At 40.1% G+C, this 57,671-nt stretch carries 62 protein-coding genes (2 of these 62 cut by a window edge); 43 read left to right on the forward strand and 19 right to left on the reverse strand.

What is annotated here, in order from left to right; all coding sequences use genetic code 11:
• The 5 genes from ATG70_RS04765 to ATG70_RS04785 form a co-directional block, all read left to right on the forward strand.
• Window positions 1–1,233: the 3' portion of an ABC transporter ATP-binding protein gene (locus tag ATG70_RS04765; protein ID WP_098443218.1), read on the forward strand. It extends 522 nt beyond the left edge of the window; 1,233 of the gene's 1,755 nt are visible here — the last part of the coding sequence; its start codon lies beyond the left edge, outside the window; the stop codon is at window positions 1,231–1,233.
• Window positions 1,230–3,050 carry an ABC transporter ATP-binding protein gene (locus ATG70_RS04770; protein WP_098443219.1) on the forward strand — a complete coding sequence of 607 codons (1,821 nt, stop codon included), beginning with the start codon at window positions 1,230–1,232 and terminating at the stop codon, window positions 3,048–3,050. Before ATG70_RS04765 ends, ATG70_RS04770 begins: the two co-directional genes overlap by 4 nt.
• Window positions 3,051–3,296: 246 nt before the next feature.
• On the forward strand, window positions 3,297–4,631 hold the full coding sequence (locus ATG70_RS04775) for a cytochrome ubiquinol oxidase subunit I (RefSeq protein ID WP_257147618.1): 1,335 nt from the start codon (window positions 3,297–3,299) through the stop codon (window positions 4,629–4,631).
• Between the two features lie 26 nt (window positions 4,632–4,657).
• Window positions 4,658–5,674 carry a cytochrome d ubiquinol oxidase subunit II gene (locus tag ATG70_RS04780; protein ID WP_098443220.1) on the forward strand — a complete coding sequence of 339 codons (1,017 nt, stop codon included), beginning with the start codon at window positions 4,658–4,660 and terminating at the stop codon, window positions 5,672–5,674.
• A 106-nt stretch (window positions 5,675–5,780) separates the two neighbouring features.
• Window positions 5,781–6,446: a potassium channel family protein gene (locus ATG70_RS04785; protein WP_098443221.1), complete on the forward strand. Its 666-nt coding sequence runs from the start codon at window positions 5,781–5,783 to the stop codon at window positions 6,444–6,446.
• Between the two features lie 54 nt (window positions 6,447–6,500).
• Here ATG70_RS04785 and rnjA read toward each other — a convergent pair whose 3' ends face one another.
• The gene (rnjA, locus tag ATG70_RS04790) at window positions 6,501–8,168 is read right to left on the reverse strand and encodes a ribonuclease J1 (RefSeq protein ID WP_098443222.1); all 1,668 of its coding nucleotides are present in this window, start codon (window positions 8,166–8,168) and stop codon (window positions 6,501–6,503) included.
• Window positions 8,169–8,171: 3 nt separating this feature from the next.
• Window positions 8,172–8,381, reverse strand: a complete 210-nt coding sequence (locus ATG70_RS04795) for a DNA-dependent RNA polymerase subunit epsilon (RefSeq protein ID WP_098443223.1) — start codon at window positions 8,379–8,381, stop codon at window positions 8,172–8,174.
• 364 nt (window positions 8,382–8,745) lie between these two features.
• On the opposite strand from ATG70_RS04795, the gene ATG70_RS04800 reads away from it, so the two are divergent.
• Together ATG70_RS04800 and ATG70_RS04805 are read left to right on the forward strand one after the other, a co-directional pair.
• Complete coding sequence (locus tag ATG70_RS04800) at window positions 8,746–9,651, forward strand: DMT family transporter (RefSeq protein ID WP_098443224.1); 906 nt, start codon at window positions 8,746–8,748, stop codon at window positions 9,649–9,651.
• A gap of 50 nt (window positions 9,652–9,701) precedes the next feature.
• A complete protein-coding gene (locus tag ATG70_RS04805; protein ID WP_098443225.1) occupies window positions 9,702–10,478 on the forward strand; it encodes a Cof-type HAD-IIB family hydrolase in 777 nt (258 codons plus the stop codon).
• A 55-nt stretch (window positions 10,479–10,533) separates the two neighbouring features.
• On the opposite strand, the gene def is transcribed toward ATG70_RS04805, so the two are convergent.
• Complete coding sequence (gene def / locus ATG70_RS04810) at window positions 10,534–11,076, reverse strand: peptide deformylase (RefSeq protein ID WP_098443226.1); 543 nt, start codon at window positions 11,074–11,076, stop codon at window positions 10,534–10,536.
• Window positions 11,077–11,406: 330 nt separating this feature from the next.
• On the opposite strand from def, the gene ATG70_RS04815 reads away from it, so the two are divergent.
• From ATG70_RS04815 to lpdA, 5 genes are all read left to right on the forward strand, one after another.
• Window positions 11,407–12,078, forward strand: coding sequence for a YkyA family protein (locus tag ATG70_RS04815; protein ID WP_098443227.1), 672 nt, complete (start codon window positions 11,407–11,409; stop codon window positions 12,076–12,078).
• A gap of 540 nt (window positions 12,079–12,618) precedes the next feature.
• Window positions 12,619–13,701, forward strand: coding sequence for a pyruvate dehydrogenase (acetyl-transferring) E1 component subunit alpha (gene pdhA / locus ATG70_RS04820; protein ID WP_098443228.1), 1,083 nt, complete (start codon window positions 12,619–12,621; stop codon window positions 13,699–13,701).
• Window positions 13,702–13,704: 3 nt separating this feature from the next.
• On the forward strand, window positions 13,705–14,682 hold the full coding sequence (locus ATG70_RS04825; RefSeq protein WP_098443229.1) for an alpha-ketoacid dehydrogenase subunit beta: 978 nt from the start codon (window positions 13,705–13,707) through the stop codon (window positions 14,680–14,682).
• A gap of 99 nt (window positions 14,683–14,781) precedes the next feature.
• A complete protein-coding gene (locus ATG70_RS04830) occupies window positions 14,782–16,095 on the forward strand; it encodes a dihydrolipoamide acetyltransferase family protein (protein ID WP_098443230.1) in 1,314 nt (437 codons plus the stop codon).
• Window positions 16,096–16,099: 4 nt separating this feature from the next.
• Window positions 16,100–17,509, forward strand: coding sequence for a dihydrolipoyl dehydrogenase (gene lpdA / locus ATG70_RS04835; protein ID WP_098443231.1), 1,410 nt, complete (start codon window positions 16,100–16,102; stop codon window positions 17,507–17,509).
• A gap of 439 nt (window positions 17,510–17,948) precedes the next feature.
• Here the strand turns inward: lpdA and ATG70_RS04845 are convergent, their stop codons facing one another.
• Window positions 17,949–19,460 carry a glycine betaine uptake BCCT transporter gene (locus tag ATG70_RS04845; RefSeq protein ID WP_098443233.1) on the reverse strand — a complete coding sequence of 504 codons (1,512 nt, stop codon included), beginning with the start codon at window positions 19,458–19,460 and terminating at the stop codon, window positions 17,949–17,951.
• Window positions 19,461–19,809: 349 nt separating this feature from the next.
• Between ATG70_RS04845 and ATG70_RS04850 the strand changes: the two genes are divergently transcribed.
• On the forward strand, window positions 19,810–20,685 hold the full coding sequence (locus ATG70_RS04850) for a polysaccharide deacetylase family protein (protein WP_098443234.1): 876 nt from the start codon (window positions 19,810–19,812) through the stop codon (window positions 20,683–20,685).
• A 16-nt stretch (window positions 20,686–20,701) separates the two neighbouring features.
• On the opposite strand, the gene ATG70_RS04855 is transcribed toward ATG70_RS04850, so the two are convergent.
• Window positions 20,702–21,082 (reverse strand): DUF1885 family protein, encoded by a 381-nt coding sequence (locus tag ATG70_RS04855; RefSeq protein ID WP_098443235.1) that lies wholly within the window; start codon window positions 21,080–21,082, stop codon window positions 20,702–20,704.
• 195 nt (window positions 21,083–21,277) lie between these two features.
• Between ATG70_RS04855 and ATG70_RS04860 the strand changes: the two genes are divergently transcribed.
• Window positions 21,278–21,391: a GapA-binding peptide SR1P gene (locus tag ATG70_RS04860; protein WP_098443236.1), complete on the forward strand. Its 114-nt coding sequence runs from the start codon at window positions 21,278–21,280 to the stop codon at window positions 21,389–21,391.
• Window positions 21,392–21,428: 37 nt separating this feature from the next.
• On the opposite strand, the gene ATG70_RS04865 is transcribed toward ATG70_RS04860, so the two are convergent.
• Window positions 21,429–22,904 (reverse strand): aminotransferase class I/II-fold pyridoxal phosphate-dependent enzyme, encoded by a 1,476-nt coding sequence (locus ATG70_RS04865; protein ID WP_098443237.1) that lies wholly within the window; start codon window positions 22,902–22,904, stop codon window positions 21,429–21,431.
• Window positions 22,905–23,171: 267 nt separating this feature from the next.
• On the opposite strand from ATG70_RS04865, the gene ATG70_RS04870 reads away from it, so the two are divergent.
• On the forward strand, window positions 23,172–24,131 hold the full coding sequence (locus ATG70_RS04870) for an NAD(P)H-dependent flavin oxidoreductase (RefSeq protein WP_098445719.1): 960 nt from the start codon (window positions 23,172–23,174) through the stop codon (window positions 24,129–24,131).
• 14 nt (window positions 24,132–24,145) lie between these two features.
• A complete protein-coding gene (locus tag ATG70_RS04875; protein ID WP_098443238.1) occupies window positions 24,146–24,418 on the forward strand; it encodes a UPF0223 family protein in 273 nt (90 codons plus the stop codon).
• Between the two features lie 24 nt (window positions 24,419–24,442).
• On the opposite strand, the gene ATG70_RS04880 is transcribed toward ATG70_RS04875, so the two are convergent.
• Window positions 24,443–25,072: a YktB family protein gene (locus ATG70_RS04880; protein ID WP_098443239.1), complete on the reverse strand. Its 630-nt coding sequence runs from the start codon at window positions 25,070–25,072 to the stop codon at window positions 24,443–24,445.
• A 260-nt stretch (window positions 25,073–25,332) separates the two neighbouring features.
• Here ATG70_RS04880 and ATG70_RS04885 point away from each other — a divergent pair, with 260 nt between their 5' ends.
• From ATG70_RS04885 to ATG70_RS04895, 3 genes are all read left to right on the forward strand, one after another.
• The gene (locus ATG70_RS04885) at window positions 25,333–25,521 is read left to right on the forward strand and encodes a hypothetical protein (protein WP_098443240.1); all 189 of its coding nucleotides are present in this window, start codon (window positions 25,333–25,335) and stop codon (window positions 25,519–25,521) included.
• A 91-nt stretch (window positions 25,522–25,612) separates the two neighbouring features.
• Entirely contained in the window at window positions 25,613–26,455 is an 843-nt protein-coding gene (locus tag ATG70_RS04890) for an inositol monophosphatase family protein (RefSeq protein WP_098443241.1), read from the forward strand.
• A 56-nt stretch (window positions 26,456–26,511) separates the two neighbouring features.
• A complete protein-coding gene (locus ATG70_RS04895; protein ID WP_098443242.1) occupies window positions 26,512–26,910 on the forward strand; it encodes a GNAT family N-acetyltransferase in 399 nt (132 codons plus the stop codon).
• Window positions 26,911–26,979: 69 nt separating this feature from the next.
• On the opposite strand, the gene ATG70_RS22385 is transcribed toward ATG70_RS04895, so the two are convergent.
• Window positions 26,980–27,153: a DUF5325 family protein gene (locus ATG70_RS22385; protein WP_098443243.1), complete on the reverse strand. Its 174-nt coding sequence runs from the start codon at window positions 27,151–27,153 to the stop codon at window positions 26,980–26,982.
• Between the two features lie 151 nt (window positions 27,154–27,304).
• Between ATG70_RS22385 and typA the strand changes: the two genes are divergently transcribed.
• The 3 genes from typA to ATG70_RS04915 all read left to right on the forward strand — a co-directional run bounded on the left by typA (window position 27,305) and on the right by ATG70_RS04915 (window position 29,920).
• Window positions 27,305–29,137 (forward strand): translational GTPase TypA, encoded by a 1,833-nt coding sequence (typA, locus tag ATG70_RS04905; protein ID WP_098443244.1) that lies wholly within the window; start codon window positions 27,305–27,307, stop codon window positions 29,135–29,137.
• A 168-nt stretch (window positions 29,138–29,305) separates the two neighbouring features.
• A complete protein-coding gene (locus ATG70_RS04910; protein WP_098443245.1) occupies window positions 29,306–29,626 on the forward strand; it encodes a YlaH-like family protein in 321 nt (106 codons plus the stop codon).
• Window positions 29,627–29,644: 18 nt separating this feature from the next.
• The gene (locus ATG70_RS04915; RefSeq protein ID WP_237438589.1) at window positions 29,645–29,920 is read left to right on the forward strand and encodes a hypothetical protein; all 276 of its coding nucleotides are present in this window, start codon (window positions 29,645–29,647) and stop codon (window positions 29,918–29,920) included.
• Window positions 29,921–29,961: 41 nt separating this feature from the next.
• On the opposite strand, the gene ATG70_RS04920 is transcribed toward ATG70_RS04915, so the two are convergent.
• Window positions 29,962–30,399, reverse strand: coding sequence for a hypothetical protein (locus tag ATG70_RS04920; protein WP_098445721.1), 438 nt, complete (start codon window positions 30,397–30,399; stop codon window positions 29,962–29,964).
• On the reverse strand, window positions 30,389–30,589 hold the full coding sequence (locus ATG70_RS04925) for a YlaI family protein (RefSeq protein WP_098443246.1): 201 nt from the start codon (window positions 30,587–30,589) through the stop codon (window positions 30,389–30,391). The genes ATG70_RS04920 and ATG70_RS04925 overlap by 11 nt, the downstream gene beginning before the upstream one ends.
• A 99-nt stretch (window positions 30,590–30,688) precedes the next feature.
• Between ATG70_RS04925 and ATG70_RS04930 the strand changes: the two genes are divergently transcribed.
• Window positions 30,689–31,153, forward strand: a complete 465-nt coding sequence (locus ATG70_RS04930; RefSeq protein ID WP_098443247.1) for a pyridoxamine 5'-phosphate oxidase family protein — start codon at window positions 30,689–30,691, stop codon at window positions 31,151–31,153.
• Window positions 31,154–31,185: 32 nt separating this feature from the next.
• On the opposite strand, the gene ATG70_RS04935 is transcribed toward ATG70_RS04930, so the two are convergent.
• A complete protein-coding gene (locus tag ATG70_RS04935; protein ID WP_098443248.1) occupies window positions 31,186–31,773 on the reverse strand; it encodes a YhcN/YlaJ family sporulation lipoprotein in 588 nt (195 codons plus the stop codon).
• 172 nt (window positions 31,774–31,945) lie between these two features.
• Here ATG70_RS04935 and ATG70_RS04940 point away from each other — a divergent pair, with 172 nt between their 5' ends.
• Window positions 31,946–33,274, forward strand: coding sequence for a PhoH family protein (locus tag ATG70_RS04940; RefSeq protein ID WP_098443249.1), 1,329 nt, complete (start codon window positions 31,946–31,948; stop codon window positions 33,272–33,274).
• On the opposite strand, the gene ATG70_RS04945 is transcribed toward ATG70_RS04940, so the two are convergent.
• Complete coding sequence (locus ATG70_RS04945) at window positions 33,271–33,759, reverse strand: hypothetical protein (RefSeq protein ID WP_098443250.1); 489 nt, start codon at window positions 33,757–33,759, stop codon at window positions 33,271–33,273. The genes ATG70_RS04940 and ATG70_RS04945 overlap by 4 nt on opposite strands.
• A 117-nt stretch (window positions 33,760–33,876) precedes the next feature.
• Here ATG70_RS04945 and glsA point away from each other — a divergent pair, with 117 nt between their 5' ends.
• From glsA to pyc, 5 genes are all read left to right on the forward strand, one after another.
• Window positions 33,877–34,806, forward strand: coding sequence for a glutaminase A (gene glsA / locus ATG70_RS04950; RefSeq protein ID WP_098443251.1), 930 nt, complete (start codon window positions 33,877–33,879; stop codon window positions 34,804–34,806).
• Between the two features lie 105 nt (window positions 34,807–34,911).
• Complete coding sequence (locus ATG70_RS04955; protein WP_098445722.1) at window positions 34,912–35,181, forward strand: YlaN family protein; 270 nt, start codon at window positions 34,912–34,914, stop codon at window positions 35,179–35,181.
• A gap of 189 nt (window positions 35,182–35,370) precedes the next feature.
• Window positions 35,371–35,805 carry a site-2 protease family protein gene (locus tag ATG70_RS04960; protein ID WP_098443252.1) on the forward strand — a complete coding sequence of 145 codons (435 nt, stop codon included), beginning with the start codon at window positions 35,371–35,373 and terminating at the stop codon, window positions 35,803–35,805.
• A 902-nt stretch (window positions 35,806–36,707) separates the two neighbouring features.
• A complete protein-coding gene (gene ftsW / locus ATG70_RS04970) occupies window positions 36,708–37,868 on the forward strand; it encodes a putative lipid II flippase FtsW (protein WP_098443254.1) in 1,161 nt (386 codons plus the stop codon).
• Between the two features lie 17 nt (window positions 37,869–37,885).
• Window positions 37,886–41,326: a pyruvate carboxylase gene (pyc, locus tag ATG70_RS04975; RefSeq protein WP_098443255.1), complete on the forward strand. Its 3,441-nt coding sequence runs from the start codon at window positions 37,886–37,888 to the stop codon at window positions 41,324–41,326.
• A gap of 30 nt (window positions 41,327–41,356) precedes the next feature.
• On the opposite strand, the gene ATG70_RS04980 is transcribed toward pyc, so the two are convergent.
• On the reverse strand, window positions 41,357–42,250 hold the full coding sequence (locus tag ATG70_RS04980; RefSeq protein ID WP_257147619.1) for a COX15/CtaA family protein: 894 nt from the start codon (window positions 42,248–42,250) through the stop codon (window positions 41,357–41,359).
• A gap of 383 nt (window positions 42,251–42,633) precedes the next feature.
• On the opposite strand from ATG70_RS04980, the gene cyoE reads away from it, so the two are divergent.
• From cyoE to ATG70_RS05005, 5 genes are all read left to right on the forward strand, one after another.
• Window positions 42,634–43,575 carry a heme o synthase gene (cyoE, locus tag ATG70_RS04985; RefSeq protein WP_098443257.1) on the forward strand — a complete coding sequence of 314 codons (942 nt, stop codon included), beginning with the start codon at window positions 42,634–42,636 and terminating at the stop codon, window positions 43,573–43,575.
• Window positions 43,576–43,684: 109 nt separating this feature from the next.
• Entirely contained in the window at window positions 43,685–44,710 is a 1,026-nt protein-coding gene (gene coxB / locus ATG70_RS04990; RefSeq protein WP_098445723.1) for a cytochrome c oxidase subunit II, read from the forward strand.
• Between the two features lie 26 nt (window positions 44,711–44,736).
• A complete protein-coding gene (ctaD, locus tag ATG70_RS04995; protein ID WP_098443258.1) occupies window positions 44,737–46,575 on the forward strand; it encodes a cytochrome c oxidase subunit I in 1,839 nt (612 codons plus the stop codon).
• On the forward strand, window positions 46,572–47,189 hold the full coding sequence (locus tag ATG70_RS05000) for a cytochrome c oxidase subunit 3 (protein ID WP_098443259.1): 618 nt from the start codon (window positions 46,572–46,574) through the stop codon (window positions 47,187–47,189). The genes ctaD and ATG70_RS05000 overlap by 4 nt, the downstream gene beginning before the upstream one ends.
• 4 nt (window positions 47,190–47,193) lie before the next feature.
• A complete protein-coding gene (locus ATG70_RS05005; RefSeq protein ID WP_098443260.1) occupies window positions 47,194–47,538 on the forward strand; it encodes a cytochrome C oxidase subunit IV family protein in 345 nt (114 codons plus the stop codon).
• Between the two features lie 86 nt (window positions 47,539–47,624).
• Here the strand turns inward: ATG70_RS05005 and ytvI are convergent, their stop codons facing one another.
• Complete coding sequence (ytvI, locus tag ATG70_RS05010) at window positions 47,625–48,683, reverse strand: sporulation integral membrane protein YtvI (RefSeq protein WP_098443261.1); 1,059 nt, start codon at window positions 48,681–48,683, stop codon at window positions 47,625–47,627.
• 153 nt (window positions 48,684–48,836) lie between these two features.
• Between ytvI and ATG70_RS05015 the strand changes: the two genes are divergently transcribed.
• Window positions 48,837–49,202, forward strand: a complete 366-nt coding sequence (locus tag ATG70_RS05015) for an Asp23/Gls24 family envelope stress response protein (RefSeq protein WP_098443262.1) — start codon at window positions 48,837–48,839, stop codon at window positions 49,200–49,202.
• A 43-nt stretch (window positions 49,203–49,245) separates the two neighbouring features.
• Here ATG70_RS05015 and safA read toward each other — a convergent pair whose 3' ends face one another.
• Window positions 49,246–49,869: a SafA/ExsA family spore coat assembly protein gene (gene safA, locus ATG70_RS05020; RefSeq protein WP_098443263.1), complete on the reverse strand. Its 624-nt coding sequence runs from the start codon at window positions 49,867–49,869 to the stop codon at window positions 49,246–49,248.
• Between the two features lie 206 nt (window positions 49,870–50,075).
• Between safA and ATG70_RS22915 the strand changes: the two genes are divergently transcribed.
• The gene (locus ATG70_RS22915) at window positions 50,076–50,807 is read left to right on the forward strand and encodes a YugN family protein (RefSeq protein WP_098443264.1); all 732 of its coding nucleotides are present in this window, start codon (window positions 50,076–50,078) and stop codon (window positions 50,805–50,807) included.
• 159 nt (window positions 50,808–50,966) lie between these two features.
• Window positions 50,967–52,046 (forward strand): CAP domain-containing protein, encoded by a 1,080-nt coding sequence (locus tag ATG70_RS05030; RefSeq protein WP_098443265.1) that lies wholly within the window; start codon window positions 50,967–50,969, stop codon window positions 52,044–52,046.
• Here ATG70_RS05030 and ATG70_RS05035 read toward each other — a convergent pair.
• On the reverse strand, window positions 52,033–52,527 hold the full coding sequence (locus tag ATG70_RS05035) for a PaaI family thioesterase (RefSeq protein ID WP_098443266.1): 495 nt from the start codon (window positions 52,525–52,527) through the stop codon (window positions 52,033–52,035). The genes ATG70_RS05030 and ATG70_RS05035 overlap by 14 nt on opposite strands.
• Window positions 52,528–52,674: 147 nt before the next feature.
• Here ATG70_RS05035 and ylbD point away from each other — a divergent pair, with 147 nt between their 5' ends.
• From ylbD to ATG70_RS05050, 3 genes are all read left to right on the forward strand, one after another.
• Window positions 52,675–53,061: a spore coat protein YlbD gene (gene ylbD, locus ATG70_RS05040; protein ID WP_179886188.1), complete on the forward strand. Its 387-nt coding sequence runs from the start codon at window positions 52,675–52,677 to the stop codon at window positions 53,059–53,061.
• An 11-nt stretch (window positions 53,062–53,072) separates the two neighbouring features.
• Complete coding sequence (locus ATG70_RS05045; RefSeq protein WP_098443268.1) at window positions 53,073–53,306, forward strand: YlbE-like family protein; 234 nt, start codon at window positions 53,073–53,075, stop codon at window positions 53,304–53,306.
• A gap of 64 nt (window positions 53,307–53,370) precedes the next feature.
• Entirely contained in the window at window positions 53,371–53,763 is a 393-nt protein-coding gene (locus tag ATG70_RS05050) for a hypothetical protein (RefSeq protein ID WP_142329559.1), read from the forward strand.
• A 22-nt stretch (window positions 53,764–53,785) separates the two neighbouring features.
• Here the strand turns inward: ATG70_RS05050 and ATG70_RS05055 are convergent, their stop codons facing one another.
• Window positions 53,786–54,589, reverse strand: a complete 804-nt coding sequence (locus tag ATG70_RS05055; protein WP_098443270.1) for an ATP-grasp domain-containing protein — start codon at window positions 54,587–54,589, stop codon at window positions 53,786–53,788.
• A gap of 168 nt (window positions 54,590–54,757) precedes the next feature.
• Here ATG70_RS05055 and ATG70_RS05060 point away from each other — a divergent pair, with 168 nt between their 5' ends.
• Entirely contained in the window at window positions 54,758–55,198 is a 441-nt protein-coding gene (locus tag ATG70_RS05060) for a YlbF family regulator (RefSeq protein WP_098443271.1), read from the forward strand.
• Window positions 55,199–55,220: 22 nt separating this feature from the next.
• Here ATG70_RS05060 and ATG70_RS05065 read toward each other — a convergent pair whose 3' ends face one another.
• Window positions 55,221–55,541, reverse strand: a complete 321-nt coding sequence (locus ATG70_RS05065; RefSeq protein ID WP_098443272.1) for a hypothetical protein — start codon at window positions 55,539–55,541, stop codon at window positions 55,221–55,223.
• 113 nt (window positions 55,542–55,654) lie between these two features.
• On the opposite strand from ATG70_RS05065, the gene ATG70_RS05070 reads away from it, so the two are divergent.
• Both ATG70_RS05070 and ATG70_RS05075 read left to right on the forward strand, forming a co-directional pair.
• Window positions 55,655–55,930, forward strand: a complete 276-nt coding sequence (locus ATG70_RS05070) for a YlbG family protein (protein ID WP_098443273.1) — start codon at window positions 55,655–55,657, stop codon at window positions 55,928–55,930.
• Between the two features lie 115 nt (window positions 55,931–56,045).
• The gene (locus ATG70_RS05075; protein WP_098443274.1) at window positions 56,046–57,275 is read left to right on the forward strand and encodes an MFS transporter; all 1,230 of its coding nucleotides are present in this window, start codon (window positions 56,046–56,048) and stop codon (window positions 57,273–57,275) included.
• 42 nt (window positions 57,276–57,317) lie between these two features.
• On the opposite strand, the gene ATG70_RS05080 is transcribed toward ATG70_RS05075, so the two are convergent.
• Window positions 57,318–57,671, reverse strand: the 3' portion of a protein-coding gene (locus tag ATG70_RS05080; protein WP_098443275.1) for a DUF7147 family protein. The gene runs 33 nt beyond the window's last position; the window shows 354 of its 387 coding nt (coding positions 34–387); its start codon lies beyond the right edge, outside the window; it ends in the stop codon at window positions 57,318–57,320.

The following is a 57,671-nucleotide window of genomic DNA, read 5'->3' on the forward strand; positions in this document are numbered from 1 at the left end:
CAATTTGATAAGCGGGTCCATCCTGCATTCCGTGGGATTCGAAAGTCGATGGCACGCTTGAATACAAAAGTACAAGAAAATATTAGTGGCATTAACACCGTCAAATCGCTCTCAAGAGAAGATTTCGAAATTGATAAATTTGTAAATAGTAATACGGATTACCGTGATAACTACTTAACAACGTCTTATATTTGGGCCAAATTCTTTCCGCTAATGGAGTTTATCGGTAACTTATGTGTTGTTTTTCTTCTATCTTATGGTGGTTATCTTGTCTTTCAAAACCAGCTACAGCCAGGTGAACTAGTCGCTTTCTTTAGTTTAGTCTGGTATATCATCTGGCCAATAATGAATCTTGGATTTGTCATCAACACCTTCTCTCAATCAAAAGCGTCAGGTGAAAGGTTGCTGGAAATTCTTGATGAGCCCGAAGATATTTACGATTATAAAGACGCTGTTAACGTTGACCGTCTTGAAGGAAATGTAGCCTTTAACAATGTAACCCATCAGTATGCTGTTGATGACGATGAAGCGTTAAAAAACATTTCATTTCATGCTCCGAAAGGGACGACGATTGGTTTATTAGGAGCAACAGGAGCTGGTAAAACGACGCTTACTCAGCTCATCGCACGGTTTTATGAACCTAATAGCGGTGAGATTATGATTGATGGTCGAAATATTAATGAGTATAGCTTGAAATCGCTCCGAAAAAATATCGGCGTCGTTCTTCAAGAGACATTTCTTTTTTCGTCAACGATCAGAGACAATATTGCTTACGGTGATCCTGACATCTCGTTTGATGCTATTCAGGATGCTGCAAAAAGAGCACAGGCACATGACTTTATCATGGAAATGCCAAATGGATACGATACCGTTTTAGGAGAGCGTGGTATGGGACTCTCTGGTGGCCAAAAACAGCGGATCGCGATTGCACGTGCAATTTTAACAGATCCAAGTATTTTAATTCTTGATGACGCCACTAGCGCAGTTGATATGCAGACGGAAGTAAAGATTCAGAAAGCATTTGAAGAAGTGATGAAAGGGAGAACAACCTTTATCATCGCGCACAGAATTTCTTCACTTAAACACGCAGATGAAATCCTTGTATTAAACGAAGGAGAAATTGTTGAGCGTGGGAAGCACCAAGAATTGATTGAACAGAATGGATATTACCGGAGTATTTACGATATTCAATACCAAGATCGTAAGGAGATAATGGCCAAACAGACTGGATGAAATGGGGTGAAGGCTTGAAGCAAAATCGAAGAGAACGGTTCCATTATTCGCAGGATACAGCGATTGAAAAGCAGTTTAACTGGAAACAGATGTCACGCCTGCTTGGGTATATGGAACCTTATAAGAAAAGTTTATTACCAAAAGCGATTATTTCAATGCTGCTTTCAACAGCAGTTCGACTAATTGTCCCGATTTTCATCGGGGTCTTGTTGTTTGATCACGCAATAAAGAATCAAAATCAAACGTTACTTGTCCAATTGATTTTTGGAATAGCAGGCTTGTATTTGCTATCGTGGATTGCCAATACGTATCGAATTAAATGGACCAATCAACTTGGTCAATATATTATTTATGACATTAGACAGGGTTTGTTTAAGCATATTCAGCGACTTTCCCACGGCTTTTTCGATAAACGATCGGCAGGTTCGATCCTCGTTCGAATTATCAATGATGTGAACTCCATGCAGGAGCTTTTCACAAGTGGTGTTATTAACCTACTAATGGATATTGTTTTATTACTAGGAATCATTGTGATTATGTTTGTGTTAAGTCCTCAATTAACGCTCGCAATTATGATCATTTTGCCGCTTATGTTTTTAATCTCAACGAGCTTAAGAAAACGAATCCGTCGATCCTGGCAGGATGTTCGAATCAAGCAGGCGAAAATTAATTCACACTTAAATGAAAGTATCCAGGGAATTCGCGTTACTCAATCCTATACCCAGGAAAAAGGAAACATGGAATTTTTCCAGGGCGTAAATCAAGAGAATTACGCAAGCTGGAAAGATGCCACGCAAAAGAGTGCTATTTTTAGACCGTTTGTTGAAATGTCAAATGCAATTGGAACGGCCATTTTAATTTGGTTTGGTGTTTATCTTATTCAAAATGGAATGGATTACGGTGTTTTCGTAACGTTTGCTTTCTATTTAGGGATGTTCTGGGAACCTATTTCTCGTTTAGGGCAAGTTTACAACCAACTCCTTGTAGCTATGGCTTCTTCAGAAAGAATATTTGAGTTTCTAGATGAACAACCAAATGTCCCTGAAAAGAAAAACGCAATTGAGCTCGACGATATTAAAGGAGAAATCACGTTTGAAAATGTTGAATTTTCCTATGATGAAAGTCGTAAAGCGCTCCATGAGTTAAGTTTGAAAATGCAAGCGGGTGATACAGTTGCGCTTGTTGGCCATACCGGTTCAGGAAAATCAACCATTGCAAACTTAATTAGTCGTTTCTATGATCCGACCAGTGGAACCGTTCGAATTGATGGAATGGATTTAAAAGACGTGAAACTCGATAGTTTGCGAGAGAAGGTGAGTGTCGTTCTTCAAGATACGTTCATTTTTTCCGGAACCATTATGGAAAACATCCGTTTTGGACGTCCAGGTGCAAGTGATGAAGACGTGATCGAAGCAGCTAAAGCGGTAGGGGCTGATCACTTTATTCAGCGCTTAAGCAATGGTTATGAAACAGAAGTAGAGGAGAGAGGAAACGTTCTCTCGGTTGGTGAGAGGCAGCTATTGTCCTTTGCGAGAGCACTGCTCGCTGATCCCCGTATTCTTATCTTAGATGAAGCTACTGCAAGCATTGATACAGAAACCGAGCTTAAAATTCAAGAAGCATTGAATGTCGTCCTAGAAGGTCGAACGGCCATTATGATTGCACATCGACTTTCTACCATTCGTGAAGCGGATAATATCATCGTTCTTGACCACGGTCGAATCCTAGAACAAGGAAATCATAGTGAGTTGATGCGTAAAGGCGGAACTTACTATGAGCTTGTAAAATCACAGTTTAATATGATGGATGCTGTTTAAAAAAAGAAGCCTGCTTGGCTTCTTTTTTTTGGGGGATAGAGCTTATCGATAGGAAATTTTAATAAATGTGAACAGATTATTAACGAACAAAAAATTATTCTTACGAAAAAAGATTGTGATACTTGTCACAATCTCAGTGATGATTCATAATAAAGGTGTAAACAAGAGGTTCACTGTTTCTATGAGCATTGATAAGGGAAGATGAGTAACAGATGATGAGAAATTGGTACAAAGGGGATGAGCAATTTGGAACTAGATTCAGCGATGCTAAGTCGTCTTTTAACAAGTCTAACGTTAGGCTTTCACATTATTTTTGCGACGTTAGGTGTCGGTGTCCCGTTATTAATTAGTCTAGCTGAATGGATCGGGATTAAACGAAACGATCCCTATTATACGTTACTTGCTCGGAGGTGGGCGAGAGGTTTCGTCGTTACCGTAGCGGTAGGTGTTGTGACAGGTACTGCTATTGGGTTACAATTATCACTTTTATGGCCTAATTTTATGCAGTTGGCGGGTCAAGTCATTAGTTTACCGCTATTCCTTGAAACATTTGCTTTCTTTTTTGAAGCGATTTTTCTAGGAATCTATCTTTATACTTGGGACAGGTTTAAAAAGCCGATCTACCACTGGTTAATTTCAATCCCAGTTGTCATTGGCTCAACGTTATCCGCTGTCTTTATTTCAACAGTTAATGCTTTTATGAACTCCCCGCAGGGTTTTGATATGGTAGATGGTGTGCTTACCAATATCCAACCGCTTGCAGCAATGTTTAATCCTGCAACGCCAACAAAGGTTGGGCACGTTGTGATGTCAGCATATTTAACTTCTGCGATCGTACTAGCCGCTATTACAGCGTTCCATATGTTAAAGGGAAAGCGAAGTACGTATTATCGAAAAGCGCTCAAATTGACGATGACGGCCGGTTTTATCTTTGCGATCGGAACAGCTGTCATTGGAGATTTTTCAGGGAAATATTTAGCTGAGTACCAGCCGAGTAAGCTAGCTGCTGCAGAGTGGCATTTTGAGACGTCTGAAAATGCTGATCTCGTTGTTGGTGGTTTTCTAGATGACGAAACGAACGAAGTGAAATATGGTCTTGTTTTACCTAATTTCTTAAGTATTCTTGCCCATGGTGATCCTAATGCTGAAGTAATGGGACTTGATCAAGTTCCGGAAGATGAAGTACCGCCGCTTTACATCCACTATTTATTTGATGGGATGGTCGGCATCGGGATGTTTTTGGCCGCTTTAACGTTCTTTTTTATGATCGCTCTTCGATTAAAACGTTTTAATACCGAAAATAAATGGTTCTTGAGACTCATCGTCCTTGCTGGACCGCTCTCAGTTCTTGCAATCGAATTTGGATGGATTTTCTCGGAAGTGGGCCGTCAACCGTGGATTCTATGGGACATAATGAGGACGGGTCATGCTGCTACGTCTGCAAATGGTGTAGGATGGATGTTTGTTCTTTTCCTTCTCCTATATATTGTACTTGGCACGCTTTGTGTAACTGTGCTTAGAAAAATGTTCAAAACGAATCCAGCCGAAAATGAGCTAGAGGAAATTGCTAGAAGGAAATAAGAGCTTTCAATAAAAGGGGTGAAAAAATGGATATTCAATTACTTGGAATCACCGTTCTGTGGGTTTTTCTTTATGGCTATCTCATTACGGCCTCCATTGATTTTGGAGCGGGCTTCTTTGCTTACTATGGAGAGCTTACGGGACGCGACCACATTATTAATAAAATCATTAGTCGTTATTTATCACCTGTATGGGAAGTGACCAATGTCTTCTTTGTTTTCTTTTTCGTTGGCCTCGTAGGCTTTTTCCCTGATACGGCCTATTATTATGGAACGGCTTTACTTGTACCAGGTAGCATCGCCATTATTCTTCTGGCGATACGAGGGTCATTTTATGCATTTGGAAACTATGGAGCGAAGAAAAGCCGAGTTTATACGTTTTTATATGGGGTTACAGGCTTATTGATCCCAGCTTCACTTTCAACTGCTTTAACGTTATCAGAAGGTGGCTTTATTGAAGAGGTTAACGGAGAAGTGAAATTTCTTGCTGGAGAACTATTTTCAAGTTTTTACTCATGGTCTGTTGTCCTGCTTGCGATTGTATCCGTGCTCTTTATTAGTGCGGCGTTTCTCACTTACTATGCTAGTCGGGCGAACGATGAGCCCGCGCTTGAACTGCTTAGAAAGTACGCGCTGTTTTGGAGTGCACCAACGATTCTATCGAGTATTCTGGTTTTCGTAGCACTACAACAACATAATTCCGTGCATTTCGAACGAACGCTAGATTATGCCTGGTTCTTTATTGCTTCACTTTTTTGTTTTTTAATCGCGACGTATTTGATTTTCCAACGTAAACGATATGGAACAGCATTTATTTTCGTGATGCTTCAATTCTTTTTCGCATTCTTCGGGTATGGCATTTCTCACTTACCGTGGATTTTATATGATCACATTACCATTTATTCAGGGTATACGAACGAAACAACTGGCGTATATCTTGTTATCGCCTTTATAGCTGGTCTTTGCTTACTCGTGCCTTCCCTCGTGTTATTAATGAGGCTATTCTTATTTGACGCAGAGTATGTAAAGGGGAATAAGTCCTGAAGAAGAAATATTGACACTGATGATAAGAGTGGTAGGATAGATATGATAGTGCGTCAGCAATGTTGCTGGCGCGCGTTTCTTTCTGAATGAGTAGGAGGAGTGTGTCTTGAAAAAGCAATTTGCCGTTATTGGACTCGGTCGTTTTGGAGGAAGCATTTGTAAGTCACTAAGTCAGCAGGGAATGGAAGTTCTTGCGATTGATATGGATGAAGATAAAGTGAATGAGTTTTCTTCTGTAGCGACACATGCTGTTATCGCTGATTCAACTGATGAAAGTGTTCTTAAAAACCTTGGTATTCGTAACTTTGATCACGTTATCGTAGCCATTGGTGATAATATTCAATCGAGTATATTAACGACGTTAATTCTAAAGGAATTGGGCGTAAGTAAAATTACGGTAAAAGCCCAAAATGATTATCATGAAAAAGTATTAAACAAAATTGGTGCAGATAAAATTGTGCATCCCGAACGAGATATGGGTGTTCGGATTGCTCATAGCATGATCTCAAATAGTGTATTAGACTATTTAGAACTCTCTGATGAGCACAGCATTGTAGAACTGATCGCAAACTCGAGGATGGATAATAAAACAATCATTGAATTGGATATTCGCGCAAAGTATGGTGCAAATATTGTTGCCATAAAAAAAGGTGATGAGATTATCGTCTCGCCTCAAGCTGATCAAAAGATATCAAAAGGTGATATTCTTATCGTAATTGGCTCAGATCAGGACATTAACCGCCTTGAGCGACAAATTTTAAATCGTGATTAATCTTTACACATAAAAAACAGCCTGTCGAACGATCGACAGGCTGTTTTTATTTGATCAAATTTCCATAATGATTGGAAGGATCATTGGACGACGCTTCGTTTTTTCGTATAGGAAAGGTGCAAGAGTATCTGTAATTTCATTCTTAATTTCAGACCACTGGCTTGTACGCTTTTCCATTACACCACTCAGATGCTTTGATAAAAGCTCTTGAGCATCATTAATCAAATCACCGGATTCTCTCATGTAGACAAATCCACGAGAAATGATGTCAGGTCCGGAAAGAATTTTAAACTCTTTCATGTTAATGGAGACAACAACAATAACAAGACCTTCTTCAGAAAGGATTTTACGATCTCGTAGCACAATGTTGCCAATGTCCCCGATTCCTTTTCCGTCAACATAGACAGATCCAGAAGGAATTTTACCACTAATGGAGGCTTCATTTTCGCTTAGTGCGAGAACTTCACCGTTATCCATAATGAAAGAATGATCCTGCGGAATGCCACAATCTTGTGCAAGCTTTGTATGCATCTTAAGCATACGGTACTCACCGTGAATTGGCATAAAGAATTTAGGCTTAATGAGACGAAGCATAAGCTTCTGCTCATCTTGTCCACCGTGACCAGAAGTATGGATGTCACTTAGTTTATGGTGAATCACATCAGCACCTGCGCGAGATAGTTGGTTAATGATTCTCGATACGCTTACCTGGTTTCCAGGAATAGGTGAAGAAGAGAAAACAACTGTATCTCCAGGAATGATTTGAATTTGACGATGTGTCGCGTTCGCAATTCGAGATAGAGCAGCCATCGGCTCTCCCTGACTTCCTGTACAAAGAATCGTTACTTTATTTTCTGGAAGACGGTTGATTTGATTCGCATCAATAAATGTATCTTTAGGTGCATTAATGTACCCAAGTTCCTGACCAATCGTAATGTTAGATTCCATACTGCGTCCGAAGACTGCTACTTTACGTCCGTTTTCAACTGCTGCTTCCACAACCTGTTGAAGGCGGTGAATATTTGATGCGAAAGTTGCGAAAATGACACGGCCATCTACTTTTCTAAAGATATCCTGGATGGTTTCCCCAACGCGGCTCTCAGACATTGTAAAGCCTGGAACTTCACTATTTGTACTATCAGAAAGAAGCGCTAGAACACCTTCTTTACCGATTTCGGCCATTTTAGTTAAGTTTGCGGGTTCGCCAACCGGTGTGAAATCAAACTTAAAGTCTCCCGTATGAACGATGTTACCAGGAGGTGTTTTAACAACAACACCATAGGAATCAGGAATACTGTGAGTTGTTCTAAAGAACATTACTGATGTTTTACGGAACTTAATAATGTCTTCTTCTGTGATTTCATTTAAAGAAGCGCCTCGAAGAAGTCCGTGCTCTTCAAGCTTATTGCGAATAAAACCTAATGCAAGCTTACCACCATAGATTGGCACGTTAATTTCACGAAGTAAGTAAGGGATGCCGCCTATATGGTCTTCGTGACCGTGAGTGATAAATAAACCTTTGATTTTATCCTGGTTTTTAACGAGATAAGAATAATCGGGAATAACGTAGTCAATTCCTAGTAATTCTTCTTCTGGGAATTTAATCCCAGCATCAACAAGGATAATTTCATCCTGAAACTGAATACCGTACATGTTTTTACCGATTTCTCCGAGTCCACCTAAAGCGAACACGGCGGTTTGATGATTTTTAACAAATTTCATAGTCTATACATTCTCCAATTCAAAGTGCTCTGATTTTTGCTCAAACGCCAGGAAGTCATCTTCCACGGTTTGAATAAATTCAATATTAAGGTCGCGGTCCTTTAATTTGTAGCGAACTTCCCGTTCAGAAGTAGCCTCTACGTAAAGGCTCATTGTTCGCTCTCTTACAGGAACCTCCTTTTTTGTCTCTTGATAAAATACCTTATAAATCATTCTAAATCTCTCCTTAACTCAGACAATTTGTGTGCATCTTCGTTTATTATATAGGAAATTGGTTTCTTTTTCATGTTTCTAACCACATTTCCATAAGAAATAGGAGAATTTGCACGAATTTAAGGGTAGAAAAGGTTAATCAATGGAATATTTAGGTTGTGGAAATAGCACGTTCCTCCAGGTTTTTTTTAATTTACGTTTCATTTTTCGATACATTAAGCTCATCCTTCCTTTTTTTAATAACTATTTTTATTATTGATCACGGCGTAAAGAATTAGTTTGGAAAAAGATGGAGAAATGGTAGGGACACCATTTCCTTAATCATGTAACATGTTAATGAATTAGCTTATAAGGAGGATGAGATTTGAAGTTATATGTTGCGCTTATTTCATTGAGTTTAATTTGGGGCATGTCGTTCATGTTCATTAAATTGATTGTTCCGATTACGGGGCCTTGGGGCGTAGTCTTTTTTCGCTGCTTACTTGGTGCAGTATCGATTTTTCTTTATTTAATGATAAGAGGAAGAATAAAGAAGTTAAAAGGCAATCATAAGTGGGGAAGTCTTATTCTAGTAGGGATTATGAATGCGCTCATTCCCTGGGGAATGATTGCGCTTAGTGAAGAACGGATCTCGAGTAGCCTTGCTGCTACGTTAAATGCTACTACACCACTATTTACAAGTATTCTTGGCGCTTTTTTATTTGGGCGAATGCTATTTCTGAAACAGTGGACTGGTATTATCGTTGGATTTATCGGCATCCTTTTTTTAATTGATCTTGATCTAAGTGCATTGGTAAAAGGCGAGTGGAGAGGGGTTTTTCCAATGTTAATCGCTACAAGTTGCTATGGGTTTGCTTCTCAATATACAAAAAAGAACTTAAAGGGCGTACCTGTTGATGTGTTGTCGTTCATTACGTTAACGATCGGAGCGATAGGAGGACTTCTAATGATGCTTATTAGTGGAGAAGGGGGTATTCAGTTTACGTTACTCCTTCAACGTGATATTCTAATAGCGCTAATTGGTCTAGGTGTGTTCGGATCGGGTCTTGCATATTTGCTCTTCTATTATATGATTCAACATGGTAGCGCAGAGTTTGCGACATTAGTGACATACCTTGTACCTGTCACCGCCTTGATCTGGGGAAGCCTTTATTTAAATGAAAACATCACACTACCTATGATTGTAGGATTGCTACTTGTGTTTTTTGGAGTTTATTTATCAGGTAAACATCAAAGAACAGAAGCAAACACGATAAGAAAATCAGCATAACGTTTTTCAAGATAGTTATAGTAAAAAATAGCGGAAACAGGTGAATGACGATGCATAACGAAAAGATTGTATTTTTTGATATTGATGGCACACTTCTTAATCATGACAAAAAAATTCCAGTGTCAACGCGGAAAGCTTTAAAAACACTAACAGAGAATGGGGTTCATGTTGCCATTGCAACAGGTAGAGCGCCGTTTATGTTCGCCGATCTTAGAGAAGATCTTGGAATAGACACGTTTATCAGTTTTAATGGACAATACGTGAAGCACCAGGACAAGGTTGTTCATACAAATCCGTTAAGCCGCGATGAAATTACAGTTCTTGAAGAAGAAGCCAAAAAAAATGGCCATCCCATGGTATTCCTTGATCATGAAGCGATGATGAGTAACCATGATGAACATCCTCATATTATGAAAAGCATGGACGACTTAAAAATGCATTATCCTGGATATGATCCTTCCTATTATCACAATAGAGAAATTTATCAGGCTCTTCTGTTTTGCGAAAGTAATGATGAGGGTGGCTATCGAGATGCATATGGAAACCTTGATTTTATCCGCTGGCATGATTACTCCATGGACGTGATTCCGCCTGGAGGTTCAAAAGCGAAAGGGATAGAAGCTATGATTGATCACCTTGGATTTAAACGAGAAAATACGTACGCCTTTGGAGATGCACTCAACGATATCGAAATGTTGAAGTTTGCAGGCACAGGAGTCGCAATGGGAAATGGATATGAAGAAGTGAAACAAGTGGCTGATTACATCACGGATCCAGTCGACCAAAATGGTATTCAAAAAGGGTTAAAAAAAGTAGGCTTACTATAAAAAAAGGGGATCGCCTATTGATACGGCGATCCCTTTGCTCATTGTAGAATCAAGCTTATCGACCTAAAGGTGTTAATTCACTTGCTTCTTCATTGTTAATCCGATCGTAAAACATAACGCCATCAAGATGATCAACTTCATGTTGTACAACGATTGCAGGCAGCCCCTTTAATCTTAGCTTTAGTGGATTACCTTCAGCATCAACACCCTTGACTGTAATCCGAGCATATCTCGGTACAGCACCAGGTACTTCACGATCAACGGAAAGACAGCCTTCCCCTCCATCTAAATACGTTTTTTCAACGGAATGACTAATGATTTTTGGATTCATAATGCCATAGCTATATAGCGTGCCTCTATGGTCAGAGACGTGTACCGCAATCATACGTTTGCTAATGCCGATTTGTGGTGCAGCAATTCCGATACCTGAGCGTAATTCATACTTTAAGGCAGCTTCAGGATCTTGACTATTAATAAGGAATTCAAGCATTTCTCTTAAGGTTTGCTTTTCTTCTTCAGTTGCAGGAAGGGTAATTTCATTTGCAACTTCAGTTAGGATTGGATCCCCTTCTCTACGAATATCTTTCATTGTTAACATGGTATGTTTCACTCCTATTCGAAACGGTCTATCATAAGTATATTCAACTTTTTGTAAGGGTTAAAGCAAATGCTCTTTTATTAGTGACGGCTGATACTGAACAAGTACGAGTAGCATCATTTTTCACAGTGTAAAAGAGAATCTTACAATAGTGATAGTTTAGCACAAGCCGATTTAACAGGGAATCCTCTTGAATGATCTGTCTAGAAGGAATATGCGTAAATTATAGCATTGATTAAAAATGGAGTATTCTATTGAGATCTGTATTATGGTATAGTAATCAGGGATGTAATTATTATGGAATGAATTGGATATGTGGGGGGACTTTTTTTGCTACGTAAATATCGTTTGGGAATTATTTCTCTGTTTTTCTGTTTTCTAATGCTTGGGTTAGCTGGTTGTCAGTTTGGTGGTAGCCCAGCAGAAAAAATGTATGACCATTTAGAGGAAGCTGTTGCTCTTGAAGATCAATTTAGAGAACAACAAGAACCTTTGGCGAAGGCAGAGAAAAAGGAGCAAGACATTTATAATGAGATTGTTGCACTAAGTATGGAAGAGTTTGATAAGATTGAAAAGCTTTCGAAAGAAGCTGAAGAAAATGCAGATCAGCGACTTGAGTATTTAAAGAAGGAAAAAGAAAGCATCGATGAAGCATATGAAGAGTTTGAGGAAGTTAAAGATTTAACAGAGGACCTTGAAACGGATGCAGCTAAGAAAGATGCCAAAAGCTTGATTGAAATTATGGATAAGCGTTATGAAGCTTATGGAAAGCTACATAAAGAATACAAAACAGCTGTTGAACAAGATCAAAAGCTCTACAGCTCACTACAAGATAAAGAACTAACTTTAGAGCAACTCCAAGAACAAATTAAAGTCGTTAACGAGAAATATGGCAAAGTGGCTAAGCACAAAGAAAGTTTCAACAAATTCACATCTGAATTTAATGAAGCCAAAAAAGCTTTTTATGAATCAGCTGAATTAAATGTGAATTACGGAGAATAGAAACCGCTCATCTGAGCGGTTTTTTTTATGTAAGTAGAAAGTACTTTGAACGCGCGGCCGTTTAACGAATTAAAAAGAGAAAGCATTTTTAACATGGAACTTGAAGCCTTTTCTCGTCATAAAGAGTTATAAAGATCTGTTCTCCTAATTATTTACACTAATACAGTCTGTCAAAACAGAATGTAACAGTTTTAATATCATCCCTTAACATGCAATTAATAAATCAATTAATTGACTTGAAACTTACTGTATTGTAAACTTAAAAACGAACTTACTCATGAAGAGAAGCACTCCCTTAATCTTACTGATACAGACTATTATTCACAGTAATACATAGCACTAGGGATTATTTCTTCAGAATTAAGGGTATGACATTGAGTGTTGTCTTAAGTAATGCAAATTAATGAATGGTATTTGTCATTTAATAACGTTGAAATGGACATGCTAGTGATGTCTGTAAACTGAACGACCCACTCACAATTGCAACATTTGCAATTCAATAATCTATCTCTTTATGAATGAAAGGATGAGGTGAAAGGTATGGGAACTAAAACCATCGAAAACATCGAAGGCCAATTCGAAATGTTCCAGATTCTAAATGAAAATGGCGAAATCGTTAATGAAGAAGCAATGCCTGAACTATCAGATGAGCAGCTTCAAGAATTAATGCGCCGCATGGTGTACACACGTATTCTTGACCAACGTTCAATCTCTTTGAACCGTCAAGGACGTCTTGGCTTCTACGCACCAACTGCAGGACAGGAAGCTTCACAACTAGGAAGTCAATTTGCACTTGATAAAGAGGACTGGATTCTTCCAGGTTATCGTGATGTTCCTCAAATCATCTGGCACGGTCTTCCACTATATAAAGCATTTTTATTCTCCCGTGGTCACTTTGTAGGAAACCAGGCTGATGGTCTTAACGTATTGAGCCCACAAATTATTATTGGTGCTCAAATTACACAAACAGCTGGCGTTGCGCTTGGACTTAAGAAAAAAGGCAAGAAAAACGTAGCAATCACTTACACTGGTGATGGCGGTGCTTCTCAAGGGGATTTCTATGAAGGAATGAACTTTGCAGGTGCTTATGCTGCTCCAGCGATCTTCGTTGTGCAAAACAATCGATTCGCAATCTCAGTTCCAGTTGAAAAACAATCTGCGGCGAAAACAATCGCTCAAAAAGCAGTTGCAGCTGGTATTCAAGGTGTTCAAGTAGACGGTATGGACGTTCTTGCTGTTTATAAAGCAGTTACGGATGCTCGTGAGCGCGCGATTAATGGTGAAGGTCCAACACTAATTGAAACAATGACTTACCGTTATGGTCCACATACAATGGCTGGTGACGATCCAACACGTTACCGTTCTGAAGATCTTGATAGCGAGTGGGAAAAGAAAGATCCAATCGTTCGCTTCCGCAAGTATCTTGAGAGCAAAAACCTTTGGTCAGAAGAAAAAGAAAATGAAGTAGTTGATAATGCGAAGGACGAAATCAAAGCGGCTATTAAGAAAGCAGATGGCACTCCTAAGCAAAAAGTAACAGATCTTATTTCTAACATGTACGAAGAGCTTCCACAGAACCTTCGTGAACAATACGAACAATATAGTGCAAAGGAGTCGAAGTAAGCTATGGCGCAAATGACAATGATTCAAGCAATCACTGATGCGATGCGTACGGAGTTGAAAAATGACGAGAACGTACTCGTGTTTGGTGAAGACGTAGGTCAAAACGGCGGCGTTTTCCGTGCGACAGAAGGACTTCAAAAGGAATTTGGCGAAGATCGCGTGTTCGATACTCCGCTTGCTGAATCAGGTATCGGTGGTATGTCTATCGGACTTGCACTTACTGGATTCCGTCCAGTACCAGAGGTTCAGTTCTTTGGTTTCGTATACGAAGTAATGGATGCTATTTCCGGTCAAATGGCACGTCTTCGTTACCGTTCAGGCGGCTCTTTCCACGCGCCGATTACGGTACGCTCACCATTTGGTGGCGGCGTTAAAACTCCTGAGCTTCATGCGGATAGCCTTGAAGGATTAATGGCGCAACAGCCAGGACTTAAAGTCGTAATCCCTTCAAACCCTTATGATGCAAAAGGACTTCTAATTTCTGCGATCCGTGATAACGATCCAGTTATTTTCCTTGAGCACATGAAACTTTATCGTTCTTTCCGTCAGGAAGTTCCTGAAGAAGAATACACAATTGAAATTGGTAAAGCTGAAGTAAAACGTGAAGGTACTGACATTACAATCGTAACTTACGGTGCGATGGTTCAGGCTTCTCTTAAAGCTGCTGAAGAGCTTGAGAAGAACGACATTAGCGCAGAAGTAATCGACCTTCGTACGGTTAGCCCGCTCGATATCGATACAATCATTGCATCTGTTGAAAAAACCAACCGTGCAATCGTTGTACAAGAAGCTCAAAAGCAAGCAGGAATTGCAGCTAACGTTGTAGCTGAAATTAACGACCGCGCAATTCTTAGCCTAGAAGCTCCAGTGCTTCGTGTAACTGCACCTGATACAGTGTTTGCATTCTCTGCAGCTGAAGATGTATGGCTTCCTGATCATACTGATATTATCGAAAAAGCAACTCAAGTTGTTAATTTCTAATTAACTCTTTATAAAAAAACATGAAGTGAAGCTGCGATCCGCGCTTCGCTTCAGATCTTATATGAGCAAAATTTTTCTACAATTAGGAGGCGAAGTCCCGTGGCATTTCAATTTAAGATGCCGGATATCGGTGAAGGTATCCATGAAGGCGAAATCGTAAAATGGTTTGTTAAATCCGGAGATGAAGTTAAAGAAGACGATATTCTTGCAGAAGTACAAAACGACAAAGCTGTTGTTGAAATTCCTTCCCCAGTAGACGGAACAGTTAAAGAAGTTCACGCTGAAGAAGGCGCAACTGTAATCGTTGGAGACGTAGTGATTACTTTTGACGCAGAAGGTTATGAAGATGCTGAGGAAGAACCTGCAGCTGAACAGCCTCAAGCTGAAGAAGAAGCTCCTAAAGCAGAAGCAAAATCTGAAGCAAAAGAAGATAGTGCTGGATCAAAACCACTTCCTGAAGATGAAGAAGAAACGGATCCAACAAAACGCGTTATTGCTATGCCAGCAGTACGTAAATATGCTCGTGAAAACGGCGTAAGCATTTCCAAAGTATCTGGTTCAGGTAAAAATGGTCGCGTCGTAAAAGAAGACATCGACACTCACTTGAATGGTGGAGGCGAAACAGCTTCTGAAGCTCCAGCAGCGTCAGAAGAAAAAGCTGAAGCGAAGCAAGAAACGGCTACTACATCAGCTCAACCACAAGCATCCGCACAGCCGGAAACTCGTGAGAAGATGAAAGGTATGCGTAAAGCAATTGCGAAAGCAATGGTTAACTCGAAGCATACTGCTCCACACGTAACTCATATGGATGAAGTTGTTGTAACAGATCTTGTTGCTCACCGTAAGAAGTTCAAACAATATGCTGCAGACAAAGATGTGAAGCTAACTTACCTTCCATACGTTGTGAAAGCTCTTGTTTCTGCACTTCGCGAATTCCCTATGTTGAATGCATCAATCGATGATTCCACAGAAGAAATCGTACACAAGCATTATTACAACATTGGTATCGCTGCTAACACTGACGCTGGATTAGTTGTTCCTGTCGTAAAAGAAGCAGACCGCAAGCCACTTCTTAACGTTTCATCTGAAATTAATGAGTTGGCTAAAAAAGCTCGCGATGGTAAACTATCAGGGGACGATATGAAAGGTAGCACATGTACTATTTCTAACCTGGGTTCTGCTGGTGGTCAATGGTTCACTCCAATCATCAACAATCCAGATGCTGCTATTCTTGGTATTGGTCGTATTGAGGAGAAGCCAGTTGTTATCGACGGAGAAATCGTTGCTGCACCTGTTCTTGCTCTATCGATCAGCTACGACCACAGACTTATTGATGGCGTAACAGCACAACTTGCTCTTAATCACATCAAGCGTCTGTTGAACGATCCACAACTCTTAATGATGGAGGCGTAATAATATGGTAGTAGGAGATTTTCCAATCGAATTAGACACACTTGTAGTAGGAGCTGGACCAGGTGGATATGTGGCTGCAATTCGCGCAGCACAGCTTGGTCAGAAAGTTGCCATTGCTGACAAAGGAACTCTAGGCGGAGTTTGCTTAAACGTTGGTTGTATTCCTTCAAAAGCAATGATCAACGCATCTCATAAATATGAGTCTGCAAAGCACTCCGATGATATCGGAATCACAGCTGAGAATGTGAGCGTCGACATGAAAAAAGTACAGGAGTGGAAGTCTTCTGTTGTTGATAAGCTTACTGGCGGCGTAGCAGGACTTATGAAATCAAATAAAGTTGATGTTATCAGTGGTGAAGTTTATTTCGTCGATAAGAACACAGTTCGTATCATGGACGAAAAGAATTCTCAAACGTATACATTCAACAACTGCATCATCGCAACAGGATCTCGCCCAATCGAACTTCCAAGCTTCAAATGGAGCAAGCGCGTGATTTCGTCAACTGGTGCACTTGCACTTAACGAAGTTCCTAAGAAAATGGTTGTTATCGGCGGCGGATACATTGGAATCGAACTTGGTACTGTGTATGCAAACTTCGGTACTGAAGTAACAATCCTTGAAGGTACGAAACAGATCCTACCTGGATTCGAAAAACAAATGAGCTCTCTTGTTTCTCGTCGTCTTAAGAAGAAAGGTAATGTAGAAATCATTACTCAAGCTCTTGCCCAAGGCGTTGAAGAAACAGAAGACGGCGTAACAGTAACAGCAGAAATCAAAGGTGAAACGAAGACGTTTGACGCTGATTATGTTCTAGTTACAGTTGGCCGTAAGCCAAATACAAATGAAATCGGTCTTGAAGAACTTGGCGTTGAAATGACGGACAAAGGGCTTGTGAAGATCGACAAGCAGTGTCGTACAAACTTCGATAACATCTATGCAATTGGTGATATCGTAGAAGGTCCTGCGCTTGCTCATAAAGCTTCTTATGAAGGTAAAGTAGCTGCAGAAGTAATCGGCGGTGAAAACTCTGTGATTGACTATCTTGCAATCCCAGCGGTTGTTTTCTCTGACCCAGAACTCGCTTCAGTTGGTTACACTGAACAAGAAGCAAAAGATCAAGGATTTGAAGTGAAGGCATCTAAATTCCCATTCGGCGCTAACGGACGTGCATTGTCTCTTAACGACAGTGAAGGATTTATGAAGCTTATCACTCGTAAAGAAGATGGCCTAGTGATCGGTGCTCAAATTGCTGGTCCTAACGCTTCTGATATGATTGCTGAGCTTGGTCTTGCAATCGAAGCTGGTATGACAGCTGAAGACATTGCGCTTACAATCCATGCTCACCCAACACTTGGAGAAATTACTATGGAAGCTGCTGAAGTAGCTCTAGGTACTCCAATTCATATTGGTTAATTTCTTATTAAAAACTTCGGAGACTTAGTGTCTCCGAAGTTTTTTTGATGAGCGAAACTTGTTTTAGAATTGAATGAGGGAGAGGAGCCATTTTTAGCGATAAGAGGACATACATATTAATAGGATGATTGCTTCTAGTGGAGGTGGAGTGGAATGTATTGAAAAGTGCTTTGCTTTCAGTTCATGATCTGGTTTGCTTTTTTTCAAATCATTCATCATTCTCCACGAGATCCAATTGGATTTAAAATTGTATTGTTTCTCGTTTTTCTCTATCTGGTTTGTACGATTTCAATACAAATGGTGACGAGAAGGAAGGAGCTTCTTTTTCTCATTTCTTTCTCTACAACTATTGCATTAGTCATTAATTATTTCTACATCTTAATCATATGAGTTGTAGTCTATACAAAAGCGCACTACCCAATTGGGTAGTGCGCTTTTATTATTTTGACTCATCTTTTTTAGGTGGTCTTGGCGGTATTTTTTCTTGTTTAAAAGCTTTTAATAGAGAGATTATCATACCGATTATGATAATAGCAAACGGAAAAGCGGCTATGATAGACGCAGTTTGCAGGGCACCGAGGCCACCTGACCAAAGAAGAACTGCAGCAGCTGATGACTGAATCACACCCCAAGTTAATTTCACTTTGGTTGAAGGATTCATACTTCCATTCGTCGTTTGCATCCCAAGAACAAATGTTGCTGAGTCAGCCGATGTAATAAAGAAGGTACTGATTAGTAATATCGCAATGATCGACATAAATGTACCAAGTGGATATTGCTCTAGTACAGCGAATAGTGCAACTTCCATACCCTGGTTGTTAATAATGTCGTAAATACCTGTTCCGGCCATATCAAGAGAAATAGCTGAACCTCCAAACACAGAGAACCATAATCCACCAAAGATCGTTGGCACTAAAAGAACACCAAGAACAAATTCTCGAATCGTTCTACCTTTTGATACACGAGCGATAAATGTTCCTACAAATGGCGCCCATGCAATCCACCATGCCCAGTAGAAGATTGTCCAGCTTTGGATCCATGATGACCCTTCAAATGGTCTCATACGAAGACTCATGCTAGGCAAATTTTGAATATATGAACCAAGAGTTGATGTAAACAGATCCATAATAAAGTTTGTTGGTCCTGCAAAGAGTAGGAAGAACATAAGTAAAATCGCAAGGACAATGTTTGTATTACTTAAATATTTAATTCCTCTCGAAATTCCAGTTGATGCGGAAATCATATAGAGGACCGTTACAACTAAAATAATAATTAACTGTGTTGTAAATGAATTTTCGACCCCTGTTAAATAAGAGATTCCTCCACCGATTTGTGAAGCTCCGAATCCGAGTGAAGTAGCGACACCAAATACGGTCGCAATAACAGCGATAACGTCAATTATTTTACCAATAGGTCCATTTACTCGCTCTCCAAGAATCGGATAAAAAATAGCACTAATAAGACCTGGTGCTCCTTTTCTAAACTTAAAGAATGCTAGTGCTAACGCAACGGTGGTATAAATCGCCCAAGGGTGTAGCCCCCAATGGAAGAAACTATACTGAAACGCAAGTCGTGCAGCTTCATCTGACTGAGAAGCTGCGCCAGCAGGTGGATCGTAATAATGGAACATTGGTTCTGCAACGCCCCAGAATACAAGTCCAATTCCCATTCCAGCTGAGAATAACATCGCAAACCATGTAATGAGATTATACTCCGGTACATCCGTTTCTTTTCCAAGTCGAAGTCTGCCGTACTTCGAAAAAATAAGATAGATCGCAAAAATTAGAAAGCCTGACGCTGCTAATAAATAAAACCATCCAAACTTCACCTGAAGAAAGCTTTGAAGTGAAGAAGTCATTGCATCTAAAGACTCTGGAGAAATGGTTCCCCAAGAAATAAAGAGAAGAGATAACACTACAGAGATTATAAAGACTGCTGTAAGCTTATTCAAATTTCATCATCACCTTTCTGAATAATTAACTGTACTTTCATCCGAAAAGCTTTTTTAATAAATCAGAAATAAAATGCATGTGTACTCAATTTCACCTGTCGTTACCAAAACTATGCAGCAAGCACCCTATTTCCTATTATTAACAGGCTTTGTAACGGATCGCGAAATTTGCCACGTTGTCTAGTATATTTGTTGAAATCAACGTTGTAAAGGGAAATACCATGTCAGAGAGGTAGTCAGAATTGTAGGATAATGAAAAGGGATTTGTTGGTTAAATGTGACATTCTTCTCTTTCACCAGCTCCATAATTGGTTTATGATGAAGGGAGACTACATAAGGAGAGAGAGAAATGACAAATACGTTAAAATGGATGATGTTAGCACTACTGGTTTTTGTAGCAGCTTGCTCAACAAATGCAGGATCCGAACCAAATACCGATGCATCAAAAAACGAAGCTAGTAACAGTGAACAGGCGTCAAATGAGCAAGAAGCGAGCCAAGACTCTTCTGAAGAAGAAGCAGATTCAAAAGAGGCAAGTGACCAAGAGGAGAAGAAAGAGGAAGAAGAGGCCACTGCTGAAGAGACAGAGCCTGAGTATCGCTTAAATGAAGCATTTTGGGGATTTGAACCAATAAATGATGCTCCAGCTGAAGCAGTGCTTCTTACGATCGATGATGCACCAGATAAAAATGCAGTTGAAATGGCAAAGACACTTAAAGAACTTGACGCTCCTGCGATTTTCTTTGTGAATGGTCATTTTATTGATACTGATGAAGAAAAGGCTAGATTAAAGGAAATACATGAGATGGGCTTTGCAATTGGTAATCATACGATGACGCATGCTGATTTGAAATCTTTATCTGAGGATGAGCAAAGGGAAGAGATTTTGAAATTAAATGAGATGATTGAAGAAGTGATTGGTGAGAAGCCGAAGTTTTTTAGAGCGCCATTCGGATCAAACACTGATTATTCTAAGTCACTAGCTAAAGAAGAAGGCATGCTTGTGATGAATTGGACGTATGGATATGATTGGGTAAAAGAATATCAAAATAAAGCTGCACTAGCTGACATTATGGTCAATTCACCACTTCTACAAAATGGAGCAAACTTGCTTATGCATGACCGTGATTGGACAGCTGCGGCCATGAGTGACATTGTGTCCGGATTAAGAGATAAAGATTATGATCTCATCAATCCAGAACAAATCGAATTAGTTAAAAAATAAACAGCCAAATGGCTGTTTATTTTTTTGCATATCGCATTTTCCGACCATTAAAAAGGATGAGATCTGCTTTTAGTTTTGTAGCAAGAAATTTACATAGTTCATTTGCTTTTGCTTTATCACCATGAGTCGATTGATCGGGTAGAACAATCTGGATCTTTTTCTCAACAAGTCCAATGACAATTGTACGGTAAGCATCATTTTTACCCTTTAAATAAAACCATTCATCAGAGTTAGCATTTTCAACAAGTGTATAAGGAAAAGCAAAGTCACCATACGACCAGGAAAGCTGTTCTCCAGTTTTCGAAGTAATGTTCATGTAATAAGTGAGCAGTTCTTTAACATGAATGAGTGACAGATCCTCGTCTGTTACGGGAGTGAGGTAGGCGCTTTGTGGCATCAAATCCTCCTTTCTTCATCTCCATTAGTTTACAACCAAAAATGTTTTCTGACAATTAGTAGTTTAGAACACATAATAGCGTAAAAAGAATATAATGTGATATACAATATAGTGTTGACAAAACAATTGTGACACACTATTATGGAATTAAGCGAAACGGAAGCGTTTTCAAAACTAACTTAAGGGGTGTTGAGGATGGGTATTATCATTTGCCAAACTTGCGAAAAAACGATTGATCACGTTCATGAAGAGAAGGTAAGCACACTTTATAGCAGATGCCCGGAATGCAATAAAAAAGATAAAAAATAATTTTGATAAGACAAAGAGGCGGCCCTAGGGCCGCCTCTTATTTAATTGCTTTGTATTCTTTAATCACACGGATATCGTTTAATTCATCATCTTCAGGTCCTTGAACAGGAAGACCAGCTTCAATATTTTCCACAATATAATTCAAGTTTTCTTCCGTAATGATTTCACCAGGAATAAAGATTGGAATGCCTGGTGGATAAACCATAACGAATTCAGCGATGACGCGCCCCGCTGACTCAGTAAATGGAATGATTTCCGTTTCAGAATAAAATGCATCCCTTGGAGAAACGGCTAGTGTCGGTATATCTGGAGCATGAACGTCAAACTTTTCAGTAACTGTACCATCCGACTCTTTAAAAGCTTCTACCATATCTTTTAAGGCGTATACGAGGGCATTAACGGATTCCTCATTATCACCTGGTGTGACAATACAAAGCAAGTTATACAAATCGGAAAGCTCCACTTCCAGATTTGCCTCTTTTCGTAACCATACTTCTGCTTCATAGCCTGTAATCCCTAGATCGTGGACAGAGATAATTAGTTTTGTTGGATCATAGTCGTAAGTGGCATTCGTTCCAAGAATTTCATTCCCAACACAATAGAGTGGTGAGATATCATTGATTTGATTCCGTGCTCGGTCTGCTAGTTGTATCGCGTTTTCGATTAATTCGTACCCATCCATCACGAGTCTCTTTCTTGCAACATCAAGAGAAGCAAGGAGAATATAAGAAGTAGAAGTTGTTGTGAGCATGCTGATAATGGTTTGTACGCGCTTAGCAGAGATTAGGCCTTCTTTTACATTTAGCACAGAGCTTTGTGTCATTGATCCACCGAGTTTATGAACGCTAGTTGCGGCCATATCTGCACCTGCCTGCATGGCTGAAACTGGCAAGCGATCATGAAAATGAATGTGAACACCATGTGCTTCATCAACTAAAACGGGAACGTCATATTCATGAGAAATTGAAACAATTTCTTCTAAATTCGCAGAAATCCCAAAATAAGTAGGGTTAATGACGAGAACGCCTTTAGCATCAGGGTGCTGTTTGAGCGCTTTCTTTACTGCGACCGGAGTGATGCCATGAGAAATGCCGAGCTTAGGATCAATTTCAGGGTGAATGAATACTGGCGTGGCACCTGAAAAGATGATGGCAGACATGACCGATTTATGGACGTTTCTTGGCACGATAATTTTGTCACCAGGAGAACATACGGTCATAACCATTGTCATGATTGCGCCACTTGTACCTTGAACAGAGAAGAATGTGGAATCGGCACCAAAAGCTTCTGCTGCAAGGTCCTGTGCTTTTTTAATCATGCCATGCGGATGATGAAGATCATCAAGGGGCTGAATATTAATTAAGTCAATCGAAAGTGCATTATCTCCGATAAATGCACGAAATTCAGGATCCATTCCATTTCCTTTTTTATGACCAGGAATATGAAATTGAATGGGGTTTTTATTTGCGTGGTTAACTAAACCAGTGAATAATGGTGTTTCGTTTTGTTGCAAATCAAGCACCTCTTTATTTATACTTTAGTACAGATAGCATTCCACCAACAATTGGGGAATGAGAATTTGATCTTGAATAAGCTGTCGCGAATGGAAAAAGCTTCATTGTTCCGTCACTTCGACCTTTTTTATCCTTAAACAAACTGAGTATAATCACATAAGTACTATTTTGCAAGTTTTATTTAGATGCTAGGTCTCTTTTATAGTTCCAAAAAAGGAGATCCTCTCTTATTCTCGAAATGAATGATGGGAAGGAGAGGATAAATGATGAAATGGAAGACGCGACTTACGGAGTTATTAGGTATAAAGAAACCAATTGTTCAGGGAGGACTTGCCTACCTTGCCTATCACGAGTTAGCTTCTGCGGTTAGCAACGCAGGTGGGCTAGGTCAGCTCACAGCAATGTCTATGGACTCAGAAACACAGCTGAAAAAGGAAATATACCTTACAAGAAGTCTTACCGATCAACCATTCGGAGTCAATTTTGCAATTGGCCAGCACGGGAGGCCATTTGAACACATGCTTGAAACTGCTATCCAAGAAGGAGTAGAAATCATTTCGGTTACAGGTGGTAATCCTAAGCCTGTTTTTGATATGGTGAGAGGGACAAACGTGAAAGTCCTTGTTTTAACAGCTGGGAAGCGACAGGCCATTAAGGCAGAAGAGCTAGGTGCAACAGCCGTCATGGTTGTAGGTCAAGAAGGTGGTGGACATCTCGGAAAGGAAGATACTGGGACAATGGTTCTCGTTCCTCAAGTAGTTGATGCAGTTTCAATTCCCGTTATTGCATCAGGCGGTATAGGAGATGGGCGGGGATTAATGGCCTCTCTCGCACTTGGCGCTGAAGGAATTGAAATGGGAACAAGATTTATTGCTACGAAAGAGTGTACACACGCTCATGATGCTTACAAACAACGTTTGTTACAGGGATCCGAGACGGATACATTGATTATTAAACGAAGCCTTGGTGCGCCTGCAAGAGTAATCCGAAATGTATTTGCTGAACGAATTACTGAAATTGAAGCAAGTAATGGTGGATATGACCTGCTGAAAGAATACATAAGCGGTGAAGCGAACAGGAAGTTTATATATGAAGGAAAAGATGAAGAAGGTTTTGCGTGGGCAGGACAGGTGATGGGTGCGATTCATGATGTTCCTTCCGTACACGAGTTATTTGTACGGATTGATCAAGAAGCAAAAGAGATTCGAATGAAATGGCAACTTTAGAGAGGGGTTAGAAAATGGAAGTCCAATATCCTATTTCCATTGATTGGAGCAAAGACGAAGTAATTAAAGTAGTTAATTTTTTTGAATTGATTGAGAAAGCCTATGGTCAGGGTGTTCATAAGGGTGAATTAATTAGTAGCTATCATGAATTTAAAGATGTTGTTCCTTCTAAATCGGAGGAAAAACAAATCTTTAAACAGTTTGATAAAGAGACGGGCTTTTCAACTTATCACGTTGTCAAAGAAGCGAAGCAAACAGAACGTGATCGAGTAAAAATGACAACATAAAAACCAGGGGGAAACCCCTGGTTTTTATGTTGTCGGTTGAAGTGAAAGGTGATAAAACGGCATGAGCGTTTCAAACGTTTTTTTAACCTCTTGAATAAATTGTTCCCCGTCTTGCAAAAGTGGATCATCGCTCGTAAAATGACGTCCAATGAGAAATTCCCCTTTTTTTACATCGCGGAAGCGGGTTAGAACCTTATCAAGTTCAACATCTTTAAGAGGTTGACTTGCTTTTTTCTTTGTATGATCAGTCGAAATCCAATAAGATGCCGGAACGTCTTCTTTAAGCTTATCCATATGATCTAAAAGTAACGTAGCCATTTGTGGCTTTCCTGGCAGCTCATAAATGTAAGCGAGCCATACAAAAACATGATCATCAAATAGGCCAATTTGAAAGTGAGGGTGCATTTTGTATCCGCGTTTATTGTGAGAAAATGCCATCCATGTATCAACTGGTGGGTTCTTTGTTCTTCGTGCATGACGTGCAATGTGAAGGTGCATTTCATTACCAGCAAGCATTTCTAGATCACTTTTCACGTCGTCGCTGATCGCCTGAAACTTTGGCTGTATTCGTTCTTGAATGGCTTCCATTCTTGCATCAAGTCCTTCGATTTGGAAGGCGTTAAAATCGTGTTGAGTAAATCCGTTAAATGACATAATATCCTCCATTACGACAAAATTTTATACATTTATAGTAACATAGAACTGCAATTTATATGAAAACTGACGATTGATGTGTAAGGATAGGTTTGAAAAAGAAGCAAAAGAGGAAAAATAGTAACAAATAAAGAGGTTGCATAGTGAGCAGGGAAGGCATAAGATATAGTAATCAAAGCAGAAATATCAGAATATTCCGTCTTATAAGGTTTCTCTGATAACTATGACTGCTTAATCGAAGAAAAGGGGTGTAGGTTACCATGAAACAAGTGATTCAGTCATTACAAAGAAACGAAGCAGAGAAGCGGATTCCGGTATTGAGAATGGAGATTGACTATGAGCTGGCAACGCTACACGATGCAATGACGGCTAGTGATCAAGATGAAATGGCGAGATGTAAAGTGAAGCTTGAAGAACTTCGTAAAGAAATGGTTAGATTAGAAGCGTAGCAAAACGAACCTTGCAAAAAGGTTCGTTTTTTCTTCTTTTCCTGTCATAATAAGAACTAGCATGAAATATAAGGTAAAAGGAGATCGAACCATGACACAGCAGACGAATTGGAATCGCGTATATGATGATACCATTAAATGGATTAAAGAAGCGGGAGAAGAAATCATGTCTTCCTTCACAACATCTTTTAACATTGAGTCAAAAAGCAATCCGAACGATCTCGTTACGGACATTGATAAGCAAACTGAGAAATTTTTTATTCAGAAAATAAAAGATACATATCCAAATCATCGCATTATGGGAGAAGAAGGATTTGGAGATAAAATAGATGATTTAGATGGGGTTATTTGGTTTCTTGATCCGATTGATGGAACGATGAATTTTGTTCATCAACAAACCAATTTCGCTATATCGATCGGGATATACGAAGATGGAGTAGGGAAACTTGCTTTTATTTATGATGTAACAAAAGACGAGCTGTATCATTGTAAAAAGGGCTCAGGTCTATACCTTAATGATAAACAAGTAAAACCATTGCAGTCGACGAATCTTTCAGAATCCCTATTAGCTATCAATGCAACGTGGGTCACGGAGAATCATCGTATCGATCCGCGCACATTCTCACCTCTTCTTAAAAAAATAAGAGGCACCCGGTCTTATGGTAGTGCTGCAATTGAGATGGCTTTCGTAGCAGCGGGGCGTCTTGATGGGTATGTCTCCTTACGGCTCGCCCCTTGGGATTTTGCGGCTGGTAAAATGTTAATTGAGGAAGCGGGAGGCATTTGTACTACAGTGGATAATAAGGAAATTGATTTGTTAGATAAAAACACCATCTTTGTCGGTACTCCACTGTTTCATTCACAGGTTCAAAAAGAGTACATCCAACCAGCGCTTGATCAAAACTTCTATTTAAGAACTCCTTCAACAAAATGAAATCTGTAACTTCGACAAGCAAGGAAAGGTTTGCAAACCTCCTAATAGAATGGACAATGGAAGATAAAGATTGGCTTGAAGAAGAATTTGGGCGGATGCCAATCGCAGAAGATATATTTACCTATATACAAGCTTATGAAGGAATGGGATGTGAATTTAGGCTTTGGTTTAAAGATGAAGCCCCTGTAGCCATTACAGCCGTTCTTGATCAGGCTCCATCAAATCAAAAGTTTTGGTTAGGTACGATCGTTGTCGATCCTGTTCAGCGAAAAAAGGGAGTCGGTCATGAAGTTATTCAGTGTATAGTAGGTGAAAGAAGAGAGGTTGTTTTTGCTGGCATTCCCTTAGAGCAGAATGAGTGGAGTTTGTTTTTAGGGAAATGTGGGTTTGAACAATACGCTATTGAAGGTGAAGGAAAAAAGCATTTAATTTTTGTACATCCTAACGAGCATTAAAAGAGCATTAAAAGAGCATTAAAAGAACATTAAAAAGAGCTGTTCAGTGATGAACAGCTCTTTTTGATGTTATTGTTCAGCTTTACGTTTAATTCGAAAACCCATTCCCATAAAGAAACCTACTCCAATAAATGAAAGAAGTCCGCCGATCCAGCTTTGTTCAGCTATAGAAATACCGATTGCACACATGCTTGCAACCGCCAGAATGGCCATTAAGAGTAAAAGGAATTGATGCTTGTTCATGCGGAAAGCCCCCTTTATAGTACTAGTGTACAATAACCGGGTTAAGCTGGAAAGAAGAGAAATTTCGCCTTAAGCGATATCTGTGTTATAATGATCTAGTTATTGAGTTTATCGTCAGAAATAAGACGAGAATACGAGGAGAGAATAATTAATGGCAATAAGAGAAGATATTCGTAACATCGCAATCATTGCCCACGTTGACCACGGTAAAACGACGCTGGTAGACCAAATGCTTCATCAATCAGGTACGTTTCGTGACAACGAGCAAGTAAGCGAACGTGCGATGGATTCGAATGACCTTGAAAGAGAACGCGGGATCACAATCCTTGCTAAAAATACGGCAATTAACTATGAAGACAAACGAATCAACATTATGGATACACCTGGTCACGCTGACTTTGGTGGTGAAGTTGAACGTATCATGAAAATGGTTGACGGTGTTCTTCTAGTTGTTGACGCTTATGAAGGCTGTATGCCACAGACACGTTTCGTGCTGAAGAAAGCTCTTGAGCAGAAGCTTACACCAATTGTAGTTCTTAACAAAATTGACCGTCCTGCAGCACGTCCTGAAGAAGTTGTGGATGAAGTTGTTGATTTATTTATTGATCTTGGCGCGGACGAAGATCAGCTTGACTTCCCTGTTGTCTATGCCTCTGCAATTAACGGAACAGCTAGCCTTGATCCTGAAGTTCAAGATGACAATATGAAAGTTCTTATGAACACAATTATTGATAACATCCCAGCACCAATTGACAATAGTGATGAGCCACTTCAATTCCAGATCACGCTTCTTGACTACAACGATTACCTAGGAAGAATTGGTATCGGACGTGTGTTCAGAGGAACAATGAAAGTCGGCCAGCAAGTTGCATTGATGAAGGTTGATGGAACAGTTAAACAGTTTAGAGTAACAAAGCTCTTTGGTTTCATTGGCTTGAAACGTACAGAGATTGAAGAAGCAAAAGCTGGAGACCTCGTTGCAGTATCTGGTATGGAAGAAATCAACGTTGGAGAAACAGTTTGCCCATACGATCATCAGGAAGCACTGCCTATCCTACGTATTGATGAGCCAACGCTTCAAATGACGTTCCTTGTAAACAACAGTCCTTTTGCTGGTAAAGAAGGTAAGTACATTACAAGTCGTAAAATTGAAGAACGTCTTAGAGCACAGCTTGAAACAGACGTAAGTCTTCGCGTTGAGAACACAGATTCTCCAGATGCATGGGTTGTATCAGGACGTGGTGAGCTTCACCTTTCAATCCTGATTGAGAATATGCGTCGTGAAGGATTTGAGCTTCAAGTTTCAAAACCTGAAGTTATCGTACGTGAAGTAGACGGTGTTGCAAGTGAGCCTGTTGAACGTGTTCAAATTGACGTGCCTGAAGACTACACTGGTTCTGTAATGGAATCACTTGGTGAGCGTAAAGGTGAAATGGTCAACATGGTGAACAACGGTTCAGGTCAAGTTCGTCTTGAATTTATGGTGCCTGCACGTGGTTTGATTGGTTACTCAACTGAGTTCCTTACACAAACACGCGGTTATGGTATTATCAACCACACATTTGAAACGTATATGCCTCTTATTAGCGGTCGTGTAGGTGGACGCCGTGCTGGTGTACTTGTTTCCATGGAAAAAGGAAAAGCATCAGAATATGGTATTATGGGTGTTGAAGACCGCGGTACAATTTTCGTAGCTCCAGGTACTGAAGTTTACGAGGGAATGATCGTTGGGGAACACACTCGTGAGAATGACATCACGGTTAACATCGTTAAAGTGAAGCAGATGACAAACATGCGTTCCGCCAACAAAGACCAAACAGTTTCTATGAAGAAGCCTCGCGTTCTAACGCTTGAAGAAGCACTTGAGTATTTGAACGATGATGAGTATTGCGAAGTAACACCTGATTCGATTCGTCTTCGTAAGAAAATCCTTGATAAGAACGAACGTGAAAAGAACGCTAAAAAGAAAAAAACAGCCCAATAAGGGTGTCTAATGCGATTCAAAAGGGGCATCCCTTTTGGATCGTTTTTTTTATTGTTTTATCATTCTTATTTTTTCTGTCCTATGTAGGACTTTTTTTCTAAATGGAAAGAAATCGTTTACTTTTATTTATGATTTCATTTATTATGCTTTTATACCGGGGGTGGAAAAATGAATACAGAACCTACTATACAATCTGAAGATTTATCTTTTTTCGCTAAGTTAGTTGGCATTGAAGACAATATGACAATGGGATTTTATTTGCTATATGCGATTATTGTTATCCTATGTATTGTTGTTTATCGTCTTGGCTTTGCCAAAAAACTACCGATCCTTAAAAACATCATCGTATACGCTGTTCTTGTAATAGGGTGTTTTCCGCTAACCTTTTTTGGAATAGGATTGCCTGTTGCTGAAGGATTAGTGGCTTCTGCTGTCGTATTAATTATTTATAAGATGCGACTCAACCAGTCGAAGAAAAAAGAAGCCTAGCGTCAAAGGAGGGAAGCTTTGAATCTTCAGGATACAATGTACAATTGGCTCAGTATTAAAGTTGTGGCAAATCAAAGACAGAGCGATCAGGCGGCGCAAGATACGTATGAATTCTTTCATGAACTATTAACGGAAGATCATCTGGTCTCTGATTTGAAAGTGGAGGTGTCACATGACTATTACGTTGTCCATTATCGACAAAACGGAGAAGAAGATTCAAAGAAGTTTCCAGTTGAATTAATCGAAGCGCTGTTAACTTCGATTGAAAATGAACCAAAATATAACCATCAATAAGAAAGAGAGACGTGCTCCGAGCACGTCTTTCTTAAACGAAGTTATTTTTCACTCCATGTATAGATATAGAACAAGAGTGCAGCATAAATCAAATGCCCAAATGTCCAGTAGCTAATGGCTGTAACGTCCCATAAATCAGGAGTTGGCTTTATTGCCAGGTAGGTGAGCGGAAAGTATAGAAACACGGTGGGTAGTGTCAGCACATAGGCGAAAATAGCCTGCGCTTTTTTTTGATTAGGAAAATAGCGAGAATTTCCAATACTGTAGACAACACCGATAATAAGAGAGATTAAAAGGTGAAATAGGAATTCGATCCATTCAGACCACTTGATATCTCCGATAATCGGTATAAAATCAACGTTTAGGAGTAGTGTATAAACAAGCTTACCTGTTACGGCTTCGATTCCTTTTAAGATGAATCCTAGAGCAATTCCCGCAATCGTACCAGCAATAAGTCCTGGCTTGATTTTACCACTCATCATTTGTTTCATCCTGATGAAACAGTTTGAAATTTCCTGTATCTTTACGTTCTTTTGTGCGACTTTCAATTCGATCATTGCAGGTGTCACACATATAAGTGTGGATCGGTCGGTTGCGAAGTTTTTTAGCTAGCGGACTACCGCTTTCAATTTTTTCAATTTTATCACATAGTACACATTTTACACGCATTGTTAACACCTCTCATTCCATGTTGCTAGTATAGCATGAATAATCGTATCCTTTGCAGTATAATGCGTTAAATCGAAGGAATTAACTGGAGGGAATAGTATGCCTAATAAAGTAGACGTTACTCTTTCAAATGACCTTTTAACACTGCTTAAAAGAGAGCAGTATGTTCTTCTTTCGACAATTGATCATGAAACAGCCGGGCCAAATGTAAGTGCCATTTCATGGCTTTATGCAGTTGATCAGCAGTCAATTGTATTTGCTGTTGATCAAAAGTCGCGAATCGTCTCTAATATCAAGGCGAATGATCAGATCTCAATCACGCTAATTGGAAATGAAAGTACTTATGCCATTACGGGAAGAGCTCTTTTAATGGAAGAGAGGATGGAAAACGTTCCGCTGAAGCTTACGAAGTTTAAGCTTGATATTAAGGAAGTACGTGATATTATGTTTTATGGAGCAAAAATGTCGGTAGAGCCTGCATATGAAAAAATTTACGATCCAGAAGCAGCGGCTAAGTTAGACCGCTCCGTGATGGCACAGCTCAAAAAAGAAACGAACCGCTAATGGTTCGTTTCTTTTTTTGAAATAGAATCTAATTACCTGTCTAGATCCTGTTCTTTTTGCTGTTGTTTTAATTCGTTTTCTTTTGACTTAGGTAGCTGTTTATCGTTCGAGCGAACCGGCTCTGGTTCGGATTTATTGGATTTGCTAGGAACTTCAGGCATTAACCTACCAACAATATCTGCTAGTTCCTCCATTATGCCACCTACAGGATGCCCTCGTTTGATTTCAGTTGCCATTTGTTTTAATCGATAAGTTGTATCTGCATCTGCAGTAACGACAGCATTTGCTCCATAAGGATCTTTTAGGAGTGCTTCTGCAACAGTATACTTAATGGAACTTACACGTGTACGATCGAGTTTTTGATTCACATCAATTCCTACTACTGCATATTTTCCAGTAACAACTGCGGTTGCGTCATTGACATCAGGAACTTGTTTGGCAACAGTGACGAGATGTTCTGCGATCTCTGTCGCTGACATATCTTGATTCTCAGGTGTGCGCACCGACTGCTTTACGTATTGGACGCGCTCGGTCTGCTCCTTTTCTTCTGCAACAGGTTCATCATTTGCCTGACAGGCTGCAAGAAGAAAGAGAGCAATAATCCATTGAATTTTATACATTCGATTACCTCCGTAATGAGCAATTTAGTAACAAATCACTGCAGTTTGTTAATTATTTTCTGAATAACCGTCTAACTTTATACGCTAGTTCATAGATTATAGAAAACGTAGATAGTCCCAACTGTTTTTCGTACCTGTTATAGCAATTTAAATTTGGTCAGGAGGCGAAGTGTTGGATAAGGTTTACGTCCTAGATACGAACGTGTTACTCCAGGATCCAAATGCGATTTATTCGTTTAATACGAATGAAATTGTCATTCCCGCTGTTGTGTTAGAAGAAGTGGATTCAAAGAAAAGATATATGGATGAAATTGGGAGGAACGCAAGGCAAGTATCACGCATGATTGATGGCTTTCGAGAAAGAGGAAAGCTCCATGAGTCGATTCCTTTAGAAAATGGAGGAACGCTTCGAATCGAACTCAACCATCGATCATTTCAATACTTACAAGATAAATTTGTGGAGAAAACAAACGATAATCGAATTCTAGCCGTTGCGTTAAATTTATTTCTAGAAGAAGGAAAGTTAAAATCAGGACGTACCGTTATTCTTGTGAGTAAGGACGCGTTGGTTCGTGTCAAAGCTGATGCAATGGGAATACAGGCAGAGGATTTTTTAACTGATAGAGTCGTGGAATTTAACCAAATTTACACAGGGTATGAGGAGAGATATGTCGATTCAGAACTGCTGAATCAATTTTTTGAGAAGCAATTTATTGAGGCTAAGAAACTAAAGGGAAGGCCGCTCTATCCTAATCAATATGTGATTTTAAAAGACCCTGTACAGGCCTCTTCATCGGGTATTGGTAAAGTCGACAAAAATGGGAACAAAATTGAAAAAACGGCGATGGAAACGGAGTATATGTGGGGGATTGGTCCACGAAACGTTCAGCAAAGAATGGCATTGGACCTGCTTGTTCGGAGTGACATTCCTCTCGTTACGCTAGTAGGGAAGGCAGGAACAGGGAAAACGTTGCTTGCGATGGCAGCTGGTTTAATGCAAACAGAAGATTTAAATCGATACAAAAAGCTGTTTATTGCAAGACCGATTGTACCAGTTGGAAAAGATATTGGGTTTTTACCTGGTGAGAAAGAAGAAAAGCTGCGCCCCTGGATGCAGCCAATCTATGATAATTTGGAGTACTTATTCAATGTGAAGAAAACGGGTGAGCTTGAAAAGATTCTCTCGGGAATCGGTTCCATTCAAGTAGAAGCACTGACGTATATTCGTGGTAGGAGCTTACCTGATCAGTATATTATCATCGATGAAGCACAGAATTTAACGAAGCACGAAGTAAAAACCATTTTAACGAGGGTGGGCGAAGGGAGTAAAATTGTGCTTCTCGGTGATCCGCAACAAATTGATCATCCCTATCTAGATGAATATACAAATGGACTGACGTATGTTGTAGAAAAATTTAAAGATCAGCCGCTTAGCGGACATGTTAAGCTCGAGAAAGGTGAACGTTCTCTGCTTGCCCGAATTGCAGCTGATCTTCTTTAAATGACGGTAATACCTAAAATATTCTTAAGGGGGTCAGAAGCATTAGATCCGTCTCCAAAATAGAAGTGGGTAGGTCCATCTTCCCTGAGCGGCTTTCCGTCTTTTGAAAAGCGAAGAAAGCCGCTCATCGCTTCTTCCAGTGTTAAAACATGCTGTTTACCATCACTCGATTCAAGCTGAACCTTGTCACTAGCGGGCTCTGCATTTGAGAGGAATGGTTTTAAAGGAATAACAAAGCTTCCGGTTAAAACTCGTTCTTTCTCAAAACGTTTAATGCTTTTGTTAACGGGAGGTTTGATCCCCGTACGTTCTCTTTCCCGCCGCTCGGCTTGAGCTCGGATGTAATCGTTCTCATTCTTTTTAATTGAATCGTCAAATTTCAAAAAATCCTCTAGTTCAATCTTGCGATCATCAAAAATCCATACGCTTGCATCTAAGGTAATGGCATAATTGACTTTCCCCTTGATGGGTAGAATCGTTTCCATCTCATACACCCCACTATCAAAATCTTTTGCAAACCAAGTATACCGGTTATGCTTGCATTTGTCACATTTGGGGAACAGTAGGGCGAGAGTCAATTTTTTCGAGCGGGAGGATTTAATATGAGATGTCGTACAGAAGAAGAACTAGTAGAACTAGTTAGACGAAGTAAACCTTATACAAAGGATGGGAAAGTAGCGGACTATATCCCAGCTCTTGCAAAAGCAGAGCCCGATAAACTTGCCATTGCCATTTATTCTAAGGAAGATGGTTGCTTATCTGCCGGTGATGTTGGGGAGACGTTTACGTTACAAAGTATCTCTAAAGTTCTTACGTTAGCTCTTGCCATCATGGATGCAGGAGAAGAGCACGTTTTCTCAAGAGTAGGGATGGAACCGACAGGAGATCCGTTTAATTCAATTGCGAAGCTTGAGACAATGGTGCCCTCAAAACCTCTTAACCCAATGATAAATGCCGGAGCTTTGGTTGTAACAAATATGATTCATGGTAATTCAGTGGAAGAAAAAGTTGGACGGATTTTACAGCTCATACATGACATGACGAATAACTCGAGTATCGGAATAAATATGGAAGTAGCTGATTCAGAATATAAGTCGGCCAATCTTAATCGAGCATTAAGTTACTTTATGAAACAACATGGCATCATAGACAATGACGTTGAAATGCTTCTTGAAGCCTACACAAAACAGTGTGCCATTGAAGTGAATTGTAAGGACCTTGCTAGGATCGGGATGGTTCTTGCAAATGAAGGTAGGGATCCTGAAACAGAACGAAGAATTATCCCTAGATACATTGCGAGAATTGTAAAAACATTTATGGTAACGTGTGGGATGTACAACGCTTCAGGCGAATTTGCTATTAATGTAGCGATACCTGCGAAGAGTGGTGTCTCGGGTGGGATTTTAAGCCTTGTACCAAATGAAATGGGAATTGGAGTCTACAGTCCGCCACTTGATGCGAAAGGAAATAGTATTGCAGGTAATAAGCTCCTTGAAAATTTATCTTCACAGTATGGGCTCAGTATTTTTTAAAGATGGTTGCGTTTACCCTGCTTTTTCTTGCAATTTTTTTGTATTCCTTTTATGATAAGAGAAGGAATGGGAAAGGGAACGGAGGGATCAGATTTGTCAACTGGTATGGCAACAGGACATCGTGAAAAAGCATACGAGCTGTTAAAAGCCGATGCTCATAAGATCCTAAAACTTATCGAAGTTCAAATGGAGAATTTAACGATGCCTCAGTGTCCTCTGTATGAAGAGGTTCTTGATACGCAAATGTTTGGTTTATCTCGCGAAATTGACTTCGCGGTTCGTCTTGGATTAGTTAATGAAGAGGATGGCAAGGAATTGCTTGAATCACTCGAGCGCCAGCTTTCAGCTCTTCACGAAGCTAGTATGAGGAAATAATGAAAGCTCAAACTATCTACGATAGTTTGAGCTTTTTGTTTTTCTGTAGAGAACCAGTTTAAATGAGTTCAAAGTGAAAATCGCTTGTTCTCTTTAAGCAGACACATTAATTTCCGAGTATGAGCAGAAAATATGATAGAATACGAGTAGGTTATGAAAGAATTCAGAAGATTTTAGGAGTAGATACGAATGAATGATTTGCTCATGGTGCTCCTGATCATTGCTCCAATCAGTTTGTTATTTCATGAAGCAGGTCATACGCTGGCAGCAAACATTTTTACATCCTCCAGTGTAAACCTTCATCTTGGGATCGGACCAAGAGTATTGACATGGAAGCATTCTAGAGGAGAAGTAGCCGTTAACGCCTTCTATTTTGCAGGAGGAATGACCATCAGCTCACAACCTGAAAAAGCCTATGCAAAAGTAGCAATCGCCATAGCTGGTCCACTCGTTAACCTCATGATCGCTGCACTAACACTTCTTTATCCGTTCCATCCATCTATCACCACCTGGTTTTTATTCTTTAACCTCTGGTTAGGCATAACCAACCTGATCCCTTTCAAACTGCTAGGAAAAGAATCAGACGGATGGACCATAGTAAAAGCGATTATCAAAAAAACTTAATTTCTATAGGACAGGCAGGTTTCAAACAAAAACCATCGAAAACTTATACATACTTCGAAAAGCGGAGACGAGCGTTTAGAAACGGAGATATTGGAGCACTTGAACTAGAACACGCTTTTTGTGTTCTGGTGAAAGAGCGAAATATCGCAGTTTCTGCGAGTCGCAGCTGGACAAGAAAAGCGGAGACGAGCGTTTAGAAACGGAGATATTGGAGCACTTGAACTAGAACACGCTTTTTGTGTTCTGGTGAAAGAGTGAAATATCGCAGTTTCTGCGAGTCGCAGCTAGACAAGAAAAGCGGAAGCGCCCGTTTAGACACGGCAGGCACTGGAACCTTTTCATTTGAACACGCTTTTTGTGTTCTGGTGAAAGAGCGAAATATCGCAGTTTCTGCGAGTCGCAGCTGGACAAGAAAAGCGGAGACGAGCGTTTAGAAACGGAGATATTGGAGCACTTGAACTAGAACACGCTTTTTGTGTTCTGGTGAAAGAGTGAAATATCGCAGTTTCTGCGAGTCGCAGCTAGACAAGAAAAGCGGAAGCGCCCGTTTAGACACGGCAGGCACTGGAACCTTTTCATTTGAACACGCTTTTTGTGTTCTGGTGAAAGAGTGAAATATCGCAGTTTCTGCGAGTCGCAGCTAGACAAGAAAAGCGGAAGCGCCCGTTTAGACACGGCAGGCACTGGAACCTTTTCATTTGAACACGCTTTTTGTGTTCTGGTGAAAGAGCGAAATATCGTAGTTTCTGCGAGTCGTAGCTGGATCTTAGAAAAGCGGAAGTGGGCGTTTTGACACGGCAGGCAACACTTAAAAGGTATCTAAATGAAAACCCCCAACATCAAATCGAACTGTGAACTGATGAGGACTTCTTAAGAGAAAATAAACAGGTAGGATGACGTCTATGATTAAAAAATTATTTAAGCATTATGATTACTCGCTAATCATTAGTGTGCTACTATTGTGCGGATTTGGACTTGTGATGGTTTATAGTGCAAGTATGGTTTGGGCTGTTATGCGTCATGAAACAAATAGTGCTTATTTTTTTAATAGGCAAATTATTTGGCTAGCGGCTTCCCTTATTATGTTTTTCCTTGCGATGATGTTTCCTTATAAAGCGTATCGGAAGTTTATTGTACCGATCCTTGGATTATCCGTCATCTCGCTATTGCTTGTGAAAGTAATCGGCTCAACAACGAATAATGCTCAAAGTTGGATTGAAATCGGCGCCTTTAGCTTTCAGCCGTCTGAGTTTGTCAAACTTGGGTTAATTATTTACCTTGCTGCCATTTACTCCAAAAAGCAAGCTTATATTTCTAATTTTGTAAGAGGGGCTATGCCGCCACTTCTTGTAATTGGATTGATTTTTGCATTAGTTGCTTCACAGCCGGACTTAGGTACAGCTATGATTATCGCATTAACTTCTGGAATCGTGATTTTCTGCTCTGGAATGAAGTGGAGTCATATTTTGGGCCTTATCATAATCGGTGGCATTGTGTTCGGCTTAGCCTGGATGTCACTATCGCCTGAACAAGCTTCAAGATTTACAGGTGCTTATGATCCTTTTTCAGATCCAGAAGATAGTGGCTTTCACCTTATTAATTCTTATATTGCAATAGCATCAGGAGGCATTACTGGCCAGGGATTTGGACAAAGCATACAAAAATATGGCTTTCTCCCTGAACCCCATACCGATTTCATTATGGCGATTGTCGCTGAGGAGTTGGGGCTGTTAGGGGTTGTATTTGTAATTGGATTGCTAGGCTATATCGTCTTCAAAGGGTTTGTTATTGGAATTCGATGTAAGGATACTTTCGGCAGCCTGTTAGCGATTGGGATTTCTGGAATGATTGGTGTTCAGACCTCCGTTAACTTGGGTGCTATTACTGGCTGGTTACCCGTTACAGGTGTTCCGCTTCCGTTCATTAGCTATGGAGGTTCATCATTAATTCTACTTATGATATCAGTAGGGATATTAATAAACGTTTCTGCGTTTGTGAATATAAGAAAAGAACAAAAATCAGGTTATATCAACAAGGATAGTAACGTTCAAATGGAGCTTTAGTTTAAGGAGGAATTATCATGACAGCTATTTCAAAAATTCTTGTCGCCAATCGAGGAGAAATCGCAATTCGTATTTTTCGTGCCTGTACGGAGTTAAATATCCGGACAGTCGCGATTTATTCAAAAGAAGACAGTGGTTCTTATCATAGATATAAAGCAGATGAAGCTTATCTTGTTGGAGAAGATAAGAAGCCGATCGATGCTTATCTTGATATTGAGGGAATTATTGAAATTGCCAAAACAAATAACATCGATGCGATCCATCCTGGCTATGGTTTTCTTTCTGAAAACCTTCAGTTCGCTAAACGTTGTGAAGAAGAAGGCATAATATTTATTGGTCCAGAGCTTGAACACCTCAGAATGTTTGGAGATAAAGTGGAGGCGAGAAAGCAAGCGATTCTTGCGGGTCTTCCCGTTATCCCTGGAACAGATGGCCCAGTGGAAGGACTTGATGAAGTAAAGGCTTTTGCTGATGAAAATGGCTATCCTCTGATGATAAAGGCTGCTCTTGGTGGCGGTGGAAGAGGAATGCGGATCGTTCGAAGTCAGGAAGCGCTGGCGGATGCATACGATCGCGCGAAATCAGAAGCGAAAGCGGCGTTCGGTGCCGATGATATTTATGTAGAGAAGTTTGTCGAGAACCCTAAGCACATTGAAGTTCAAATTCTTGGAGATAAACATGGAAATACGATTCATCTCTATGAAAGAGACTGCTCTGTCCAGCGTCGCCATCAAAAAGTTGTTGAAGTAGCACCAAGCGTATCTCTTAGTGAGGATGCTAGGAGAGAGATATGTGAAGCTGCAGTTAAGCTGATGGAAAATGTGCAGTACGTTAACGCAGGTACAGTAGAGTTTCTAGTTAATCAAAACGGTGAGTTTTATTTTATAGAAGTAAATCCCCGCGTGCAGGTTGAACATACAATTACAGAAATGATTACGGGCATCGATATTGTGCAATCACAAATAATGATTGCAGAAGGTGAAAATATTCATGGTAATCGCCTCGGTATTCCAGAGCAAGAGGCCATCGACTGTCACGGATATGCCATTCAATGTCGTGTTACGACAGAAGATCCGGAGAACAACTTTATGCCAGACACTGGAAAGCTTATGGCTTATCGATCAGGTGGTGGCTTTGGCGTACGTCTGGATGCAGGGAATGCTTACCAGGGCGCGGTTATTACGCCGTATTATGATTCATTGCTTGTTAAGCTCTCGACCTGGGCACTAAGCTTTGACCATGCTTCATCTAAAATGGTCAGAAATTTAAAAGAATTCCGTATTAGAGGAATTAAAACAAATATTGCTTTCCTTGAAAATGTAATGAAACATGAGAATTTCCGATCAGGTGTTTATGATACGTCATTCATAGATTCATCACCAGAGCTGTTTGTTTTTCCAAAGCGAAAGGACCGCGGAACGAAGATGCTCTCGTACATTGGGAATATTACGGTTAATGGATTTCCTGGTCTTGATAAAAAGAAAAAACCAACATTTTCGAAAAGAAGGGTACCGCATTTAAAATACAGTGAAGAAATCCCTCGAGGTACTAAGCAAATTCTTGATGAAGAAGGGGCAGAGGGACTTGTGCAATGGGTGAAAGAGCAGAAGAAGACCTTGCTCACGGACACGACATTCCGAGATGGGCATCAATCGCTCCTCGCCACAAGAATGCGTACTACAGATTTACTTCACATTGCAGGTCCAACAGCGAGAATGACGCCGAATTTGTTTTCAATGGAAATGTGGGGCGGTGCAACGTTTGATGTTTCTCTCCGCTACTTAAAAGAAGATCCGTGGGATCGTCTAATAAAATTAAGAAAGCAAGTGCCGAACGTCATGTTCCAAATGTTACTACGCGCTTCGAATGCCGTTGGTTATAAGAACTATCCAGATAACTTAATTCGTGAATTTGTACAAAAGTCTGCTGATGCTGGTATTGACGTATTCCGTATATTTGACAGTTTGAACTGGGTGGAAGGTATGACAAAGGCCATTGAGGCAGTGCGTGAAACAGGGAAGATTGCTGAAGCATCGATTTGTTATACCGGGGATATCTCTGATCCCTCTAAATCAAAATACAACTTAACTTATTATCAGGAGCTTGCTAAAGAGTTAGAACAAGCGGGAGCACATATTCTCGGCATAAAGGACATGGCTGGCCTTTTGAAACCACATGCTGCATATGAACTCGTTTCAACTTTAAAGGAAACAGTCTCAATCCCAATCCACCTTCATACGCATGATACGAGCGGTAACGGAATCTATACATACGCAAAAGCCATTGAGGCAGGCGTAGATATTGTAGATGTAGCAGTAAGCTCTATGGCGGGGTTAACATCTCAACCAAGTGCCAATTCCTTGTATTATGCACTTGATGGTTCAGACAGAAAGCCGGACATCAATATAAACGCGCTAGAGCAATTGTCTCATTATTGGGAGGATACTCGAAAATATTATAGCGGGTTTGAAAGTGGCATGACAGCTCCGCACACAGAAGTGTACGAGCATGAAATGCCAGGCGGGCAATATAGTAACCTTCAACAGCAAGCAAAAGGTGTTGGTTTAGGAGAACGCTGGGATGAAGTTAAGCGGATGTACCGAAGAGTTAATGAAATGTTTGGTGATATTGTAAAAGTAACACCTTCTTCAAAAGTTGTCGGAGATATGGCGCTATACATGGTCCAAAATAACTTAACTGAAGACGACGTTTATGAACGTGGTGAAACGCTTGATTTTCCTGATTCTGTAGTTGAACTATTCCAGGGTTACCTTGGTCAGCCTTATCAAGGATTCCCAAAAGAACTTCAGCAAATTATTCTTAAAGGGAGAGAGCCCATTACGACACGGCCGGGAGAACTGCTCGAACCTGTGAATTTTACAGATTTGAAAGAGACTCTTTACCACAAACTAAATCGTCAAGTCACGAGCCATGATCTTATCTCTTACGCGCTCTATCCAAAAGTCTATCTAGAGTATGAAGAGGTTCAAGAAATGTTTGGTGACGTATCTGTTCTTGATACGCCAACCTTCCTCTATGGCATGCGTTTAGGTGAAGAAGTTGAAGTAGAGATTGAACAAGGTAAGACATTGATTGTAAAACTAGTATCCATTGGAGAGCCAAACATAGAAGGAAAGCGTACGCTTTACTTTGAGTTGAATGGTCAGCCTCGTGAAGTAGTTATTAAAGATGAAAATATTAAAACCGCTATAGCCGCTAAACCAAAAGCAGATCGCGCTAATCCTAACCACATTGGTGCAACAATGCCTGGAACTGTGATAAAGGTACTTGTTGAAAAAGGTGAGAGAGTAAACAAAGGCGACCACCTGATGATTACAGAAGCAATGAAAATGGAAACAACTGTTCAAGCTCCTCGAAGTGGGGTTGTGGAACATATCCATGTAGCAAATGGTGAGGGTATTGAATCAGGAGATCTATTGTTAGAAATGAACGAATGAAAAAAAGCTGCGCATTTTGCGCAGCTTTTTTCATTGCCTGCCACTTCGTAGGGAAAGCATGACAAGGTAGAGTAGAACGGTAAATAGTCCAGATATAAAAAGTCCATGGAAGAGGGCAAGAAATAAATTTAGATTTGAAACGACAACAAGCATACCACTCAATGCCTGTAAACTTACAAACACAAATGAAACAATAAGACCTGTTCGCATCGTTCCTTTAGATTTAAACTCTTTCAAACCAATAATTAAAATATAAAGCAGCCAAATAAAAATGAATATTGCTGCCGTTCGGTGTAACATTTGAATTCCCTGCGGTCCAGTTACCGCAAAGAGTTGACCATCGCTACAAAACGGGACATTCTCGCATGCCATGCTCGCCCCTGTATGGCGTACTAGTGCACCTGTATAAACCACAATGTAGGAATATATGGTGATCGCGTACAAATGAATGCGAATACGCTTAGGGACATGAGGCGTTTTTTGATTACCCGAAGCTTCAAATACGAGAATGGTTAAAAGAACGACACTTGCAAAACTAGCTAGCGAAAAACCAAAGTGTGAAGCAAGGATAATATCTGACTGCCCCCAAACAACAGCAGCAGCGCCAAGCAATCCTTGGAAGACTATTAAGAATACGGAAGCAATCGCTAGAAATTTCGTTTCGCGAAGATGTCCTATTTTTCTCCATGTCCATATCGCAAGAATAATAACGAGGAGTCCTAAAGCTGCTGAAACGATTCTGTGACTGACTTCAATAATCGTTTCAATTTCAGGTGCCTCAGGTAGAACCTTTCCATAGCAGAGCGGCCAGGAGTTACCACAGCCGTCACCTGATCCCGTTTTTGTTACGACAGCCCCCATTAATAGAACTAGTAACATTCCAAACGAAGTTAAAATCCCGAATAATTTCAACAATTTATTCACAAATAACACCTTCTTATCTAATTGAGTGTAAATCATAGTACAATGAATGTGTGAAGAGGCAAAACCAACATTGTGCGTATGAAAGGATAGACCATTATGAAACGACGTATACAAAACAATTAGATTCGTTTATAATGGATAAGGATTGCGGATACTGCTTCCTTTCACAAAACCAACATTATCTTACCATAGCTGTTAGCAAGATATAATAGTAAGATGTGAAGATTGATTTACATTTTGCTTAGCAGAATGGAAGAAACCTGGAGGGGTAATCGTGATAGCAAATAATAAACAGGGCTTACACAGTCTTCTTATAAGATTGTCTAACATGAATGATCGAAAGGCTGATTTACTTCAGTCGATTGAAAAAGGAGGTGTGTAGATTGAGTAAAGCTAGAACTGCATATGAAGCTTCGAACCGCGTTATGGAACCAGGTCCTTTATCAGAGGCCAATCCGTCTGGTACTTGGAAGGATTTCTTAACACTTACGAAATTAGGAATTGTGTTTGATAATTTAATTACCGCATTCACTGGACTATGGGTTGCCTCAGTTGCTGCAGGATTTGATCTATTCGCTAATCCAATGGTGCTTATTCTTACAATGTTGGGAACAGCTTTTGTTGTTGCCGGGGGAACATCGTTGAATAATTACATTGACCGTGATATTGATCAGGTGATGGCGAGAACAAACACACGTCCATCTGTAACCGGTAAAATTCCAGCAAACCAGGTATTATTTGTAGGTCTCGGGCTATCAATAGCTGGAACGATCATGTTGCTAATCGTTGAACCGATGGCGGCGTTGCTAGGTCTATTAGGGCTTGTGATCTACGTTGTGCTCTACACAATGTGGACAAAACGGACAACTTCATTAAATACGGTGGTAGGCTCGTTTTCTGGTGCGCTTCCGCCACTTATTGGCTGGGCGGCAATCGACCCAAACTTAAGTCCAGTCGCTTGGGGAATGTTCTTGATTATGTTTATCTGGCAGCCGCCTCACTTCCTCGCACTAGCGATGAAACGGGTTGATGATTATCGAGATGCTGGAATTCCAATGTTGCCAGTTGTGGCAGGATTTCCAATGACCAAGCGCCAAATTGTATTATATACAGCTGCACTTGTGCCAGTTTCCCTATTGCTTTACAGCTTTGGGCCAGTATATATTACAGTGGCAGCCATTCTTGGTTTCGGCTGGCTCGCAATTGGCATAGCAGGATTTTTTATGAAGGATGATATAAAATGGGCGCGAATAATGTTTGTATACTCGCTTAACTATATTACAATCCTATTCATTGTTATGATTGCTGTAAATATTAATCCTTAAGAGTATGAATGAAAGTATGGTCAGACATGGTGGGTAGGGATGCCCACCTTGTCTTCCTATAACTCAATTTTGAGTAAAAGCTATTATGAAAGTGAGGTTTAAGGTGCAAATGAAACGTTGGAGAAATGTTTGGCGTTTTTTACCACTGCTATCGGTAATTGCGTTAGCGCTTACGGGTTGCGGGAACGAACAGCTAACAGCTATGCTTCCTAAGGGAGAAGGGGCTGAAATGCAATTTAATCTCATGATGTTAAGCCTTTACATCATGATCGGGGTTTTTGTTGTAGTAGCACTCATTTATACAGTTGTGCTTGTTCGTTTCAGACGACGTGGTGAAAGCGACAATGAAATTCCAGAGCAAACGGAAGGTAACGTAGTTCTTGAGATTCTATGGACAGTCGTTCCGATTATTCTTCTTTTGATCCTTGCCGTACCGACAGTTATGACGACGTTTGCATTGGACGAAGGAACTGAAAAAGTGCCTGAAGGTGCAACCGTTATCAAGGTAACAGCACACCAATACTGGTGGGAATTTGAATATCCGGATCTTGAAGTGAAAACGTCTCAAGATTTGTACATCCCAACTGGTGAAAGAGTTTATTTTGAACTCGTTTCCAAGGATGTGATCCATTCATTTTGGGTACCTACTCTAGGTGGGAAAATGGATACGAACACAGCTACAACGAATAAAATGTGGCTGAATGCTCAGGAACCTGGTACATATTATGGTAAGTGTGCTGAGCTATGTGGACCATCACATGCATTGATGGACTTTAAAGTAATTGCTCAAGAAAAAGAAGACTTTGAAGCCTGGGCAGAAAAAATGAAAGAAGCCGGTTCACAGGCTGCTTCTGATCAAGCAGCTCAAGGGGAAGAAATTTTCGCAAACAGCTGTATTGGCTGTCACGCTGTAGGTAGTGATGGCGGTAACACAGGTCCAAACTTAACAAACTTTGGAGATCGTGAGAAAGTCGCTGGAATTCTTGATCATACAGATCAGAACATCAAAGACTGGATCAGTAATCCTTCAGAATTCAAGCCAGGTAATAATATGCCTGCTTTTGGCGATCAGCTAAATGATGAAGAGCTTGATGCCTTAGTTGTTTACTTGCAAGGACTAAAAGTTGAAGAATAGTCATCGGAAATAAGGAGGTTTCATTCGTGTCAGCACATGCTTATAAAAAGAAAAATCCTGTATGGGATTGGCTTACTACCGTTGACCATAAGAAGATCGGGATACTCTATCTCGCTTCCGGTGCTTTCTTCTTTCTACTCGGTGGTTTAGAAGCAATCTTACTGCGGGTGCAGTTGCTTTATCCAGAATTTGATTTTGTCGGAGCTGAAACTTTTAATCAGCTACTTACAATGCACGGTACTACAATGATTTTCCTGGCAGCCATGCCACTAGTATTTGGGTTTATGAACGCCATTGTTCCACTCCAAATTGGGGCGAGAGACGTTGCGTTTCCATTCGTAAACTCACTTGGCTTCTGGTTGTTCTCACTTGGTGGAGTGTTATTAAACCTTGGTTGGTTCATGGGCGGTGCTCCCGATGCAGGTTGGACCGGATATGCGCCTCTATCGACCACAAGTCCAGGGAACGGGGTTGACTTTTACGTTCTTGGACTTCAGATTTCAGGTATCGGAACGTTAATCGGGGGAATTAACTTCCTGGTCACCATTATTAACATGCGAGCTCCAGGTATGACATTTATGCGTATGCCTTTGTTCACTTGGTCTAGTTTTATTACATCGGGTCTTATTCTTTTTGCTTTCCCTGCACTTACAATTGGTCTTGCACTACTTATGTTTGATCGTTTGTTTGGTTCTCAGTTCTTTGCAGCTGAAGCAGGCGGAAATCCGATTATTTACGAACATCTTTTCTGGATCTTTGGGCACCCGGAAGTTTACATCCTTGTTCTACCAGCTTTCGGTATATTCTCTGAGATCATTGCAACATTTGCGAGAAAGCGTCTGTTTGGTTACTCAGCGATGGTCTTCGCAACAGCTCTTATTGGTTTCTTAGGCTTTATGGTTTGGGTTCACCATATGTTTACAGTTGGACTTGGTCCAATTGCAAACTCTATTTTTGCGGTTGCTACAATGTTAATTGCGGTTCCAACAGGTGTTAAAATCTTTAACTGGCTTTTCACAATGTGGGGAGGAAAAGTAAGTTTCCCAACCGCCAATTTATTCGCAGTTGGTTTTATTCCTTCTTTCGTACTTGGTGGTATGACAGGGGTAATGTTAAGTGTGCCACCTGCTGACTATCAATACCATGATAGTTACTTCGTAGTTGCTCACTTCCACTACGTTATCGTTGGTGGGGTAGTATTTGGTCTCTTTGCTGGTATGTACTACTGGTGGCCGAAAATTTTCGGTACATTATTAAATGAATTTCTAGGAAAGCTTCACTTCTGGCTATTCTTTATTGGCTTCCATCTAACATTCTTCCCGATGCATTTCCTAGGTCTTATGGGAATGCCACGTCGAGTGTATACGTACCTTTCTGGTCAGAGCCTAGATGAGGCCAACTTTGCAGCAACGATCGGTGCTTTTTTGATGGGCCTTGCAACGATCATCATGCTTTGGAACATTATTCAAACATCAATTAAAGGCAAGAAAGCTGGGAATGATCCATGGGATGCTCGTACGCTTGAGTGGGCGATTGCATCACCAGCTCCAGAATACAACTTTGCTCAAACTCCACTCGTTCGTGGTCTTGATGCATGGTGGTTAGAAAAACGTGCTGGTAATAAGGCAATGATTGCAGCGGAGCCGCTCGATGATATTCATATGCCGGACTCCTCAATTCTTCCACTGGTTCTTTCTACTGGGTTGTTTATTGCAGCTCTTGCAGCAATGTACTCGAATTGGGTGATTGCGATTGGTGGTCTTGTGATCACGGCAGTAGCGATGATTCTTCGCTCTGTCATTGATTATCACGGCTATCATATCCATAAGGAAGATCTGCCTGATGAAGGGAGGGAAGGCAAATGAAATCGAACGAAGCAATGACTAAGTTGCCTGCCAATCCAGAACGGGCTACGCTAGATGGTAAAAATAAATTTCTTGGTTTCTGGTTCTTCCTCGGAGGCGAAACCGTGCTTTTCGCCTCGCTTTTTGGGGTATACTTAGGATTAAGGAATGCAACAAACGGTGGCGTCACATCGAATGAGCTGTTTGAACTTCCACTCGTTTTTATTGCGACAATGCTTTTGTTATCAAGTAGTTTAACCTCGGTGTTTGCTACGATGGCACTCAAAACAAATCATTTTAAGCGTATGATTGGCTGGTTTGTGGTGACTGGACTTCTAGGCCTTGCTTTCCTAGGTCTTGAGATTTATGAGTTTAATCACTATGTCCATGAATACGGTCATACGATTCAAAGTAGTGCATGGGGGTCTGCTTTCTACACGTTAGTAGGTACTCACGGAGCTCACGTATTTGTGGGGATTTCCTGGATTACGATTCTTATTATTCGTAATCTAAGAAGAGGGATGGACCTGTATACGGCGCCGAAATTTTATCTCTTTGCTCTTTACTGGCACTTTATTGACGTTGTATGGATTTTTATCTTTACAGTCGTTTACCTAATGGGAAAGGTGGGTTAATTTAATGGCACATCATGAAGGTCATGATACACTGTCAGAGCACGATCAAAGTCATCTCGACATTCATCACAAGATTGCTCATGAAAAGGAATTTAAGCAACAGATTGTTTCTTTTGCCATGATGATTTTCCTAACGATGATTGCTTTCGTAGCTGTAGCTAGCGATGCGATCTCTGATGCTTTTACCGTTATTTTCATCATGATTCTTGCAGGTATTCAGCTGGTATTTCAACTTTATATGTTTATGCATTTAAGCCATAAAGGTCATCAGTATCCAGCATGGGGAATATTCTTCGGAGTATTCGTAGCTGGTACGTGTGTAGTTGGACTAATGGGCATGATCTGGTAATCAGAATGAAAGAGAGAAGAAGCTGTTCACATTGAACAGCTTCTTTTTTGTGCATAATAAAAAGCGCAGCAGAGTGCGCTTTATTATTAAAGTTTAAAATTAAATTTAATTAGTCCAGCTTCTCTTGCTGAATTGAATGCGATTAGAAGAATTGGTCCGATAATGAAGCCCATAATGCCAAGTAGCTTTAAGCCGATGTACATCGAAATGAGCGTAGACAGTGGAGAGAGTCCAATATGACGGCCCATTACTTTAGGTTCTACTGTTCGTCGAATAACAAGCAAAACGACGGCGAGGATCGCCATTTGACTTCCCGTTGCAATGTCCCCTGTAATCAAGTAATAAATGGCCCACGGCCCAAGAATAACAATCGAACCAATAATTGGAATGAAATCGATCACCCATATAATGAATGCCATCAAAAGCGCCACTTTTGGTGTAATCAGTAAAAGTCCAATTAAACTAACGACAAAAATGATGATGCTGACAAGAAATTGCGCTTTAAAAAACCCAAAAATAACGTAAGATAAACGACTCGTCATAAATTGAACTTTCTCAGCCGTTTGGACAGATAAATAAGAATAAGATTTTTTCTTAAGTCTTGGTAAGTCCATTAAAAACAAGAAAAGTGCAATTAAATAGACAACAATACTGACTAAATAATTTGGAATGCCTGTAACAATGATGGTAATGATTTTTAAGTAATCAATGCTGCTGATTGTATCCTTCGTGTTTTCAAGGAATCGATCAACTTGATTGGTAAATTCCTGAACAAATTCAGGGGGGAAACTTTTTGAAACAGCTTCCATGTTTGATTCCATGTTATCCCACAGCTGAGTAATGTTTTGTATGTACAGTGGGGAATTTTCGACTAACGCTATTCCTTCGGTAATCACTTTGGTTATAAGGAAGTAACCTAATAACGCAATGAGGATTACAAATAAAGTGAACACAATAATAACTGGAAAATACCGCTTCAGTTTCGTATTCTTTTGAATCAGTTTAACAGCTGGATCAAGGGCAAGGGCGCTGAGAAACGCGAGAATAAGAGGAATGGAGACGGGTAAGATCCAGAAAGCAAGCACTGCTAAAAGCGCAATGACCAATAATATTAGTAAGAATCGTTTTGTGAGGAACTTTGGCAATCTTGTTCTCCTTTCTAAGTCAAACCATCTTACTCTATTATAGTACGGACTTACACGGTTTACCAGTAGAGAGAAATGAATTATTTGACGAATAATTCATTTTCAGCCGTTCATATAATAGTAGGAGAGAAGGGCTAGAGGGGGGAAAACATCATGAGAAAACCACTTCAACAAGGAAGCCTGACCATCTCAGAAAACGTGATCGATTTTATTTTAGAAGTTGCAATAAAAGAGACAGAGGGGATCCACTCGATTGAAGCGCCAGTTAAAAAAACGCTGAGAAAGATGGTTGGGAAAGGAAAGCGATCATCTTTCCAGTATGAAAACATGCAGGAAGATGGGGGATTAGCGTTAAAGGTAGAGGTAGCTATTGATTTTGGAGAAGTTATTCCATATACATGCTTCGTTCTCCAGGAACGAATTAAAAATGATGTTGAAAAAATGACTGGGTTACAGGTAGATGAAGTGAACGTTGTTGTTGCAAGTTTACACCTAGAAGTGGATGATGAGCAGGTTTAAAGAAAACTCCCTCCTTAGCAATGGAGGGAGTTTCTTAGTATGCTTATTTTGAAATGAACATTTGCGTCCAGTAGTGGCCATATGAACCGCCAGAGATGTAACCTACACCAATTTCAGTATAACCGGGGTTCAAGATGTTTTTTCGGTGACCTTCACTATTCATCCATGCCTTCACAACTTCTTCAGGAGTAGCTTGCCCGGCAGCGATGTTTTCACCAGCGCTTCTATAGGACACTCCAAAATTTTTAAGCATGGTAAATGGAGAGCCGTAAGTTGGAGATTGATGAGAGAAATAATTTTTATTTCTCATATCAGCAGACTTATATCTCGCAACTCTGGCAACTTGCCAATTCCATGTTAACGGAGATAGGCCATTTTTTGCCCGTTCTTCATTTGTTAAGTCCATAACTTGTTGACCGACATCTTTTGATTTTTCGATGGATGGATTAGCGGTTGGTACGTTGACTTGATTACCAGGGTAAATAAGATCTGGATTTTCAAAATGCGGATTGGCGCTAATAATTTCTGTAAGACCGATTCGGTAGCGCTTCGAGATTTTCCATAACGTATCTCCAGGTTTCACCGTATATGTAGATTGACCAAGTGCCACATCTGGAAGGGCTACCATCGTTACGAGAAGACATGATAGCAGTAATAGCTTTTTCATATGATCATCCCCTTTCCATCGTAGTTTGACCAGAAGCGAAAATAATCATTCCGAATAATTTAATCATTTATTTCATTTTAGTTTGGACAGGATAATAGTAGGCGTATTAAAGGTTATTCAACCAAGTAAACATTGCAACTACACTGCTCGTTATACTATTATTAAAGAGTGACCGTGTTGTGAATTACAAAGGAGGCAAATGAATTATGAAATTTGATAAGACTGGTCTTGAATCTACGATCGTTCAATTTCCGATTCTCGATCACATCATGCATGAAAACGGTTTAGTTCTTGCTGGGCAATGGGATTATGAACGCGTTACATATGATTATAAGTTTGAGGATATGACAAACGGTGATGTTTACTATCTTCGAGTACCTGGCGTTGCAGTCGAAGGTATGGTTGAATCCTCTTATGCTGTCATTAAATTAGGCAAGCCTTATGTTGGAAAGCATTACTACCCACATGGCGTGGAGTATGATGAAGAGTTCCCAGAAACAATTCTTAACACATGCTATAAGAAACTCGAAATTCTTCGTGATCAATTAGGTTCAGCTCTTCAAAAAAGTATGGTTTCAGTAGGGGATTTAGCCCAATATGTTACGCCAACTAAACCATCTGATAGCGTTGCTGAAGCAGCTGCTATTATGAAGAAGGAAAACGTGACGATCGTGCCAGTGTGTGATGGAGAAAACTTGGTAGGTATTGTAACGGATCGTGCAATTGCGGTTGGTGGATTTGCCGATAATCAAGCGGGAATGACGAAAGTGGAAGAGCTTTTAGAAAAGCCATCAATGACACTTTCTCCGGATATGAAACCTGAGCAAGCAGCAGACTTAATGAATGAATCGCGCTTAACAGAAGTCATTGTCGTAGACGGAGAGCGTTTTGTAGGAATCGTTTCTTATTTCCATTTAAAAGAAAAAATGAACGCATAAAAAAAGAAGAGCCTGGTGCTCTTCTTTTTTTGTCATGATTAAGAGAAACGAACGATCGCCTTTAAGTATGAGTGTAGTCAGGGGAGTACCAGTCTAATCGTTGCAGTTTCTATAATGGATAAGGCATAATAGATACAACGAAATGGAGGCGACTGTACTATGAAAAATGTCCTTCGGTTCGCTTTGCTAATTGTTGTGATCGTTATTGGAATGGACGTTTACGACAAAATCGAGTGGCGTAACATCGGCACAGAAGTTGAACGAATCATTAACGAAGAGAAATTCGTGTTGGAAAACACGACAGAAGGTGTGAAGCAGGAAGAGTCTATAGCGAAAGATGAACCACTACCTGAGCTAACAGGCGTAGAAAAATGGGTAGGCCAAGAAGTTGATACAATGAAATCGAATCTAGGTGAACCTGATCGGATTGACCCTAGTTCTTACGGATATGACTGGTGGATCTATGAACAGTCTAACTCAGCTTATTTACAAATTGGTGTAGAGGAAAATCGAGTTGTCACGGTCTTTTTTATGGGAGATGTGGATGCTGGAGATAGATACCCAATGGGAGAACAAGCTTCTACTATTTTCGAGGACGAAGCACCTCAAAAGGAGCTTTCTGTGAAATTTGATGCTTATGACTATCGTTTTCAATTAACAAAAGAAGAACAGCAGCTAAAACCGTTAGTGGCCATTCACGAAGGATTATTTGCCCAATATTATTTTGATAAATTTAATGGGAGCTTGCGGGCGGTTAGAATTGCAGAGCCTAGTGTTCTCGTTAAACAAAGACCATATGCCGTTTCTTATCGCGGTGGATTGCTAGAGCCCGAAGAGTTATCAGAAGAAGAATGGCAGGGCGTCCAGGCGGCGATGGAAAAGCAAATACATGCAATGACAAATGTCCTTCGTAACCTTTCAGATAAAAAACCACTAGGTTATAACGATGAAGTTGCCGATGTGGCGTTTGGTCACAGCAAAGATATGGAAGAGAATAATTATTTTTCACATACTTCTCCATCTGAAGGAGAGCTTTCCGATCGTTTAAAGGAAGGAGACGTTCTTTATAGTTATGCAGGAGAAAACATCGCAGCCAGATATCCTGATGCAGGAGCTGCGATGATTGGTTGGTTGAACAGTAAAGGACATCGTGAAGCGCTTCTTAATGAAGAATTTACTGAAATTGGTGTTGGGGTTTTCCGCTACTATTATACTCAGAATTTTATTAAACCTTTCTAGGAATAACGATAAAATTACCGGTGGCAGTGGCAACGATCGTACCATCATCGCGATAGACGTTCGCTTTTATGACCCATCTCGTACGGCTTTTAAAAACGATATGTGAGCGGCATCTTAATTCATTGCCATCGCCTTTAGATAGGAAGTGGATGTTCATCTCAGATGTTACTGCTGCCTGATCAGAAGGAAGAGATTGGTGAACAAGGGAGCCCATCGCAATATCAATTAAGGATGCCGTGATGCCTCCATGAACCATTTGAAGAGGATTATGCACAAGGTCTCGAACGGGTATGATGCTTTCGTATGTATTTTCATCGAGAAGCTTGCTCTTAATTCCCATTAACCCAGCTAAATACGTCTTATACTCATTTCTTTGTTTCTTTAGCACGCCTTCTAATAATGAATAGAGAGAGCTTTTTTCATTTTCATCTGCCTCAGCTAGGATTTCTGAAAAAAATTGAAGTAGTTGCTGGTCTTCCATATAAGTACCATTCCTTTTGACAAGTTATTGTTTCTATTAGTTTATCAATAATGGTCGTATTCACCAATAAATAGGCGCACAATTGTTAAAAGTCTAATTATGATGTAGTAAGACCATTTAGGTTTCATGGAAGTGGAGGTGGCGAATTTGCCTGAAGCAAAGGAAAAGGGAAGTCAAAAAGTTCAGGAATTTAAAACGTTCGTCAAAGCTCATCCTCATGTACTAAAAAAAGTGAAGCAGAAGGAAAAAACGCTTCAAGAGTTGTTTGAGGAGTGGATGCTTTTTGGTGAAGAGGATCCAAGTTGGTATGAAGAAAATCAAGAAGAAGATCGAGAAGCAACTAATGAAAAAGGGATAGGTAGCATGCTTGGTGCGATTAAACAAATGAATTTTGAAGAGGTTCAAAAAGGGATTGAGCAATTCAGCGGTGCCGTATATTCAATTCAAGAGGTTTTGTCCCAATTTCGCTCTAAACCAAAGGCACAGCCTCCTTACTCCCAATCCCATTCTCCTTTCCCGTTTCGACATGACTAGGAGGAGATGCAATGCGTGAGGAAGTACAGGAGTTTTTAGCCAATCGTCAGGATCTTGTTTTTTTTCTAAGGAATCAGCCTGTTTGGTATCGCCGATTAAGTAGAGAACCATATGCGTTGAAAGAGTTTGAAGAAGCATCAAAAACGTTCTACGGTCAGACGTTTCCGCAAAAAGTTGACCGTTTCCAGAACCAATTAAATATGGTGAATATGATGCTTGCTTTAATGACCCAATTAAAAAATTAGGGTCTTTTTTTTATTATTCTTTTCAGTCGTGGGCACACTTAGGAAAGAAGGGGTGTGGATGCATATGTTTGTTAAGCGTTTAGGAAGGCATCTGATGGTCATTGCTTTAATGATTAGCTGTTGTGTACCAGTTGTTGGGTTCAGTCAAGCACTGCAAGAAAATGTCTCAGCTAAAGAGAACACAGAGCCAGTTATATTAAATCATCGGGTGAAAGGCTCTGACGTTTTTATTGAGTGTTTGATTCCAAATTTTTCATTTGACGATGGAAATACGACAAAAGAGTATCATGGATACTTAGATGTCTATCTGGATGGTGAAAAGCATCAAACAGTTGACCGAGCTGCGTTTGTCGTACGAAACTTACCTGAAGGAAAGCATTCGATTCGTCTTGATATTATGCGTAAAGACGGTGGGCGGTATTTATCGTTAAAAGAAATGAAAGTGGAAATAAAATAAGCCTCTAATAGGAGGCTTACGGTTAAGATATTTGCTTAAATGGCGTTGTTGGCGGGACGATAGGTGGAAACTGCTCTTGTAAATAGTTGAAAATCAATTTCTCAACTTCAATTCCCTGATGGACAAGTGCTTGATTACCAAATAAACAGTTGAATTCCAAAAAGTAATACTTTCCATTAGAACAAACAACATCAAAACCGGCATGATTAATCCCAAGCGCTTTTGCGGTCTGATCAACTAACTGGAGCGCTTCTTCAGGAATATCATGGAAAGAAAGTTTGCCGCCTTGTGCGACGTTATTTAGAAATGATTCTCCTCCAACACGCCAATAGGCTGAGACAACAGAATTGCCAACATAAACCACGCGAAGATCTTTCTCAATTGGCAAATATTCTTGCACATAGAGAACCTCATTGCGCTCTGCATAAGCATGGAACTCTTCCTCTGTGCGAATCAAAAAGACACCATTTCCCATTGAGCTTCTAACTTCTTTTGCTACAAAAGGGAAAGGGAACGTATTTAGAATGCGATCAATTGACTCATTAGAACGTCCTGCAATTTCGGTATAAGGCATAAGATCTGGCGAAAGGGACCAAAAAGCTCTTGTCATTTCGACTTTATCGAAGCCAAGTTGAATCGATTGGATCGAAGGGAAAATCTTTTTATTTAATCCATAAACAAGAGAATTCACCTGCCACTTTTCTGGAAATAGCAGCACATCTGCTTCTCTAATTGCATGAATATCTTTAAACATATGATCGGGTTTAAGATAAGATACGCCTGATATACCAAGAGTTCGAAACGGATTGAACGTAATAAGTTTCACAGTTTTCTTTGTCTTCCTTTCTTAGATGAAAACACATAAATCTAGAAAATTATAGATCCGATTACATAAAAAGTCAATAACCAAATCGTGGATATTCACTTAACTACTATAGTAGAGGACTGGTCAGGGGGTTCCTAAAAGTGGTAAGATAAGGGTGGAGGTGTAGGTATGATTGCTACTCTAGATAGTGTTATGATTTTAGATCAGGCTGAAGAGCTTGGATTTTTGATAAAAGATTCAGAAGTAGCTCATGAATATCATGAGGCTAGGAAGCAGTTATCCAAAGATCGGGAGGCGCAGCGTTTAATTAAACGCTTCACGGAAATGAAAGAACTTTATGATGAGGTTCAGCGTTTCGGGCGTTATCATCCTGACTTTATGACGATTACTGTAAAAGTACGTGAAGCGAAGCGAGATATGGACCTTCACGAAGCAGTAGCGGCATTTAAGAAAGCGGAGACAGAACTTGAAGGTCTTCTTGTAGAGGTTTGTTCTCTATTAGCTGGTGAAGTTTCTCCTTCTATTAAAGTTCCTTCCGGAAATCCTTTCTTTGATAACCAATCGTGTGGTGGAGGCTGCGGCTCAGGCGGCAGCTGCGGTTGTGGATAACCAGAGCATTTGCTCTGGTTTTTCAATTTCGAAACCGAATGCAGTCGGGACAAAGGTTCCCGCAACAAAACATCTTTTCTTGGGGTACTAAAAATCGCACGCGATAAACAAGCAGCTGCTCTTCTTCACGAACGAAGGAATATTCCATCCTTAATTGCTTTCCTCGCATGCTTTTAGCAGCTTCCAATTTAATTAACATCTCAATCTCAGCTTTTCGAATATTCGAATTTACTGTAAGATAGAGAAAGGGAATGCCGGTTATTGTTTGTTTTGAAACGGTGTTCACATAAGTTGATTCGGCCAGTCGATTTAGAAATGGATTCCATATCTCATTAAGATTCATTTTAGAGCATCCTTTCTTAAAGACGGTCTCCTAATATCGTAACTGAATCATCATCAAATGACCACTCCGTTTTAAGAGGGGAGTGGAGTTCATAAGTAAAGGGGAAACGCGTCATGTTTGTAGAACGGGTTGGCCTAGCAGTCTATATTCAGTCACTAAAGCATGCCAAACAGCTAAGAAGGTTTGGAAATGTTCACTACGTTTCCTCAAAACAAAAATATGTCGTGATTTATATTAATCTCGATCAATTGGAAACAACGAAAGAGCGCCTGAACTCTCTTCACTTTGTTAAGAGAGTGGAGCCATCAAAGCGTCCAGAGGTGCAAACTGAATATCAAAACGCTAAGCCTGATAAAGCAAAACAATATGATTACAAAATGGGTCTCTAAAAAGCTAATCCTTTTAGGAGGCTTTTTTTATGTCCTTTTTTAAAAAACCAGTCCTAAACGGTTGATTATTTCGGCAACCGAAGTATATAATGGTCGAATTAAAGGAAGTGACATGGTGGAGAATTGGAAACGAAATGTATGGATTTTGTTTGGTAGTCAATTTTTAGTCCTAGGTGCCATGACGATGATCATGCCATTTCTCCCTTTATACGTGCAAGAACTCGGTGTAGAAGGGGAAAGTCAAATTAGCCTCTGGTCAGGCGTCATTTTCGGAGCGAATTTTTTAACAGCATTTTTATTTTCACCATTCTGGGGACGTATGGCAGATCGACATGGACGAAAGCTAATGCTTCTTCGTTCTGGCTTCGGTATGGCAATCGTTATTATTTTAACCGGATTTGCCACAGGTCCCTGGTCTTTACTTGGTTTACGTTTGCTTAATGGGGTTGTTTCAGGATTTATCCCTGCTGCAATTGCACTTGTTGCAACGAATACACCAAAAGAGCACGTTGGGTACGCCCTCGGTACGCTAAATTCAGGAGCGGTTGCAGGTGCCATTTGTGGTCCTTTATTTGGAGGATTAATGGCAGAAACGTTTGGCTTTCGAATGATATTTAATATTACTGGTATTGTTATTTTACTTGCAGCATTTGTTGTATTATTTCTAGTGAAAGAAGAGAAAAAACCAGAACCCTCAGCCAAAAATGAGAAAAGCAACGCGATAAAAGATTTCAAAAAAGTAACGGTGCATTCTCCGATGCTATCTTTAATGCTTGTAGGTTTTCTTGTACAGTTTGCGCTTCTTGGTATGAATCCACTCATTCCTCTTTTTGTACAGCAGCTTACAGCAGGCGGAAATGTGGCTTTATTTGCAGGTATAGCCGCTTCTGTCATGGGAGTAGCCAATATGATAGCTTCACCTAAACTTGGAAAAGTTGGAGATCGTAAAGGCTCTCACCACGTTCTCTATTACTCGTTAATAGGGGCTGCGGTCTTTTCTATCCCTCAGGCGTTTGTTCAAGAACTTTGGCAATTAATTGCTCTCCGCTTTTTATTAGGGTTATGTATTGGAGGATTGCTTCCTTCAGTCAATTCGTTAGTTAAAACGTTATCGCCTGCTGGCATGGAAAGTAGAACGTATAGCTTCTCGAATAGCGCGGTATATTTAGGAAACTTACTTGGACCTATAACGGGGGGAGCCATTGTCGCGTTGGTTGGGACAAGAGGTCTGTTTTTATTTGCAGGGATCATATTGTTGATCAGCGTAGCGTATGTAAAAAGAAAAGTTCTCCCAATCCTTGATCGGAAACGCACAGTTTATGAAGCAAAAGAAATTCCATCATAAAAGCAGGAGCCATTGGCTCCTGCTTTTGTTTATTCTATGAAATTACTGAAGCGGAGGAATTAAGTTATTTAAGCGAAGTATCCCAACAATGTAGTTGAAATAAAGATCTACTTCGTTAAATTCACTTGAAGGCTTCACTTCAATAGGGATGATTGGCGTCTCGATCTCATTGCTTAATGCTTCAAATAGTTCTTGGCGCTGTACAGAAGGCTCTTTTGCAGGAATCCCTTCTCTAGATATGTAAAGAGGCTGTAGGTTTCCTTCTCCAGCGGGTTTTAAGACGACTACTGGTGATAAAACCTCCCTGTTATTCTTAATGGTTTTAAGTACGAGTAAACGGTGAACGCGATGTGAATTCGTTCTTGCAAGTTCAACTAATTCATATATATCAGAATA

Origin of the sequence: Bacillus sp. es.036, assembly GCF_002563635.1 — a bacterium.
Classification (GTDB): domain Bacteria; phylum Bacillota; class Bacilli; order Bacillales; family Guptibacillaceae; genus Guptibacillus.

Coding starts and splice junctions, on each gene's coding strand:
- ATG70_RS05030 (WP_098443265.1), top strand. CDS start 50,967: ATGAAAAATGTCCTTCGGTTCGCTTTGCTAATTGTTGTGATCGTTATT.
- ATG70_RS04945 (WP_098443250.1), bottom strand. CDS start 33,759: ATGGAAACGATTCTACCCATCAAGGGGAAAGTCAATTATGCCATTACC.
- ATG70_RS04825 (WP_098443229.1), top strand. CDS start 13,705: ATGGCGCAAATGACAATGATTCAAGCAATCACTGATGCGATGCGTACG.
- ATG70_RS04795 (WP_098443223.1), bottom strand. CDS start 8,381: ATGATTTATAAGGTATTTTATCAAGAGACAAAAAAGGAGGTTCCTGTA.
- ATG70_RS05045 (WP_098443268.1), top strand. CDS start 53,073: ATGCGTGAGGAAGTACAGGAGTTTTTAGCCAATCGTCAGGATCTTGTT.
- ATG70_RS22915 (WP_098443264.1), top strand. CDS start 50,076: ATGAAATTTGATAAGACTGGTCTTGAATCTACGATCGTTCAATTTCCG.
- ATG70_RS04805 (WP_098443225.1), top strand. CDS start 9,702: ATGCATAACGAAAAGATTGTATTTTTTGATATTGATGGCACACTTCTT.
- ATG70_RS04935 (WP_098443248.1), bottom strand. CDS start 31,773: ATGTATAAAATTCAATGGATTATTGCTCTCTTTCTTCTTGCAGCCTGT.
- ATG70_RS05070 (WP_098443273.1), top strand. CDS start 55,655: ATGTTTGTAGAACGGGTTGGCCTAGCAGTCTATATTCAGTCACTAAAG.
- ATG70_RS04770 (WP_098443219.1), top strand. CDS start 1,230: ATGAAATGGGGTGAAGGCTTGAAGCAAAATCGAAGAGAACGGTTCCAT.
- pdhA (WP_098443228.1), top strand. CDS start 12,619: ATGGGAACTAAAACCATCGAAAACATCGAAGGCCAATTCGAAATGTTC.
- ATG70_RS04895 (WP_098443242.1), top strand. CDS start 26,512: ATGGAAGATAAAGATTGGCTTGAAGAAGAATTTGGGCGGATGCCAATC.
- ATG70_RS05015 (WP_098443262.1), top strand. CDS start 48,837: ATGAGAAAACCACTTCAACAAGGAAGCCTGACCATCTCAGAAAACGTG.
- ATG70_RS04860 (WP_098443236.1), top strand. CDS start 21,278: ATGGGTATTATCATTTGCCAAACTTGCGAAAAAACGATTGATCACGTT.
- ATG70_RS05000 (WP_098443259.1), top strand. CDS start 46,572: ATGAAATCGAACGAAGCAATGACTAAGTTGCCTGCCAATCCAGAACGG.
- ATG70_RS04910 (WP_098443245.1), top strand. CDS start 29,306: ATGAATACAGAACCTACTATACAATCTGAAGATTTATCTTTTTTCGCT.
- ATG70_RS04870 (WP_098445719.1), top strand. CDS start 23,172: ATGAAATGGAAGACGCGACTTACGGAGTTATTAGGTATAAAGAAACCA.
- ATG70_RS04890 (WP_098443241.1), top strand. CDS start 25,613: ATGACACAGCAGACGAATTGGAATCGCGTATATGATGATACCATTAAA.
- ATG70_RS04920 (WP_098445721.1), bottom strand. CDS start 30,399: ATGAGTGGTAAAATCAAGCCAGGACTTATTGCTGGTACGATTGCGGGA.
- lpdA (WP_098443231.1), top strand. CDS start 16,100: ATGGTAGTAGGAGATTTTCCAATCGAATTAGACACACTTGTAGTAGGA.
- ATG70_RS04930 (WP_098443247.1), top strand. CDS start 30,689: ATGCCTAATAAAGTAGACGTTACTCTTTCAAATGACCTTTTAACACTG.
- ATG70_RS04880 (WP_098443239.1), bottom strand. CDS start 25,072: ATGTCATTTAACGGATTTACTCAACACGATTTTAACGCCTTCCAAATC.
- coxB (WP_098445723.1), top strand. CDS start 43,685: ATGAAACGTTGGAGAAATGTTTGGCGTTTTTTACCACTGCTATCGGTA.
- ATG70_RS22385 (WP_098443243.1), bottom strand. CDS start 27,153: ATGAACAAGCATCAATTCCTTTTACTCTTAATGGCCATTCTGGCGGTT.
- pyc (WP_098443255.1), top strand. CDS start 37,886: ATGACAGCTATTTCAAAAATTCTTGTCGCCAATCGAGGAGAAATCGCA.
- ATG70_RS04960 (WP_098443252.1), top strand. CDS start 35,371: ATGAATGATTTGCTCATGGTGCTCCTGATCATTGCTCCAATCAGTTTG.
- ATG70_RS04855 (WP_098443235.1), bottom strand. CDS start 21,082: ATGCCACAAAGCGCCTACCTCACTCCCGTAACAGACGAGGATCTGTCA.
- ATG70_RS04955 (WP_098445722.1), top strand. CDS start 34,912: ATGGCAACAGGACATCGTGAAAAAGCATACGAGCTGTTAAAAGCCGAT.
- safA (WP_098443263.1), bottom strand. CDS start 49,869: ATGAAAAAGCTATTACTGCTATCATGTCTTCTCGTAACGATGGTAGCC.
- ATG70_RS05060 (WP_098443271.1), top strand. CDS start 54,758: ATGATTGCTACTCTAGATAGTGTTATGATTTTAGATCAGGCTGAAGAG.
- ATG70_RS05035 (WP_098443266.1), bottom strand. CDS start 52,527: ATGGAAGACCAGCAACTACTTCAATTTTTTTCAGAAATCCTAGCTGAG.
- ATG70_RS04885 (WP_098443240.1), top strand. CDS start 25,333: ATGAAACAAGTGATTCAGTCATTACAAAGAAACGAAGCAGAGAAGCGG.
- typA (WP_098443244.1), top strand. CDS start 27,305: ATGGCAATAAGAGAAGATATTCGTAACATCGCAATCATTGCCCACGTT.
- ATG70_RS04850 (WP_098443234.1), top strand. CDS start 19,810: ATGACAAATACGTTAAAATGGATGATGTTAGCACTACTGGTTTTTGTA.
- ftsW (WP_098443254.1), top strand. CDS start 36,708: ATGATTAAAAAATTATTTAAGCATTATGATTACTCGCTAATCATTAGT.
- ATG70_RS05065 (WP_098443272.1), bottom strand. CDS start 55,541: ATGAATCTTAATGAGATATGGAATCCATTTCTAAATCGACTGGCCGAA.
- rnjA (WP_098443222.1), bottom strand. CDS start 8,168: ATGAAATTTGTTAAAAATCATCAAACCGCCGTGTTCGCTTTAGGTGGA.
- ATG70_RS04925 (WP_098443246.1), bottom strand. CDS start 30,589: ATGCGTGTAAAATGTGTACTATGTGATAAAATTGAAAAAATTGAAAGC.
- def (WP_098443226.1), bottom strand. CDS start 11,076: ATGTTAACAATGAAAGATATTCGTAGAGAAGGGGATCCAATCCTAACT.
- ATG70_RS04780 (WP_098443220.1), top strand. CDS start 4,658: ATGGATATTCAATTACTTGGAATCACCGTTCTGTGGGTTTTTCTTTAT.
- glsA (WP_098443251.1), top strand. CDS start 33,877: ATGAGATGTCGTACAGAAGAAGAACTAGTAGAACTAGTTAGACGAAGT.
- ATG70_RS05050 (WP_142329559.1), top strand. CDS start 53,371: ATGTTTGTTAAGCGTTTAGGAAGGCATCTGATGGTCATTGCTTTAATG.
- ATG70_RS05005 (WP_098443260.1), top strand. CDS start 47,194: ATGGCACATCATGAAGGTCATGATACACTGTCAGAGCACGATCAAAGT.
- ATG70_RS04875 (WP_098443238.1), top strand. CDS start 24,146: ATGGAAGTCCAATATCCTATTTCCATTGATTGGAGCAAAGACGAAGTA.